Here is a 55,006-nt window from a genome sequence, read left to right on the forward strand (position 1 = left end):
CATCCCCAAAGGCGTGTTCAGCGTCGTCACCGGCAGCGCCGGTGAAGTGGGCAGCGAGCTGACCAGCAACCCCACCGTGCGCAAGCTGTCCTTCACCGGCTCCACCGAGATCGGTCGCCAGCTGATGGCCGAATGCGCCCAGGACATCAAGAAGGTGTCCCTGGAACTGGGTGGCAATGCCCCCTTCATCGTCTTCGACGATGCCGACCTGGACGCCGCCGTCGAAGGCGCACTGATCTCCAAGTACCGCAACAATGGCCAGACCTGCGTCTGTGCCAACCGCCTGTACGTGCAGGACGGCGTGTATGACGCCTTCGTCGAGAAGCTCAAGGCCGCCGTGGCCAAGCTCAACATCGGCAACGGTCTGGAAGACGGCGTCACCACCGGCCCGCTGATCGACGAGAAGGCCGTGGCCAAGGTCCAGGAACACATCCAGGACGCCGTCAGCAAAGGCGCCAAGGTCGTTTCCGGCGGCAAGCCCCACGCCCTGGGCGGCACCTTCTTCGAGCCGACCATCCTGGTCGACGTACCGAAGAACGCCGCCGTCGCCAAGGAAGAGACCTTCGGCCCGCTGGCCCCGCTGTTCCGCTTCAAGGACGAGGCCGAAGTCATCGCCATGTCCAACGACACCGAGTTCGGCCTGGCCTCCTACTTCTACGCCCGTGACCTGGGCCGCGTGTTCCGCGTGGCCGAGGCGCTGGAATACGGCATGGTGGGCATCAACACCGGCCTGATCTCCAACGAAGTGGCGCCGTTCGGCGGCATCAAGGCCTCCGGCCTGGGTCGCGAAGGCTCCAAGTACGGCATCGAGGACTACCTGGAAATCAAGTACCTCTGCCTCGGCGGGATCTGAACCTGATGCAAAGACGGGGCAAGGCGCGAAAGAGCGCGCGGCGCCCCAGCTCCACAACCTGAACCGACGAACCTCCGGCGGGCCTGCGCAGTCGATCATCGAATGCTGCGCAAGCGCCCACCGGGGGTATTCATCCTTGAGACTGCGCCGCCCGATGAGCGGCCGTGAGGAAGACATGAGCAAGAACGAATCCCTGCTGAAACGCCGTGCCGCCGCTGTAGCCCGTGGTGTTGGCCAGATCCACCCGGTCGTCGCCGAGCGCGCCGAGAACGCCACCGTCTGGGACGTGGATGGCCGCGAGTACATCGACTTCGCCGGCGGCATCGCCGTACTGAACACCGGCCACCTGCACCCGAAGGTGATCGCCGCTGTCCAGGAGCAGCTGACCAAGCTGTCCCACACCTGCTTCCAGGTACTGGCCTACGAGCCCTACATCGAACTCTGCGAAGAGATCGCCAAGCGCGTACCGGGTGACTTCGCCAAGAAAACCCTGCTGGTCACCTCCGGCTCCGAAGCCGTCGAGAACGCCGTCAAGATCGCCCGCGCCGCCACCGGCCGTGCCGGCGTCATCGCCTTCACCGGCGCCTACCACGGCCGCACCATGATGACCCTGTCCCTGACCGGCAAGGTGGTCCCGTACTCCGCCGGCATGGGCCTGATGCCCGGCGGCGTGTTCCGTGCCCTGGCCCCGTGCGAACTGCACGGCGTGAGCGAAGACGACTCCATCGCCAGCATCGAGCGCATCTTCAAGAACGACGCCCAGCCCCAGGACATCGCCGCGATCATCATCGAGCCGGTCCAGGGCGAGGGTGGCTTCTACGTCAACTCCAAAGCCTTCATGCAGCGCCTGCGCGCCCTGTGCGACCAGCACGGCATCCTGCTGATCGCTGACGAAGTGCAGACCGGCGCTGGCCGTACCGGCACCTTCTTCGCCACCGAGCAACTGGGCATCACCCCGGATCTGACCACCTTCGCCAAATCCGTCGGCGGCGGCTTCCCCATCTCCGGCGTGTGCGGCAAGGCCGAGATCATGGACGCCATCGCCCCCGGTGGCCTGGGCGGCACCTACGCCGGCAGCCCGATCGCCTGCGCCGCGGCCCTGGCCGTGCTGAAGGTGTTCGACGAAGAGAAACTGCTGGAGCGCAGCCAGGCTGTTGGCGAGCGCCTCAAGGCTGGCCTGCGTGACATCGCTGCCAAGCACAAGGTCATCGGCGACGTCCGCGGCCTGGGCTCCATGATCGCCATCGAACTGTTCGAAGGCGGCGACGTGCACAAGCCCGCTGCCGAGCTGGTTGGCAAGATCGTGGCCCGTGCCCGTGAGAAAGGCCTGATCCTGCTGTCCTGCGGCACCTACTACAACGTGATCCGCTTCCTGATGCCGGTGACCATCCCCGATGCCCAGCTCGACAAGGGCCTGGCCATCGTCGCCGAGTGCTTCGACGAACTCGCCTGAGGCTCACCAGCCAGGCGTACTTGAGACCCGCTTCGGCGGGTCTTTTTTTGCCCCGGATCAAGCCGATTTCATCCAGCCGGTCAATATGCCATCGGGCCACTACTCAGCCCTTCATCGGCGCTTTAGACTTGTCGCCTTCATTTTTGCCAACTCCGTCGCACCCACTCACGGCGCTCCCGCAGTAGCCCGAGGTACCCATGACCGCCCACGCCAAGGTTCCGGAAGTCCTGATTGCCGAGGCAGACCCGTGGACGGCCGACCTGCTCGCCCAACTGGTGCTGGATATCCGCGCCGACGCCAACCTCGTACGCGTCGCCGACGCGCCCACCGCCCTGGCGCGCTGCAAGCGCCGCCTGCCCGACCTGGTGATCGCCGACGGTGAACTGCAGGGCGGTGGCGGCCTGGAGCTGCTGCGCCAGTTGCGTCGCCACCCGCGCACCCCCATGCTGCCGTTCGTGCTCATCAGCGCCCGGGTGGATGCCGGCAGCGTGCGCGCCGTGTTGCCCCTGGCGCCGTCTGCCTACCTGGGCAAGCCCTTCAATGCCGAGAGCCTGCGCCAGCGCCTGGCCAGCCTGCTGCCTGCCGGCGAAGGCCGCGAGCCGACCGCACCGCTGCTGGTGGCCACCCTGGAGGAATACCTCGACAGCGTGCGCGAGGAAGGGCAGGGCGCCCCCCTGCTCAGCGACGTGCGCGACGCCGTCAGCCGCTGCCTGCAGGCCAGTGACCTCGACCTGCGTGACCTCGACGAAGTCTTCTCCCGCGACCCGCAGATCACCGCCCGGCTGATCGCCGCCGCCAACAGCGCCGCCCAGCACCTGGGCACGCCCTGCCAGACCCTCACCCAGGCCCTGCAGCGCCTGGGCGTAACCCGTGTGCTCAACCTCGTGCTCGGCATGGCCCTGGAACGCAACGCCCGGCTGCGCGACCCGCGCCTGGCCGAACTGGCCGACATCGCCTGGCGCGAGGCCCAGCGCAGCGCCGAGCTGGGCTACTGGATGGCCAGCGAACTCGACCTGGATGCCGAGCTCTGCTACACCGCCGGCCTGCTGCACAACATGGGCGAACTGGCCCTGCTGCGCAGCCTGCAGGACTGGCAGGACGCCGGCGGCACCCTGGAGGACGACGCACTGGAAACCGTGATGCGCAAGCGCGCCGCCGGTTTCGGCTCCGCCCTGCGCATCCGCTGGCGCCTGCCCTTCGGCCTGCGCGAACTGGTGGCGGCCTTCTACGGCCTGGGCAGCGGCGTGTTCTCCCGCGAGGCGCTGACCATGAACCTCTGCGCCGGCCTCCTGCGCCTGCCCGCCAACGCCGCCCCGCGTGACCTGCTGGACGAGCGCTCCGCCCGCCTGCTGCGCCTCGATCCCTCGCTGCTGGATCGCCTGCCGGCCCGCCTCATGCAGGCCTGATGGCCTCCTCGACGAAGTCCAGGCGGTCCTGACCGAAGAACATCTCCGTGCCCACGAAGCAGGTGGGCGCCCCGAACACCCCGCGCCTGACCGCCTCCTCGGTGGCCGCCTTCAGCGCCTCTTTCACCTCCGCCTCGGCCGCCAGTGCCTGCACGGTTGCCGGGTCGAAGCCGGCCCCTTCCAGCACGGCCGCCAGCACGGCCGGATCGCCCAGGTTCTTCGAGTCCTGCCAGAGCGCGCGGAAGGCCGCGTCCAGGTATGCCTCGAAGCGCTCCGGCTCGTGCAGCTGCAGACCGGTGGCGATGCGCATCAGGGCCAGGGTGTTGATCGGGAAATGCGGGTTGAACACCATCGGCACGCCGTAGCGACGGGCGAAGCGCAGCATGTCCACCAGGGTGTAGCGCCCCTTGGCCGGCACGCTGATGGGCGAGGCGTTGCCGGTGGCCTGGAACACCCCGCCCAGCAGCATCGGCCGGTAGCGCAGCGCTGCACCGTGGCGGGCGCACAGCGCCGGCAGCTGGGTCCAGGCCAGGTAGCTGGCCGGGCTGCCCAGATCAAAGAAGAATTCGACGCTCTTGTTCATGATTTTTCTCTTTCTTGTCAGCGAATTCGTGAGACCGCGCGAGCGACGTTCAGGCTAGGCGGCGGGGCGTCGGGAAAGCGGAGTTGGGGTCTGCCAATGAGCATTTCACGGCGCCACGCCAACAACGCCTGAGCGTCGCGCAGCCGGTCGTCAGTAATCACCAGCGTTCCATCCAGGGGCGCAGATCGAGTTCGAACGTCCACGCATCCCGCGGCTGGCTGTGCAGGAACCAGTAGTTGTCGGCGATGTGCTCGGGGTCGAGGATGCCGTCCTGGTCCTTGCGCGCGTAGAGGTCGGGGAAAGTGTCGCGGATGAACGCCGTGTCGATGGCGCCGTCCACCACCACATGGGCGACGTGGATGTTCCTCGGCCCCAGCTCCCGCGCCATGCTCTGGGCCAGCGCGCGGATGGCGTGCTTGGCCCCGGCGAACGCGGCGAAGCCGGCCGCCCCGCGCAGGCCCGCCGTGGCCCCGGTGAACAGCAGCGTGCCGCGCTCGCGGGTGACCATGCGCTTGGCCACCGCCTGGCTGGTGAGGAAACCGGCGAAGCAGGCCATCTCCCAGATCTTGAAGTACTTGCGCGGCGTCTCGTCGAGGATGCTGCACGGCACGTTGGCGCCGATGTTGAAGACGAAGGCCTCGATCGGACCGATGTCGCGCTCGATCTGCTCCACCAGCGCGTTCACCTCCTCCTCCTTGCGAGCGTCCGAGCCGAAGCCGAAGGCCTGGCCGCCTTCGGCGCGGATCTCGTCCACCAGCGCCTGCAGCTTGTCCGCGCTGCGGCGGGTCACGCAGGCGATGTAGCCCTCGCGGGCGAAACGCTTGGCGATGGCTCCGCCCGTGGCGTCCCCGGCGCCGATCACCAGCACCACCTTGTTCGTATTGTCCTGACGGGTCATCGCGGATCACCTTGGGTAAACGGTCGTTAGGTGAACGGACGTTATGCTACAGTCCGCGCCAGCGTCAAGCGAGGAAAGCCCCATGCGTTACTCCCCCAGCCACAAGGAAGAAACCCGCCAGAAGCTGCTGGAAAGCAGCGGCGCCATCGCCAAGGGCGGCGGTTTCGCCAGCACCGGCGTGGATGCCCTGATGAAGGCCATCGGCCTCACCGGCGGCGCCTTCTACAGCCACTTCCCCTCCAAGGACGACCTCTTCACCGCCGTGGTCGAGCGCGAACTGTCCGGCAGCCTGATCGGCCAGGCCGCGCGCGAACCGGGCTTCGACCGCGCCCGCCTGCAGCGCTGCCTGCACCACTACCTGAGCCTGGCCCACGTGCAGGACCCGGCCGCCGGCTGCGCCATTCCCGCCCTCGGGGCTGAGATCGCCCGGGCGGATGCCGTGGTCAGGGAAACGGCCGAGCACTGGCTGCTGCAACTGCAGCGCGCCTGGGCGTCGATCCTCGAGGATGGCGACCTGGCCTGGGCCCTGCTGGCCCAGTGCGTCGGTGCCCTGGTGGTGGCGCGCATGCTGGCCAGCCAGCCCGCGCAGGAAGCGGTGTTGCAGGGCAGCCGCCGGTGGGTGGACGACTGCCTGGAGGGCGCGCGCAGCGCCTAGAGGGGCACTTCCAGGGCTGCCGGCCTGACGGCCTCGCCTACGTTTCTGGAGGCGCCCTGGAAGGGTCAGATTTCCTGCATGTCGAAGTCGGCCTTGCCCACGCCGCAATCCGGGCAGACCCAGTCCTCCGGCACATCGCCCCAGGCCGTGCCGGCCGGGATGCCTTCCTCGGGCCAGCCCTTGGCTTCGTCGTAGATCAGGCCGCAGACCACGCAGATCCAGGTTTTCATGCCGTTACCTCTTGTCGTTCACGGGGGCAGGAAGCGGGTCGAGGGGCTCGGCCAGCGGGCAGCGATAGTACGTGCAGACGGGCCGCACGGCGGCCCATCCAAGGTTGGGGCGGAAGGTCAGGCCGTGTGGGCCTGGAGCGGGCGCTCCTGCTCGCGGGCACGCCAGCGGTTGGCGCGGGCGAAGGTGCCGAAGTCGTTGAAGCGCACCCCCATCTCGCGCATCACCCGGTGGGCCACCGGCGCGGCCATCTGGCGGATGTAGAAGGGCTCCTTCACCACGAAGTGGTGGATCGCGTGGGTGCTGCCGAAGTTGAAGCAGAACGCCTGCAGCGGCCACAGCCACCAGGGGTTGAGCACCTGGGTCTGCTGGATCACGTTGCCCGGTTCCACGTCGCCGTAGTAGTGCATGTTGGAGCTGACGAAATGCAGGCAGAAGGTGCGCAGCACGTTGGGGCCCACCAGCACCACCACCGCGATGTCCACGCCGTGCATCACCGCCAGGGTGGTGTCCGACCAGGCCACCGGCGTGCCCAGCAGCGCGCTCACGCCGTTGATGGCGTGGAAGCCGAGGAAGACGTACCAGGTGCCCCAGTTCATCAGCGCCAGCGGTGCATAGACCTTCAGCGTGCGCACCAGGATGAACTTCCTGTGCTCCCAGCTCCTGGCCCGCAGCATGCGGATCAGCGAGGACATCACGTTGTCGCCCACCATCAGCAGCCGGGCGATGCCCCAGGGCTCGCCGTTGGTGATGGCGCGCTCCTCCATGTCGGCCTCGGTGCCGGAGACCTTGTGGTGGTTCAGGTGCAGGTGGCGGCGGACCCACGGGTTGATGGTGCTCGGCCGGGCCAGCCACACCAGCGCCATCATCAGGTTGTGCGGCACCTTGCGCTTGCGGAAGTACATGCTGTGGATCAGGTCGTGCTCCAGCTCGTGGGTCAGCGAAGCGAAGAACGCATTCAGCAGCAGGCACGCCCACCCAGGCAGCACATCGTTCAGGTAGAGCAGTGCCGAGCCCACCATCCCGGCCAGGGCGAAGGCCAGGATCGCCGCACCGATGAAGTCCTGGTGACGCAGAAAGGGGTAGCGCTGGCGCAACTCGGCGCCACGGGCCATCACCACTTCGCGAATGTGGGCTGATCGCTGCGGGTCATCGAGGGGCGTGGGGCTTGCGGTGATCGGGGGCATGCTTACATCCTCTTGTCCGTCTTGTGGGCACCACTGTGCCGCCGCCCCGGCGGTGCCGCCCGACCGAGCACGCCAACCTGTTGACCGGACACGCCAACCTGCATGAGCGCCGAACCCACCACCCTGGCCAGCTGGACCCGCGCCCTGCGCAAGCAGCTCGACGCCCTCGGCCTCGACAGCGCCGCCCTCTGCCGGCAGGCCGGGCTGGACCCGGCGCTGATGGACGACCCCAACGCCCGCTACCCGCTGTCCGCCACCACCCGCCTCTGGCACCTGGCCGTCGCCGCCAGTGGCGACCCCGCCCTCGGCTTGCGGGTCTCGGCCTTCGTCGGCCCCACCACCTTCCACGCTCTGGGCTACGCCCTGATCGCCAGCGCCAGCCTGCGCGAGGTGTTCGAACGCATCGAGCGCTACCACCGGGTGGTCAGCGACGCCCTCAGCCTCCGCCTGCACTTGGAAGACGAACGCTACGCCTTCCACCTGCAGGTGCCGGTCGATGGCCCCGCCCCGGCCGATGAAGCCATCGACGCCTTCGCCGCGCTCTACGTCCGCACCTGCCGCAACCGCCTCGGGCGCGACTACGCCCCCCTGGCCGTGCACCTGCGTCGCCCCGAGCCCGCCGACCCGGCGCCCTGGCACCAGGTGTTCCGCTGCCCGCTGCGCTTCGCTGCCGAGGAAAATCGCCTGGAATTCGCCCGCGCCGACTTCGAGCGGCCCCTGGAAGGCGCCAACCCCGAACTGGCCGAACACAACGAAGCGGTGCTCAAGCGCACCCTCGAACACCTGCAGGGCCCGAGCTGGTCGAGCCGCGTACGGGCCTGCCTGGAAGCGCGCCTGCCCAATGGCGAACCCTCCGCCGAAGGCATCGCCCAGACGCTTCACCTCAGCCTGCGCAGCCTGCAGCGCCACCTGGCCGACGAAGGCACCCGCTACGAGCACCTCCTCAGCGACACCCGCCACGCCCTGGCCCTGGCCCACATGCGCGACCCGCGCTGCTCCATCAGCGAGATCGCCTACCTGCTCGGCTTTGCCGACACCAGCAGCTTCAGCCGTGCCTTCAAGCGCTGGACCGGGCAGAGTCCCAGCCAGTACCGCGAGGGCCTGTCCCGCTGAGCGCGGCCCCGGCGGCTGCCCGTGCTGGCGAGGGGCCGGCCGAGCAGCCAGAATGCCTACCCATAACAAGAACCGCCGAGGCCCGCATGCGTCCCGCCTATGCCCGCCATCCCTACGCCTTCATCCTCCACGCCCTGGGCCTGGCCCTGCTGATGCTGGTCTACGGCCGCTGGCAGGTGCCGCTGGCCTGGAGCGTGCCGGCCTACCTGATCCTCGCCCTGTGGCCCTGGCTGGGCCCGTGGAAGGTGCCGGAAGAGCCGACCTCGCTCATCGATCCCGCCGCCGATGCCCGTCTCGAACGGGAGCGCCGCCTGGAACAGGACGCCGCCGAGCGACGGCAACTGGAGGCCGAACTGGCCGACGCGCACGCCCGGCTGCACACCCACCGACAACACGCCCAGGTGCTGCTGGATGAAACCGCCGAGGCACAGCCGCTGCCCCACGCCGAGGGGCTCGACGCCGCCACCCGGCAGGTACGCGACGCGGTCGAACAGGGGCGCGCCACCCTCGATGCCGCCCAGCAGCGGCTCACCGCCCAACTGGCGCGCAGCGGGGAAGGGCGCCAGCGGGTCGAGGCCCTGGCCACCCGCAGCGAAGCCATCCAGCAGGTGGCCCAGAGCATCCAGTCCATCGCCAGCCAGACCAACCTGCTGGCCCTCAACGCCGCCATCGAAGCCGCCCGCGCCGGGGATGCCGGGCGCGGCTTCGCCGTGGTGGCCGATGAAGTCCGCAACCTCGCGGCACGCACCGCCCAGGCCACCGAGGAAGTCGGGCGCATGGCCGAGGACATCCGCCAGCAGACCGCCGCCGCCGTCGAACACCTGGCCAGCCAGGACCAGGGTCTGGCCGACGGGGTGGCCGCCCTGGCACCGCTCGGCGAAACCCTGCAACGGCTCGACCGGGACAGCCAGGCGGTCGGCGAGGTGCTGGCGCCGCTGCATGCGGAATGGTCGGCATGTCACGCCCGGCAGCAGGCCCGTTGCGACGCCTGGGCGGAGTGGGCCCGCCAATGGGCGGCGGAGTAGGGAACCGTCAGCGCACCTGGTGGGCCAGTTCGCGCAGCAGGCGGTTCACCTCCTGGCTGCTGCCCTCCATGTCGTTCACCGCCTGCAGCAGGGCCCGGTGGTTGTTCCCTGGCAGCTCGTCCAGCGCGCTTCGTGCCGCCTGGTGGACCCGTGCATGGGGCGCGGCGAGCGCCTGGAAGGCACGCAGCGAGCCGTACCGTGCCTGGATCGCCGAAGACTGGTACCACTGGCCCAGTCGGCAATGCTGGTGGTCGCTCAGGTTGGCGTGGTGTTCACCCTTGAACAGGTGCTGGTAGACCCCCAGCTTGAACAGCAGGTGGTCCAGCTTGACCGCCTCGGTGAAGGCGCTGAGGGCGATGCCCTCGATGAAGCGATTCATGTGCTCGCCCAACTGCACCATTTCATCCAGCGTCTGTGCCGAGTTGGACACGTTCTCGGACAGGCGCGTCGACTCGCTGGACAGACTGCCGATGGCCTGGCTGGCGCGACCGGTTTCCTGGTTGATGCTGTCCACCAACTGGCTGATTTCCTGGGTTGCCTGGCTGGTACGCCCGGCGAGGGCGCGCACTTCATCGGCCACCACGGCGAAGCCGCGACCCTGCTCACCGGCCCGTGCGGCCTCGATGGCGGCATTGAGCGCCAGCAGGTTGGTCTGGTCGGAAATCGCCTTGATCAGGTCGACGATGCGGCTGATCTCCTCCACGCGCTGGCGCAGCAGGTTGACGCTTTCCACACTGCTCACGCCCTGTTCGGCCATGGAGGCCAAAGCGCCGGAGAAACCACCCAGCAGGCTGGAGGTTTCCTGGAACACCCCCTGGTGGCGCTGCAGCTTTTCCACCTCCACCTGCAGTTGCTCGGCCTGGGCAACCACGCTGTCGCGGGTGTCCGACAGGGAGTCGGCGAACAGCCCCAGCTTGCCGTGCAGCTCGCCGTGGAGCTGGTGCTGCGCCAGCACGCTGTCCGCCTCCGTATGGCGGGCCTGGCCCTGGCGGCGAAGGGCCTCCAGCTCCTCGCGTAGTTGCTGGTTCTCACGGGTCAGTTGGTTGACCTGGCTTTCGAGTTCTTCACTGCGTTGACGCCACTTCCCACCGAACATAAGGACTCCGGGAACAGCGAGGACAGGTTTCCAGCTTATCGCCTCGCCGCGGCGATTCTTGAACCGTTCAGCGCCCGCCGGCCGCGCGCTGGCGCAGGCCGTCCAGGTCCAGCAGCTCGATGCCGCCGTAGGTGAGGCGCACCAGGCCCAGCGCCTCCAGCTCCTTGAGGATCTGGTTGGTGGTCTGCCGGGAAATGGCCAGCATCTGCGCCAGCTGCTCCTGGGCCAGGTGGATCACCCGGCGCTGGCCGTCCGCCTCGCCGTAGCCCTCGGCGATCAGCAGCAGGCGCCGGGCCAGGCGCTGGGGCGCAGGCAGCAGGCTCATCTCTTCCAGAGCGATGAACGCCAGGCGCAGCTTCTGGCTCATCAGCAGGGCCATGTCGCGCCAGCGGGCCGGGTGCTGTTCCAGCAGGCGCAGCAGCGCCGCCTGGGGCACGTTGAGCAGGTGGCTGGGGCTTTCGGCAAAGGCGTCGTGGGTACGCGGCTGGCCGTCGAACAGGCAGATCTCGCCGAACCAGTGGGGCGGCTCCACCAGCGCCAGCAGCGCCTCCTTGCCGTTCTCCGTGCTGCCGCCCACGCGGATCGCCCCGCCCAGCACCGCGTACAGGCCGCAGGGCGGATCGCCGCGGCGAAACAGGCGCTGCCCCGCCGCCAGCTCCAGCGGGCGTGCGGCACCCAGCAGGGCCTCGCGGAAGTCCTGCGGCAGGCTGGCGAACCAGTGGCCGGCGAGCAGGCGTTGGTGACAGTCGGAAAGTTCGGGCATGGCGGGCTGGGGTTTGTCGGCTAGGTGACAGAGGATAGGCCAGTGCAGGCGCCATTATCGACCGCACTGCCCGAACCCGAGGAAACAACAATGAAAACCCTCATCGATCACCTGAGCCAGTACGCCGACTACCACCGCGACCGGCGCAACATCTTCAGCCACTTCATCGGCATCCCCATGATCGTGGTCGCCGTGGCCGTGCTGCTGTCCCGCCCGGGCCTGCCCGTCGCCGGCCTGTGGCTGTCGCCTGCCAGCGTCGTGGCCCTGGCCGCCGCACTGTTCTACTTCCGCCTCGACACGCGCTTCGGCGTGGTGATGACTGCGCTGCTTGGCCTCAGCCTCTGGGCCGGCCAGCACCTGGCCGTGCAGTCCACCGCCGTGTGGCTGGGCGCCGGGCTGGGGTTGTTCTTCGTCGGTTGGGTCATCCAGTTCATCGGCCACTACTACGAGGGCCGCAAGCCCGCCTTCGTCGACGACCTGATGGGGCTGGTGGTGGGCCCGCTGTTCGTGGTGGCGGAACTGGGCTTCATGCTCGGCCTGCGCAAGGAGGTGGAGCGCGCCATCGAGGAACGCTCCGGCCCCACCTGCATCCGCGAGAAAAAGGCCACCGCCTGAGCCGCTCTGTGGATAACCCGCGCCAGGGTGGACCGCGCTTCACCGGTCCACCTCCGGCGATACCCGCCACACCGAGGGTGGACGTGAAAAGCGACGTCCACCCTGCGCCCGGCCGATCCCCGCGCCCCTGCGGGAGCAGACTCATCCGCGATCGGTCGCAGGCTCAGCTGTGGATAACCCGCGCTGCGACCTGTTCCCTCAACCGCCTGCCGCCAGCAACTGGGTGCTCATGGAGCGCGCGTGGCGGTCCACCATCATCGGTGCGTAGGGGCGGCCGGAGGCGCTGACCAGGGTGTTGCTCTGGCTGTTCATGTCGGCGAGTGCGGCCTTGAGGAAGCCCCAGCGGGTCTTCAACTTGCCCACCACCGGGTCGGCCTTGTCCAGGGGCTGGAGCTGGGCGTCGATGGCCGGCAGCAGGGTGCGCTCGTCCTGGCCGATGTAGGTGTCGCCGTTCTCCCGTGCGATCTCGAAGGTGCCGATGTAGGCGCGGCTGAGGTACTGCACGGCGAGGTACTCGACCTTGGCCGGCAGCTCGCCCTGGGGGGTGTTGCCGGGGGCGGCGCGGGCGGCGATCAGCAGGTCGCGCAGGGATTTGGCCAGCTCCTGGGGGAAGCGCCAGGGCACGTCCTCCTCGTTGTGGCCGTAGGAAACACCCTGCTGCAGCTGGGTAACAAGGGCGCGGTACTTCTGCCGAAGCCCGTCGCTGGGCTGCGGCACCGCCTGGAACGCGGCATCCAGGGCCTGGAGGTCGGCCTCGAAGCGGGCCTTGTGGGTCTCCTGGAAACCTTCGCCCCGGTACAGCAGCAGGCTGCTGGTGGCGCGGCAGGCGTGGACCTGGACCTGGTCGATGGGGGCCAGCTCGGCGGCCAGGGCCATCCCGGCCCCGGCAAGGCCCAGCAGCAATCCGATGAAAGCGCGTGATAGAGCGTGTGAAAGCATCCCGGCGTGCTCCTTTTCTTGTTGTTGTGAGCAGACGAAGGACGGGCCCGTGGGGCCCGCCCGGTGCGCGCACAGCCTACTGCGACGCGGGATGGACGGAATTACCCGAAAGAGTGATTTGGTGCCGGCGGGGCCTTCATTCCGACGGTCGAACCAGTTGGCGCAGGCGCTCGGCGCTCTCCGGGTCGGCGGGGAACAGGGTCTCCAGGGCCAGCTCCGAGAGGGTGATGTCCACCGGCGTGCCGAACACGGTGATGGTGCTGATGAAGCGGATCACCCCCAGCGGCGTGTCCAGCAGCAGCGGCACCAGCACCGCATCGCCGCTCGGCGTCTCTGCGCTGGGCGGCGCCGGGTAGGCTGCCAGCTCGGCATGCAGGGCGGCCAGGGCCTCGTCACCGCTCGCCTCCAGGTCCCGGCGCAGGCGCGCCAGCAGGTGGGCGCGCCAGGTGCCGAGGTTGAGGATGCGCGGCGCCAGCCCCTCGGGGTGCAGCGACAGGCGCAGGGCATTGATCGGCGGCACCAGCAGCGCCGGCGAGACACCCGCCACCAGCGCCATCACCGCGTCGTTGGCGGCCAGCAGGTTCCAGTGCCGGTCGATGGCCAGGGCCGGGTTCGGCTCATGGGCCTTGAGCAGTTGCCCGATGGCCTGGCGGGCGGCGTCCAGGGCCGGGTCGTCGAGGCTGTGCTGCGGGTAGAGCGGGGCAAAGCCGGCGCTGGCCAGCAGCCGGTTGCGCTCGCGCAGGGGGATCTCCAGGTGCTCGGCCAGGTGCAGGAGCATCTCCCGGCTCGGCTGGGCCCGTCCGGTCTCGACGAAGCTCAGGTGGCGGGTGGAGATGTCGGCGCTGCAGGCCAGGTCGAGCTGGCTGAGGCGGCGGCGCTGGCGCCAGTGGCGCAGCAGGGCGCCGATGGGGAGATTCGGTGCGTTCATGGCAGCGACGATAGTCGAGGCCGGTAGGGCTGGCCATTACCTGCCAGGTAATCGACGCGATGCTGCGGGACGGCGAATCCTCGGCCTGTCGGCAGCGGCCTTCGCCGCCGCCTCGTCCAGCCAGGAGACTCGCCATGAACACCGTGCAACCGAATCCTCTGCTCCGCCGTGTCCTGCAACTCGATGCCCTGCTCAGCGGCGGCGCCGGCCTGCTGCTCTGCCTGGGGGCGGCGCCCCTGTCGGCTCTGCTGGGGCTGCCCCTCGCGCTGCTGCAGATCGCCGGCCTGTTGATGCTGCCCTGGTGCGGCGTGCTGCTGTGGATGGCCCGCCGTGTGCCGCTGGACCGGCGCGCGGTGTGGGCGGTGATCGCCGTCAACGCCGCCTGGGTGGTGGACAGCTTCCTGCTGCTGGCCAGCGGCTGGGTGCAGCCGACCTTCTGGGGCCAGGTCTTCGTCATCGCCCAGGCGCTGGCGGTGGTGCTGTTCGCCGAGCTGCAGTACCTGGGGCTGAAGCGCTCGGCCGAGGCGGTCTGTGGATAACCCGGGCAAGCCGGTCGCTGCTGTCCATGCACCCTGGGCGTTCGCTCACGCGGGGTCCACCCTGCCCAGGGTCGCGCGCCCATGAAAAAGCCCCTCCGGGGAGGGGCTTGCGGGTCACCGGCTCAGAGCGAGGACGCGGCCTGCCAGGCCTTGGGTTTGAAGAACAGCGTCTCGCCGCGGGCCAGGCCCACCAGGCTGTCGTGGTCCTTGACCACTTCGGCCTCGATCAGCTCGTCCTGCCCGTCCACCTTCAGGGTGACGCGGGTGATGGCGCCCAGCGGGCGGATGTCGCGCACTTCGGCGGCGCGGTGTTCCTCCACCGCCTGGCGCGACAGGGACACCTCGTGGGGGCGGAACAGCACGTGCTCGTCGCTGCCCAGGTAGAGGCGGTTGGAGTCACCGAGGAAGTGGTAGACGAAGTCGCTGGCCGGGTTCTCGTAGACCTCGCCCGGGGCGCCGATCTGCTCGATCACGCCCTTGTTCATCACCACGATGCGGTCGGCCACTTCCATGGCTTCTTCCTGGTCGTGGGTGACGAACACGGAGGTCAGGTTGATCTCCTCGTGCAGGCGCGCCAGCCAGCGGCGCAGCTCCTTGCGAACCTTGGCGTCGAGGGCGCCGAAGGGCTCGTCCAGCAGCAGGATCTTCGGCTTCACCGCCAGGGCGCGGGCCAGGGCGATGCGCTGGCGCTGGCCGCCGGAGAGTTGCTCCGGGTAGCGGTCGGCGAGCCAGTCCAGCTGCACCATGTTCAGCAGTTCGTGGACCTTCTCGGCGATCTCCGGCTCGCTGGGGCGCTCGCCCTTGGGCTTCATGCGCAGGCCGAAGGCGACGTTGTCGAACACGCTCATGTGGCGGAACAGGGCGTAGTGCTGGAACACGAAGCCGACGTTGCGATCACGCACGTCGTGCTGGGAGACGTCCTCGCCGTGGAACACGATGTTGCCGGCGTCCGGGGTCTCCAGGCCGGCGATGATGCGCAGCAGGGTGGTCTTGCCGCAGCCGGACGGGCCGAGCAGGGCGACCAGCTCGCCGCTCTGGATGTCCAGGTTGATGGCGTTCAGCGCGCGGAAGGCGTTGAAGTTCTTGCTGACGTTACGGATTTCGATGGACATGGGTTACTCCTCCGCGTCGGCGTGACGTAGGCGGGACAGACGGGCTTCGCTCCACTGCTTGAGCAGCAGGATGAACAGCGCCAGGAGCAGCAGCAGGCTGGCGACGCTGAACGCGGCGACGTGGTTGTACTCGTTGTAGAGAATCTCGACGTGCAGGGGCAGGGTGTTGGTGACGCCGCGGATGTGGCCGGACACCACCGACACCGCGCCGAACTCGCCCATCGCCCGCGCGGTGCACAGCACCACGCCGTAGATCAGGCCCCATTTGATGTTGGGCAGGGTCACGTGCCAGAACATCTGCCAGCCGTTGGCGCCCAGCAGGCGCGCGGCTTCCTCTTCCTGGGTGCCCTGTTCCTGCATCAGCGGGATCAGCTCGCGGGCGACGAAGGGCACGGTGACGAAGACGGTGGCCAGGACGATGCCGGGCAGGGCGAAGACGATCTGGATGTCATGCTCGCTCAGCCATTCGCCGAAGTAGCCCTGGGCGCCGAACAGCAGGATGTAGATCAGGCCGGCGATCACCGGGGAGACGGAGAAGGGCAGGTCGATCAGGGTGACCAGGATGCTCTTGCCACGGAACTCGAACTTGCTCACGCACCAGGCGGCGGCGACGCCGAACACCAGGTTCAGCGGCACGGAGATGCCCACGGCGATCAGCGTCAGCTTCAGGGCGGAGAGGGCGTCCGGTTCGAGGATGGCCTCGAAGAAGGTGCCGAAGCCCTGCTTCAGCGCCTCGCTCAGGACGATGTACAGCGGCAGCAGCAGGAACAGCGCGAACACCAGCCAGGCGGCGGCGATCAGCGCGCGACGGCCCCAGACGTTGCCGCGACGGGCAGCGTTGGCGGAGGTGGCGGTCAGGGTAGCGGAACTCATGGCGGCCTCCTCAGGGGGTTTCGATGCGGCGCTGCAGCAGGTTGATCAGCAGCAGCAGGATGAAGGAGACCACCAGCATCAGCACGCCGATGGCGGTGGCGCCGGCGTAGTCGTACTGGTCCAGCTTGACCATGATCAGCAGCGGCAGGATCTCGGTCTTCATCGGCATGTTGCCGGCGATGAAGATCACCGAGCCGTACTCGCCCACGCCCCGGGCGAAGGCCAGGGCGAAGCCGGTCAGCCAGGCGGGCAGCAGCGCCGGCAGGAGGATGTGGCGGAACACCTGCAGCGGCTTGGCGCCCAGGCAGGCGGCGGCCTCTTCCACCTCGCGGGGGATGTCGGCCAGCACCGGCTGCACCGTGCGCACCACGAAGGGCAGGGTGACGAAGGTCAGCGCCAGGGTGATGCCCAGCGGGGTGTAGGCGATCTTGAAGCCCAGGTCGGTGGCGAACTGGCCGACCAGGCCGGCCGGCGCATACAGCGCGGTGAGGGCGATGCCGGCGACGGCGGTGGGCAGGGCGAAGGGCAGGTCGATCATGGCGTCAATGATCTTGCGCCCGGGGAAGTCGTAGCGCACCAGCACCCAGGCCAGCAGGGTGCCGATCAGACCGTTGATCACGGCGGCGGCCAGCGCGGCGCCGAAGCTCAGTTTCAGCGCGGCCAGCACACGGGGTGAACTGACGATGCCCCAGAACTGGGTCCAGCTCAGGTCGAAGGTCCGAAGGAACATGGCACCCAGCGGGATCAGGACCAGCAGGCTGAGGTACACCAGCGTGTAGCCCAGCGTCAGCCCGAAGCCGGGTATGACGGGGGAGATACGTCGAGACATCATCTGTCCTTTTTCTGCGTTGGAACGCTCAAGCCCGATGCCAGCCGTCGCTGGCCCGGGCACGGCAAAGGGAAGCTCGCGCTTCCCCTTGTCCGGGCGGGATTGGAGCCCGCCCTTGTTTCTGCTTCAGCGGCGCGTCATTGCGCCTGGTAGATCTGGTCGAAGATGCCGCCGTCGTTGAAGAACTTCGGTTGCGCTTCCTTCCAGCCGTTGAAGTCCTTGTCCACGGTCACCAGATCCAGTTTCGGGAACTGGTTGGCGAACTCGGCAGCGACCTTCTCGTTGCGCGGGCGGTAGAAGTTCTGCGCGGCGATGCGCTGGCCTTCCTCGCTGTACAGGTACTGCAGGTAGGCTTCGGCGACCTTGCGGGTGCCCTTCTTGTCGACGTTCTTGTCGATCACGGAAACCGGCGGCTCGGCGAGGATCGACAGGCTGGGCGCGATGATCTCGAAGTTCTCGCCACCCTGCTCCTTGAGGGCCAGGAAGGCTTCGTTCTCCCAGGCCAGCAGCACGTCGCCGATGTTGTTGTTGACGAAGGTGATGGTCGAACCGCGGGCGCCAGTGTCGAGAACCGGCACGTGCTTGTACAGGGCCTGCACGTATTCCTGGGCCTTGGCGTCGCTGCCGTACTGCTTCTTCGCCCAGGCCCAGGCGGCCAGGAAGTTCCAGCGGGCGCCGCCGGAGGTCTTCGGGTTCGGGGTGATGACTTCCACGCCGTCCTTGGTCAGGTCGCCCCAGTCCTTGATGCCCTTGGGGTTGCCCTTGCGCACCAGGAACACGATGGTCGAGGTGTAGGGGGTGCTGTTGTCCGGCAGGCGTGCCTGCCAGTCCTCGGGGATCAGCTTGCCGAGCTTCTGCAGCTCGTCGATGTCGCCTGCCAGTGCCAGGGTCACCACGTCGGCCTTGAGGCCATCGATCACCGCACGGGCCTGCTTGCCCGAGCCACCGTGGGATTGCTGGATCTTCACGTCTTCGCCGCCCTGGGCTTTCCAGTGCTTGGCGAAGGCGGCGTTGTAGGCCTGGTACAGCTCACGGGTCGGGTCGTAGGAGACGTTGAGCAGTTCGGTCGCGGCGGCCACGGGGCCGACCACCAGTGTGGAGAGCAGGGCGCCGGCCAGGCTGGCCAGGGCGAAACGGCGGATGGACATGGAGGCTCCTCAGAATTTGGTCGTGTCGGCGAGGGTGTTGTTATTGGGCACGGCCGAGCGGCGACGTGCGGGTGGCCCGCCGAGGTGGTCGGCGCGGCAGCCCTCCGGTGGTCCAGTCGGGCCTGTGTCTCAACCGTGCTTGGCCGGTTGCTGCAGGCGGAACTTTTCCTTGCGTTCGATCTGGACCACCTGCCCGTTGTGGACGGTGATCTCGACGGCACCGAACCGCAGGCCGTTCAGTGCACTCTGGATTTCGCGCAGGATGCTGGCCTCGTCCTGCCCGTCGATGCTACGGAGGGTTGCGCTCATGATCTTGCTCCTTGATGAGAGGCCCCGCGTCGATGAACAGGTTGTTCGCGTGGCGTGGGCGCATTTAAGCAAGGCGCAAATATTCTTAAAAATACTATTTAAGAATTTTTATATAACTTTCAGGCAGGTTGGCGTCAGATCAGCGGAATCTGCCCCGGGTGCTCCTGCGGGTGGGTCACCTGGTACCACTCCGCCTCCAGCTCCGCCGCCGGGCGCGGGCGGTTGAACAGGTAGCCCTGGCCCTGGTCGCAGCCCAGGCCCAGCAGCGTCTCGATCTGGTCCTGGCGCTCGATGCCTTCGGCCAGCACCTGCAGGCCCAGGCTGTGGCCGAGGGCGGTCACCGCGCGGGCGATGGCCATGTCGTCCTGGTCCTGGGGCAGGTTGCGCACGAAGCTCTGGTCGATCTTCAGCTTCTGCACCGGCAGGCGCTTGAGGCGCTGCAGGGAGGAATAGCCCGTGCCGAAGTCATCGATGGCCAGGCGCACGCCCAGGGCGCAGAGGCGCTGGAGCAGCTCCAGGGCGGTGTCCGGGTCTTCCATCACCGCGCTTTCGGTGATCTCCAGCTCCAGGCGCCCCGGCTCCAGGCCGGTTTCCCTGAGGACACGGGCGACGCGGGTGTCCAGCTCGCCCCGGCTGAACAGGCGGCAGGAGACGTTCACCGAGATGAACGAGAGCGCCAGGCCGCGCTCGCTCCAGGCTTGCATCTGGCGGCAGGCGCGCTCCAGCACCCAGGCGTCGATGGCGCCCACCAGGCCGCTTTCCTCCGCTACCGGGAGGAACTCGCCGGGCGGCACCAGCCCGCGTTGCGGGTGCTCCCAGCGCACCAGGGCCTCGGCGCCCAGCAGGCGGCCGGTGGCCAGGGCGTGGATGGGCTGGAAGTAGACCCGCAGCTCGTCCCGCTCCAGGGCCTGGCGCAGGGCGCTGACCAGCTCCACCCGCTGGCGGGCCTGCTCGGTGAGGTCCTGGCTGTAGAAGGCGAACGTCTGGCGCCCGGCGCTCTTGGCCTTGAACAGGGCCGAGTCGGCGTTGCGCAGCACCTGCTCGACGTTGGTCGCGTCCCCCGGGAAGCGGGCGATACCCAGGCTGGCACTCATGAACAGCGCGCGGCCGCCGGATTCGAAGGGGGCCTCCAGGCGCTGCTGGATGCGCCCGGCGAGGTCGGCGGCCTGCTCGGCGCTGCGTCGCTCGGCCAGCAGGCCGAACTCGTCGCCCCCCAGCCGGGCCAGGGTCATGCCGCCCTCGGCCAGCGGCCCCAGGCGTTCGCCCACGGCCTTGAGCAACTGGTCGCCGACGTTGTGGCCGAGGCTTTCGTTGATGTGCTTGAAGTGGTCCAGGTCCAGCAGCACCACGATGCCCTCGCTGCCCTCCCGACGGGCGCGCTCCAGGGCGTGCTCCACGCGTTCGGTGAACAGCAAGCGGTTGGGCAGGCCGGTCAGCGGGTCGTGGTGGGCGAGGAAGTCCAGCTCGTTCTGCGAGCGCTTGATGGCGCTGATGTCGGAGAACACCGCCACGTAGTGGGTCAGCGCCCCGTCTTCGTCGTGGATGGCGCGGATGTTCTGCCACAGCGGGTAGGTCTCGCCGTTGCGCCGGCGGTTCCAGATCTCCCCGCTCCACTCGTTGCGGTTGGCCAGGGCGTTCCACATCGACTGGTAGAACGTTCCATCGTGCCGGCCGGACTTGAACAGCATCGGCGTACGGCCGATCACCTCCTCCTCGCTGTAGCCGGTGATGCGGGCGAAGGCCCGGTTGACGTGGACGATGCGTTGCTCCGCGTCGGTGACCAGTACCCCTTCCTGGGTGCTGTCGAACACCGCCGCCGCCTGGCGCAGGCTGGCGTCCTGCTCCCGGCGCGCCTGCAGGTACGCCCTCAGGCGGCGCAGGTACAGGCAGATCAGCAGGTAGAGGAAGGCGCTGCTGAGCAGTACGAAGAACAGGCCCTTCGCCGATTGCAGCAGGTCGCGCTGGGCATCGCCGAGCGGCAGCTGGCGCAGCAGGTAGTCACTGAAGATGACCCACAGGCAGGACAGCAGGAAGTAGGGCAACACCACGCGCATGGCGCTGAATCGGGCTCTCATGGGGTGGTCGGGGCCGTGTCGGATTTGTGATCGGTTGCGCATTATAGATGAACGCGCATTCATCTCTTTCTTATCTAAAGAACAGGATGGTTTTCTCACGAAGCATGGGGATAATGAGGTCGTTTGTCCGACAAATCATCGCGGGCAGATCTCGTTCCTTCTTCCCCCGAGGTTATGCACCCCATGTGGTACAACGGTTTTCTCGACCTGTCGGCCTGGCAGCTCGTGGCAGTCACCCTGGTGATGACGCACATCACCATCGTCAGCGTCACGGTCTACCTGCATCGCTACTCCGCCCATCGATCCCTCGAACTCCACCCGGCCCTCAAGCACTTCTTCCGTTTCTGGCTGTGGATGACCACCGCCATGAACACCCGTGAGTGGACGGCCATCCACCGCAAGCACCACGCCAAGTGCGAAACCGTGGACGATCCCCACAGCCCCGTGCACAAGGGCCTGTCCACCGTGCTGCGGCGCGGCGCGGAACTCTACCGCGAAGAGGCCCGCAACGAGGAGACCCTGCGCATCTACGGCAAGAACTGCCCGGATGACTGGCTCGAACGCAACGTCTACTCGCGCTACCCCATCGGCGGCGTGACCCTGATGGCGATCATCGACCTGGCGCTGTTCGGCGCCGCCGGCATGACCGTCTGGGCCGTGCAGATGATGTGGATTCCCGTCTGGGCCGCCGGCGTCATCAACGGCCTCGGCCACGCCATCGGCTACCGCAACTTCGAATGCCGCGACGCCGCCACCAACCTGGTGCCCTGGGGCATCCTCATCGGCGGTGAAGAGCTGCACAACAACCACCACACTTACCCCAACTCCGCCAAGCTCTCGGTGAAGAAGTGGGAGTTCGACCTGGGCTGGGCCTGGATCAAGCTGTTCAGCCTGCTCGGCCTGGCCAAGGTGCAGCGCGTCGCGCCCATCGCCCACCAGGTAGCCGGCAAGGGCAACCTGGACATGGACACCGCCATGGCCATCCTCAACAACCGCTTCCAGATCATGGCCCAGTACCGCCGCCTGGTGATCGCCCCGCTGGTGAAGCAGGAGCTGGCCAAGGCCGACGAGTCGGTCCGCCACCTGTTCCGCCGCGCCAAGCGCCTGCTCTCCCGCGAGACCAGCCTGCTGGACGACGGCCACCATGCCCGCATCGCCGCCATGCTGGAGCAGAGCCAGGCCCTGCGCACCATCTACGAGAAGCGCCTGGCCCTGCAGCACATCTGGGCCAAGACCAGCGCCAACGGCCACGAGATGCTCGAAGCCATCAAGCAGTGGGTGCACGAGGCCGAGGCCAGCGGCATCCAGTCCCTGCGTGACTTCGCCGAGCAGCTCAAGACCTACTCGCTGCGCCCGGCGACTGCCTGAGGTCCAGCGGGTTACGGAAAGGCCGGCACATGCCGGCCTTTTTCATGCCCGCGCATCACGCCCTCCACCCAACGAGCGCGCAAAAAAAAGCCGCCCGGGGAGGGGCGGCTGGAACAAGACACCGGGCGGGTTAGGAGCGGATACCCGGTGTCAGGAGGTCAGGGAAGGAAGGAAACGCGGTCAATCAGCTGTCCTGGGCGGTGTCGGCCGGTTGCTCGGCACCCTGGCGGGCGACGGCCTGCTCGTGAGCGGCGTCGATGGCGCGCTGCTGATACTGCGCATTTCGCGCAACAAAGGCGGAGGACTCTTCAGCGAAGGAGAACTGGGCGAAGGACAGGGCGAAAGCGGCGAAGCTGGCAGTAATGAAGAGATTGCGTTGCATGGCGTGATCCTCGGCGGGATGCATCTGGGAACGGGGGCCATCTTAGGCGCCGGCCCCACCCGGAAAAACCGCCAGGCAGGTGAATCACAATTGCTTCTAGCGCAACAATGAATTCGGTCGAGCCCAGTGCCGAGGATCGTCCAGCACCGCGTCGTCCTGGGCGAACAGCGGGGGCAGTTCGGCCTTGAGGAAGTCCACCCAGGTGCGGATCTTCGCGTCGATGAAATGCCGCGACGGGTAGATCGCATAGATGTTGCGCTCGCGCAGGCGGTGTTCCGGCAACAGCCGCAGCAGGCTGCCTTCGCGCAAGGGCTGGCAGGCGACGAAGGAGGGCAGCAGGCAGAAGCCCATGCCGGCCTGGGCCGCCCGCGCCAGGGACTCGGCCACGTTCACCTGGAAGGCCTCCGCCGGCAGCACGTCGTATTCGCCGTGCTCGTCGCTCAGGGTCCAGTTGTCCTGGTAGAGCGGGTCCAGCAGGCGCAGGTAACGGTGCCGGCGCAGGTCCGCCGGGCCGCTGGGCACGCCGTGGCGGGCCAGGTAGTCGGGCGAGGCGCAGAGCACGCTGTACATCTGCCCCAGTGACTGGGCGATGCGCTGGGAGTCCGGCAGCTCGCGGGCGAAGGTCAGCACCACGTCCTGGCCGTCCTCGATGGGGTCGGGGTTGCGCTGCGACAGCGTCAGCTCCACCACCACCTCCGGGTACAGCGCACTGTAGCGGGCCACCAGCCCGGTGACGTGCTGCAGGCCGAGGCCGGTCATGGTGTGCACCCGCAGGCGGCCGCTGGGCTTGAGGTGCGCCCCGCGCGCCTCGGCAGCGGCCTGGTCCACCTCGTCGAGGATCGAGCGGCAGCGCTGCAGGTAGCGCTCACCCACTTCCGTCAGCCCCAGGCGCCGGGTGGTGCGGTGCAGCAGCCGGGCCTGCAGCTGCTGCTCCAGCTCCGACACCAGGCGCGACACCTGGGCGGTGGACAGGTCCAGGGCCTGGGCGGCGGCCGTGAAGCTGCCGGTCTCGATGACGCGAACGAACACACGCATGCTGTTCAGGGTGTCCATTGTTACTCCTCGCGCAAGGCTGCTTCTCTGGGGGCGCGGATTATCAGGGAAAAGCGGCCCAATATACTGCGGTGCCGAACTGTTTCCCATTTCGCTGGTGTGCCGCCTTCCGGCCCGTTCCGTGGCCTTGCGGCCTGTTCGTCCAGCGCCGCCAGAGGTAATTCATGACCCCCGATCAACGCTTCGCGCGCCGGGTCCGCGCCGCCATCGTCGCCTTCGTCCTGCTGTTCGCCTACTTCCTCGCCGCCGACCTGTGGATGCCCGTCACGCCCCAGGCCCAGCTGACCCGTCCGGTGGTGCGCCTGGCGCCCCGCGTCGGTGGCCAGGTGCTGGACGTGGCCGTGGCCAACAACCGCCACGTCGAGGCCGGCCAGGTGCTGTTCCGCCTCGACCCCGAGCCCTACCGCCTCGCCGTGGCCGCCGCCGAGCTGGCCGTGGAGGCGGCCGCGCGGGACAACGCCGAGCTGGACGCCGGCCTCGCCGCCGCACGGGCCTCGCTGCACGCCGCCGAGGTGACCGCCCGCGAGCTGGAGCGCGAGACCGACCGCCTTGCACGCCTGGTGCAGACCCAGCACGTCTCCCGCCAGCTCTACGAACAGACCGAGTCGCGCCGCAGCGCCGCCCGCGCCGACGTCCTCGCCGCCCAGGCACGCATCCGCGAGCAGGAGGCCCGCCGGGGCACCGCTGGCGCCGACAACCTGCGCCTGCGCCAGGCCCGCAACCAGCTGGAGCAGGCCCGCCTGCAACTGGCCTACACCGAGGTCCGCGCCGAGCGCGCCGGGGTGGTCAGCAACCTGCAGCTCTCGCCGGGCGCCTACGTCGCCGCCGGCACCCCGGTGGCGGCCCTGGTGGTCGACGAGGTGGACATCAGCGCCGACTTCCGCGAAAAGGCCCTGCGCTATGTCGGCCCGGGCGATGCCGCCGCCGTGGTCTTCGACGCCTGGCCGGGGCACATCTTCCCGGCCCGGGTCAGCGCCATCGACGCTGGCGTGCGCGAGGGCCAGCTCGATGCCAACGGCGACCTGGCGGCTCCCGCCAGCTCCGACCGCTGGGTCCGCGATGCCCAGCGCCAGCGCCTGCACGTGGTGCTGGAGCAGGCGCCCGAGGCGCCTCTGCCCAGCGGCGCCAAGGCCACGGTACAGCTCTACCCCCACGACTCGCCGCTGGCCAGCGCCCTGGGCCGCGCGCAGATCCGCCTCATCGCCTGGCTCCACTACATCTACTGAGTCCGACAATGAAGCGCGCCCTCGACGAAAACGGCCTGCGCCAGTGCCTGCGCCTGGCTTGCGGCGGCACCCTCGGGCTGTTCATCTGCAAGCTGATGAGCTGGGACAACGGCTCGTTCTTCTGCGTCTACCCCATGCTGCTGCTCGGCCTGGTGCCCACCCTCAACGCCCACCTGATCCGCCAGTTCCTCGCCCAGGCGGTGCTGGTGAGCCTGGAGACACTGGTCATCTACGGCCTGTTCGGCGACCGTCCGCTGCTCATCGTGCCCCTGGTGTTCCTCGCCTTCCTCTGGCGCTTCGCCCTCATGGCGCGTGGCCCGCTGTTCCTGTTCGGCGCCCTGGGCTGCGTGTTCCTCTCCATGCAGCTGCACTTCGCCAGCTACCCCGACACCCACCTCTACGACCTGGTGGCCAGCAACCTGGTGGCCGCCGGCCTCACGGTGCTGATCGCCTGGCTGATGTTCTACCTCTTCCCCGACGCCGAACCGCGCGCACCCCGCGTCCTCCCGGAGAAGGACCTGCCCAGCCGGCGCCACGAGGCCGTGCTCGGCGCCAGCCTCGCCACACTGTCCTTCATGCTCTTCCAGACCCTCGACCTCAGGGACTCGCTGTCGGCCCAGATCGCCTCGATCCTGGTGCTGTTTCCGATGCACTGGCACGGCATCCGCTTCGCCGGGCGTATCCGCGCCCTCGGAACCCTGCTCGGCTGCGTCATCGCCCTCAGCCTGCAACTGCTGCTCTACGACCACTACGACGTACTACCGCTCGTCACCTCGCTGTACTGGATCGCCGCGTTTTTCTGTGCCCGGGTGCACGTATTGGAGGGTGCACAGGGGGTTGGCTTCGGCGCGTTGACAACTTTGGCCATCGTTTTCGGTCAATACCTGACGCCGAGTCACGACATGATGTTCAGCCTGGCCTATCGGCTCAGTTCGGTTTGCGTAGCGGTCTTCGTCACCCTCCTTGCGGTGTTCGTCCTACACCGGCTCCTCAACCGTTTTGCCGCCACCCGCCACCAGAGCCATGCTTGATTCGGCCTTGCCCCGCCTGCCCGGGATGGGCGGGCTCAACCCGATCGAGGACGCGAAGGAAGGCTATGGGACGGATGGAAAACCTGGACGAAATACCCAGCGAGGCGGAAAAGCTCACCCTGGCGCTGCTGCACAGCCGGGGTGAGGTGGAGCGCCTGCGCGAACGCGAGGCGCTGTTCAACGTGCTGCTGGGCAGCGTCAACGCCGTGCTCTGGGCGCTGGACTGGGAGGCGCAGAAGATCGTCTACGTCAGCCCCCACTACGAGCGCCTGTTCGGCCGCCCGGCCGAGCTGCTGATGGTGGACGTCAACGAATGGCGCAACTGCATCTACCCCGACGACGTCGAGTACGCCGCCAGCAGCCTTGCCCAGGTGCTGGAGAAGGGCGCCATCGAGGCCCGCGAGTACCGCATCATCCGTGGCGACGGCCAGGTGCGCTGGCTCAGCGACAAGTGCTTCGTCAGCCGCCAGGGCCAGGCCGGGCAGACCACCCTGGTGGTGGGCATCGCCGAAGACATCACCGAGAAGAAGACCCTGGAGGCCGAGCTGCAGCGCCTGGCCACCACCGACGTGCTGACCGGCACCAGCAACCGCCGGCACTTCTTTGAATGCGCCCAGCGCGAGTTCGACGTCGCCGAGCGCTACGAGCGCTCCCTGGCCTTCCTGCTGCTGGACATCGATGACTTCAAGCAGATCAACGACACCTTCGGCCACCAGGTGGGCGACGTGGTGCTGCAGCGCATCGCCCAGTGCGGCGCCGGTGCCCTGCGGCGGGTCGACCACTTCGGCCGCATCGGCGGCGAGGAGTTCGCCGCCGTGTTCCCCGGCTGCGACCCGGCCCAGGCCCTGCAGGTGGCCGAGCGCCTGGAGCGCGAAGTGCAGCGGCTGTCGTTCAGCGCCAACGGCAAGGTGTTCAACGTCACCCTCAGCCAGGGCCTCACCACCCTGCGCCCCGGCGACACCCTCGAACAGCTCTACACCCGCGCCGACGAGGCCATGTACACCGCCAAGCGCAGCGGCAAGAACCAGATCGTGCAGGTCTAGCCAGCCGGCCATGCGGGCTTCGTGCCGTAGGGGCGGCTTCAGCCGCCAAGCGGGCCGCAGGCCCGCCCTTCGGAATCCATGGGACCGCTATGCGGTCCTTGGGCGAATGAATTCGCCCCTACAGGTTCATCGCCACCACGGTCCACCCTGCGCCCCCATTCTTCGCGCTCGCCCTACGGCTGGAACGGCGATTCGTTGAGGATCACCCCCGTCTCGTCCACATAGCGCTGCCAGGCCTCGATCAGCCCGGCCAGCGCTTCCGGCCGCTCCTGGGCCAGGTCGTGGATTTCCCCCGGGTCCTTCTCCAGGTCGTACAGCTGCCAGGTTTCCGGCCCCACCGGCGCGGGGATGTACACCGCCTTCAGGTGCCCCTGGCGGATGGCACGCATGCCGAACAGCTCCCAGCCGGTGGCCGTCCTGCCGTCGTGCACCTGGGGCGTCTCGCCCGAGAGGTAGCCGAGCCAGGAGCGCCCGCGCACCGGCGCCACCTCGCGGCCGCGCCAGCGGGTACCCGGGTGGCGCACGCCGGCCAGGTCCAGCACCGTCGGGGTGATGTCCATCACCGTGGCGAAGGTGTGGCTGATCTGCTTCTGCCGCCGCAGCTGTGGATAACGCACCAGCGCCGGCACGCGGATGCCGCCCTGGGTGGTGAAGGCCTTGTACAGGCGCGACGGCGCCGTGGCCGCCTGGGCCCAGCGCGGGCCGTACCAGACGTAGGAGTTGGCGCGGCCGATGTTCTCCAGGCTGTTGTCGTAGTGCTGGTCGAGGAAGCTCTTCAGGTTCGGGCCGAACTTGGGGAAGGCCTCCAGCAGCGCGCCCTCGGCGCCGTTGTCGGACATGAAGAGGATGAAGGTGTCGTCCTCCAGGCCCTGCTGGCGCAGGTAGTCCAGCACCCGGCCGATGTTCCAGTCCATGCGCTCCACCATCGCCGCATAGACCTCCATGGTCCGCGCCGACACCTGGCGTTCCGCCTCGCTCAGCGCGTCCCACTCGGCGCTGATGGCCCGCACCGGGTGCGCTTCCACATCCGCCGCCACCAGCCCCAGCGCCTTGAGCTTCTCCAGGCGCTCCAGGCGCAGCGCCTCGGGCCCGGCGTCGTAGCGGCCCCGGTAGTTATCCACAACCTCGACCGGCGCCTGCAGCGGCCAGTGCGGCGCCGAGAAGGGCAGGTAGGCGAAGAACGGTCGGCTCTGGTCGCGTTCCTTCAGGTACTGGATCAGCCGGTCGGCGAAGGCGTCGGAGGAATAGAAACCCTCCGGCAGTTGCTCGATGAAGCGGTCGTCTTCCACGTACAGCGCCGGCGTCGCCTTGAGGATGCCCGGCGTGGTCTCGTCGTAGGGCGGCTCGTAGCCATAGTGGTTGGCCGCCCCCGGCAGCAGCGAGAAGGAGCGCTCGAAGCCCCGCGCATGGGGCGCCCGCTCGGCGGTCAGGCCCAGGTGCCACTTGCCGGACATCAGCGTCTGGTAGCCCGCCTCGCGCAGCAGCTCCGGCAGCGCCACCACGCGGTCGTTGAGGTAGCCCTCGTAGCCCGGCTTGCCGATCAGCTCCGGCGTCAGCGCCTCGGCCATGGTGCCGATGCCGGCGATGTGGTGGTCGGTGCCGGTGAGCAGCATCGAGCGGGTCGGCGAGCAGGTGGGCGCGGTGTGGAAGTCGGTCAGGCGCAGGCCGTCGAAGGCCAGGCGGTCCAGGTTCGGCGTGGCGATCTCGCCTCCGAAGGCGCCCAGGTCGGAGAAGCCCAGGTCGTCGGCGACGATGATCAGGAAGTTCGGGCGTTTGCTCATGGAGGCTCCAGGGTCAGAGGGCGATGGATTCGAAGGGCAGGTCGGCCAGCCGGGGCGGCTGCGGCGGGCGGTAGTCGCCATCGCCGGTGAGCTGGTGCAGCAGCGCCTCGCGCACCTGGTGGAAGTCATGGCCGGTGCGCTGGCGCGGGCGCGGCAGGTCGATCGGCACCACCTGCTTGATGCGCCCGGGGCGGGGCGCCATCACCACCACGCGGTCGGCCAGGTAGATGGCCTCCTCGGCGTCATGGGTGACCAGCAGGGTGGTGATGCGCTGGCGCGCGCGGATGGCCAGCAGCTCGTCCTGCATCTGCTGGCGGGTCAGCGCATCGAGGGCGCCGAAGGGCTCGTCCAGCAGCAGGATGCGCGGGCTCGCCACCAGCCCCCGGGCGATGGCCACGCGCTGGGCCATGCCGCCGGACAGCTGGTGCGGGTAGGCCCCCTCGAAGCCGCCCAGCCCCACCAGCTGCACGAACTGCTGGATGCGCCGGGCGCGCTCGGCCCGCTCCAGCTTCTCGTTGACCAGGCCCAGGCCGATGTTCTGCGCCACCGTCAGCCAGGGGAACAGGCGGTGCTCCTGGAACACGATGCCGCGTTCGCCACCGATGCCGCGCACCGGCTGGCCGTCCACCTCGATGCGGCCGTCGAAGGCGGTGTCCAGGCCCACCAGCAGGCGCAGCAGGGTGGATTTGCCGCAGCCGCTGGAGCCGACGATGGCGATGAACTCTCCCTCCTCGATATCCAGGCTGAAGTCCTGGATGGCCTGGAAATCCTGGCCATCCACCTCGAAGACCTTGCCGACCCCGGCGAAGCGCACCGTCGGCGCGCGGGTCGTGGCGGGTGGCGACACCCGGTGGAATGCGTTCATGCGGTTCTCCAGCGCGTCGCGCGCGCTTCGATGCGTTGTCCGAGGGTGCCCAGCAGCGCGCCCACCAGGCCCACCAAGACCATGGCGGCCATCACCTGGTCCATGCGGAACAGCTGCTGCGCGCCGAGCATGTAGCTGGCGATGCCGCCGTCCGAAGGCATGAAGTACTCGGCGCCGATGGTGCCCAGCCAGGCGTAGATCAGCCCCAGGCGCAGGCCGGCGAAGATCGCCGGTGCCGCACCCGGCAGCACCAGCAGGTGCAAGCGCTGGCCCAGGCCGAGGCGCATCACCTGCGCTGCCTCGCCGAGCTGCGGCGAGAGCGCCAGGACGCCGCGCTGGGTGGCGATGAACAGGGGGAAGAAGGCCGCCAGGGCGACGAAGGCCAGCTTGGCCGCCTCCCCCAGGCCGAACCAGGCGGTGAGCAGCGGCACCCAGGCGAAGATCGCCACCTGGCGCAGGGCCGAGAGGCTGGGGCCGGCGAAGCGCTCGGCACGGGCGGAGAGCCCCAGCAGCAGACCGAGCGCCAACCCCGCGCCGCCCCCCAGCGCCAGGCCTGCCACGGTGCGCTTGAGGCTGGCACCCATGGCCGTGGGCAGGCTGCCATCCAGCAGCCCCTGGTGCAGGGCACGCAGCACCTCCAGCGGGGAAGCGAGGATATTGGCGTCGACCCAGCCCAGGCTGCTGCTGGCCTGCCACACCGCCAGCAGCACCAGGGGCAGCACCGCCGCCTGCAAGCGCTGCCAGCCCCGCAGGTGCGGACCGCGCGGGCGCTCGGCGGTGGCCGGGTGCGGCCAGAACAGCAGGCGGGCGTCGAGCAGGTTGATGCCGCGATCCATCAGCGCGCCCACCAGGCCGATCACCAGGATGCAGACGAACACCAGGTCGAGCATGAACAGCTGGCGGCCCCAGACCATCAGGTAGCCGATGCCCTCGCTGGATGCCAGCAGCTCCACCGCCAGCAGCGAGGTCCAGCCGGTGGCCAGGGCCAGGCGCAACCCGGCCATGAAGGCGGGCAGGGCAGCCGGCACGACCAGGCGCCAGGCCAGCAGGTGCGGCGGCAGGCGCAGCACCGCCGCCGCCTCGCGCAGGCGTGGCTGGGCATCGCGCACGCCGGCCAGGGTGTGCAGGGTCACCGGCACCACCACGGCCTTGACCAGCACCACCAGCTTCAGCGCCTCGCCGATGCCGAACAGCAGCATGAACAGCGGGATCCACGCCAGGGTGGGGATCTGCGCCAGGGCCACGAAGCTCGGGTAGACCAGTGCCTCGGCCCGCCGCGACAGCCCCAGCCAGGTGCCCAGCAGGGTGCCGGCGGCGACCCCGAGGGCAAAGCCCAGCAGCAGCCGCTGCAGGCTTATCCACAGGTGCGCCCAGAGCTCGCCGGAACCGAACTCCACCGCGCTCTGCCACACCAGCGCCGGAGACGGCAGGATCTGCCCGGACATCCACTGGCCCCGCGCGGCCAGCCACCACAGCAGCAGGAGCGCGGCGGGCAGGGCCCAGGGCAGCAGCACGGCACCGACCCGGGGGCGTCGGCGCACGGCTGGCAGGGGCAGGGTGGGGAACGGCGTCTGGATCGTGCTCATCGGGTCTCCCGGCGCGCCATGAATATTTCCCGGAGGCATAAGAAGCGCTGGCTTCTGCTGTTCCAGGGATAAGAAGGGCTATTCATAGGGAGCGGCGGGGGAGGGCGGCAAATGCATTTGCCGAATATTTTCCATGCGCGCGGCGCATACCGGCCTGGCGGGTGCGGCAGTGCTGACTTAAGCATCCAGGGAATAAGTGAATGAGTTTTTATTATTTAATTTGCCGTTCAGCCTGTGGATAAGGTGCCGCCATCGACCTTATCCACAGGAGCCCCGCCATGTCCCTTTCCCTGCCGCGCCTCATCGGGCGCTTCGTCCCCGCCTTGTTGGCGGGCTGGCTGGGCACCCTCGCCCTGCCTGCCCAGGCAGCCGCCCCCAGCACCCTGCGCATCGCCGTGCCCGACCTCAGCGCCGGCAGCGAACACAGCGGCGGTGGCGTGGTGGACGTGCTGCGCAGCCGGCAGATCCTCGAACAGGAATTCGCCGCCGACGGCATCCGCGTCGAATGGCTGTTCTTCAAGGGCGCCGGCCCGGTGATCAACGAAGCCCTGGCCAACGGCCAGGTGGACTTCGCCTACCTCGGCGACCTGGCCGCCATCATCGGCAAGGCCAGCGGCCTCGACACACGCCTGCTCAGCGCCACCGCCCGCGACGTGAAGAGCTACCTGGGCGTGGTGCCCGGCTCGGGAATCAAGACCCTGGAGGACCTCAAGGGCAAGCGCGTCGCGGTGTTCCGCGGCACCGCCAACCAGTTGTCCTTCGCCAACGCGCTGGCCAGCCGAGGCCTGTCCGAACGCGACTACAAGGTGATCAACCTCGACTTCAACGCCGCCAACGCCGCCCTCGCGGCCAAGCAGGTGGACGCCTCCTGGGGCCTGGCCGGGCTCATCGCCCTGCGTGAGAAGGGCCTCGCCGAACTGCCGCTCAGCACCCGCGACCTGGGCGGCGCAGGCAGCACCCAGGCGGTGCTGGTGGGCACGGGCGCCTTCGTCCGCGACTACCCCGAGATCACCGCGCGCCTGGTCAAGGCCCAGCAGCAGGCGGTGGAGTGGCTGCGCGACGACAACCACAAGCAGGCCTACGTCGAACTGGTCTCGCGCCTGGCCAGCTACCCGCCGGTGATCCTCGGCACCGACCTCAAGGACGACAGCTTCCACACGATCTTCGACCCGCGCCTGGATGCCGACTTCCTCGCCCGCTTGCAGAAGGGCGTCGACTTCGCCGCCGAACAGCGGCTGATCCGCAAACCCTTCCAGGTGAGCGACTGGGCCGAACCGCGCTTCCTCGATGCCGCCCTGGCCGAGCAGGCCCAGGCCTCGCGCTGAACCTCGATTCGCAGGGTGGGCTTCAGCCCACCGACGGAGTCACGGTTGGCCCCGATAGAGGACCGGCGGACCGCCCTCCAGGCGCCTGGTCGCCCTCCGTAGGATGCGGTGAGCTGTGCGAACCGCATCGAACCCCGGGCGCCCGGCAACGATGGGCTTCGCACAGCTCAGCCCATCCTACGCTCGCCTCCGCGCACCGATTCGTAGGGTGGGCTTCAGCCCACCGACGGAGTCACGGTTGGCACCGATCGTGGACCGGCGGGCCGCCCCCCAGGTGCCTGGGTGCCGTCCGTAGGATGCGGTGAGCTGCGCGAACCGCATCGAACCCGAGGCGCCCGGCCATGATGGGCTTCGCACAGCTCAGCCCACCGACAGGTGCCCCCACGGGCCGCGTCCGTCAGGCGCTCTGGCGTTCTGGCGCCGCGTCGGCCTGGTCCCGCTCGACGATGATCTCGATCAGCGCCCGCGCGGCGGGGGAGAGGCGGTAGCCGGTGCGGGTGACGATGCCGCAGCGGGCGGAGAGGCTGTCCAGGTTCTCCGGCAGGTTGCGAAAGCCCAGCAGCGCCAGCTCGCCGCGCTCCAGGTGGGGCGCCAGGGTTTCCAGCATGGCCAGGCCCACCGCATCGGTCTGGCTCACCACCTGCACCAGCGCGGGCACGTGTTCGCATTCCACGTTGAGGCTGAAATCGGCCTTGCCGCTGAAGCCGGCCAGCAGCTTGCGCACCCCCGCCGGCAACCGCGTGGCGGCCAGCGGGTAGTCGAACAGGTCGTTGGTGGAGAGGCTGTCCTTGGCCAGCAGCGGATGCCCCGCCCGGCAGAAGAAACGCCCCCGGCGCGGGCTCAATTCGCGGGTCTGGAAGTTCGGGTCGGTCTCGAACTGGCGGATGTCGGCGATGAAGAACTCGATCTCCTCCCGCGCCAGCAAACGGCCCAGGGTCTCCCAGTTGTTCACCTCGAAGCGCGCGTTCACCCGTGGATGGCGGCGGATGAACGCTGCCAGCGCATCCGGCACCAGGCTCGCCGCTGGCGCCGGGCCGCAGCCGAAGTGCAGCTCGCCGGCGTCCAGCTTGGTCATCTGGTTGATCTCGTGCACCAGGTTGCTGGCGCCCTGCACCAGGCGCAGCGCGTGCTGCAGCACCACCTGGCCCTCCGGCGTGGGGCGCAGGTCCTTGTTGCCCCGGTCCACCAGCTGGCAGCCCAGCGCCTGCTCCAGGCCCTGGATGCTGCGGCTGAAGGCCGGCTGGGTGATGCCCATGGCATCGGCCGCGCGGACGAAGCTGCGGTGTTCGATCAGGGCGACGAAGTAACGGAGTTGGCGCAGGTCCATACATGCTCTTCCGGCATCGAAAATATAGGGCGAAGGCATTTGCCGGCCTCTGGGGGCTGGTTTTAAATGCAGGCTCTTATTCCGTCAACGAAGCTTAGTTAGATAAATAAGATTCAAATGGAATAAGCATATGGCCCAGCCCAGAGGGGGACCTGCACCATGAAACCGCTTGCCATGCCCATCGCCTTGCCGCCGTGCCCGTGCCCCATGTCCGTCCGGATGGGGTGTCGCTGAGGCACCGTCCCAGCGGCTGAGCGCCCCGCGCCGCGCCGCACTCCCTGAACACCGCGCTGCCGTTGCCCGCCTGGGTGACGCGGCCCCGCTCGGCCCGGCGCCGGGCCCGATGCCAAGGAACCGATCATGAGAAACCGCCGTACCGCCTTGCGGCCGCCTTTCACCCTGCGCCGCCTCGACGCCAGCCTGGCCCTGCTGCTGGCCTTCGGCAGCGCCCCCGCCTGGGCCGCCGAGCGGCCTGCCGACAACCCGAAGGCCGAGGAGGACGTGGCCCTGCAGAAGGTCACCGTCACCGCCCGTCGCCGTGAGGAAAACGCCCAGGATGTCCCCACGCCGATCACCACCCTGGGCGGGGAAAACCTCGAAGCCCAGCGCATCTACAAGGTGCAGGACCTGCAGCAGGTGCTACCCAGCGTCAACGTCGCGTTCATCCATGCGCGGCAATCCAGCGTCGCGGTGCGTGGCATTGGCAACAACCCGGCCAGCGACGGCCTCGAAGGCAGCGCCGGGGTCTACCTCGACAACGTCTACCTCGGTCGCCCGGGCATGGCCGTGTTCGACCTGCTGGACATCGAGCAGCTGGAGCTGCTGCGTGGCCCCCAGGGCACCCTGTTCGGCAAGAACACCACCGCCGGCGTGCTCAACATCAGCACCCGCGCCCCCACCTTCAGCCCCGAGCGCACGGTGGAGGTCTCCGGCGGCCAGGACGGCTACTTCCAGGCCAAGGGCACGGTCAACGGCGCCCTCACCGACACCCTCGCCGCACGCCTGTCGGCCTACCGCACCCGCGACGACGGCTTCATCAAGAACATCCACACCGGCGACGACCTCAACGGTGGTGAGCGCCAGGGCGTGCGCGGGCAACTGCTGTTCAAGCCCAACGACGACTTCAACCTGCGCTGGATCAACGACTACAACGAGGAGGACTCCAGCACCGGCACTATGGTGGTCTACGGCGCGCCGGCCCGTTACTGGCAGCGCGCGGCCCTGGCGGGTGCCTCGCCGGTGCGCGACCCGGACGACAGGAAGGTCAACATCGACGGCCGCCAGAACGTCAGCGTCCACCAGGGCGGCAGCTCGGGGGAGGCCAACTGGAACCTCGCCGGCGGCTACACCCTCACCTCCATCAGCGCCTACCGCTACTGGCACTTCACCCCGGCCAACGACGAGAGCCTCAACGTACCGGCGCTGCTCAACACCGGCGTGGAAGTGCACGACCGCCAGTTCTCCCAGGAGATCCGCCTGGCCTCGCCCACCGGCGGCGCCTTCGACTACGTGGTCGGCGCCTACGTGTTCAACCAGAACCTCGGCAACAAGACCTTCACCGACTACGGCTCCCGGGCCGACCTGTTCCTGCTCGGTGCCAACCTCAACGCCTTCAACAACGTCAGCACCCAGGCCAACGGCAAGATCGAGACCGACAGCTACGCGCTGTTCGCCCAGGGCACCTGGCACCTCACCGACCGCCTCGATTTCACCGCCGGCCTGCGCGGCACCTACGAGGAGAAGGACGCCAAGGTCGAGCGTTTCGCCCCGGTGGGCGGCGCTGCCGTCAGCGGCCAGGCTGCCGCCATCCGCGCGGCGCAGCTGGGCGCCTACGACTCGGGCGACCTCAGCCTGCACAACGCCGCACCGTCCTTCCTGCTGAACCTGGCCTACAAATTCGACGACGACCTGCTGGGCTACGCCTCCCTGGCCCATGGCGAGAAGTCCGGCGGGGTGAACCTGGCGGTGGGCTCGGCCCCGGTGGCCGGTGCCGACTCCCTGGTGGTCGGGCCCGAGCGCGCCAACGACGCGGAGCTGGGCTTCAAGAGCACCCTGCTGGACAACCGCCTGCAGCTCAACGCCAACCTGTTCTGGACCGGCATCCACGGCTACCAGGCCACCACCCTGTACCAGGCGCCGGGCTCCACCAACGTCGTGCAGGTGCTGGCCAACGCCGGCAGCGTGCGCTCGCGTGGCCTGGAGTTCGAGGCCACCGCGCTGCCCCTGCGCGGGCTGACCCTGCGCTTCAACGGCTCCTACAACGACGTCACCTACCTCAGCTTCAAGGACGCCCCGTGCCCCGGCGAGGTGAGCACCGCTCCCGGCGCGCCGGCCACCTGCGACCTGACCGGCGAGCGCGTGGTCGGCGCCTCGAAATGGATCGCCAACCTCAGCGGCGAATACAAATGGCAGCTGGAGAACCGCATCGAGCCCTACCTCACCGCCAGCTACGCCTACCGCTCCGAGGCCGAAGGCACCCTGGACAACTCCGACCTTTCCAAGATCGACGGCTACGGCCTGGTCAACCTCTCGGCCGGCGTGCGCCGCGACCTGGGCGACGGCCAGGTGGACGCCTCCATCTGGGTGCGCAACGCCACCGACACCGACTACTACCTGAGCGCCTTCGCCTACCTGAACGGCGCCTACACCGCCTCGGTGGGTGCCCCGCGCACCGCCGGGGTCTCCCTGCGCTACGACTTCTGATCCCCAGCACCACCCACTCAACGCGAGGACCGCACCATGAGCAACGCAGCACTGGCCACCCAGCAGCCCGAGATCCAGCTGGACATCCACCCCATCGCCGGACGCATCGGCGCCGAGATCCGTGGCATCAGCCTCTCCGCCGAGCTGGACGCCGCCACCGTCGACGCCATCCAGGCCGCCCTGGTCCGTCACAAGGTGATCTTCTTCCGTGGGCAGACCCACCTCGACGACCAGGGCCAGGAGGCCTTCGCCAAACTGCTCGGCGACCCCGTTGCCCACCCCACCGTGCCGGTGCGCGAAGGCACCCGCTACCTGCTGCAGCTCGACGGCGCCGAAGGCCAGCGGGCCAACTCCTGGCACACCGACGTGACCTTCGTCGACGCCTACCCCAAGGCCTCCATCCTGCGCAACGTGGTGGCCCCGGCCGCCGGTGGCGACACCGTCTGGGCCAACACCGCCACCGCCTACAACGACCTGCCGGGCGAACTGCGCGAGCTGGCCGACAAGCTCTGGGCCATCCACAGCAACGAATACGACTACGCCGGCGTGCGCCCCAATGCCCCGGTGGAAAAGCTGGAGGAGTACCGCAAGGTGTTCACCTCCACCGTCTACGAGACCGAGCACCCGGTGGTGCGCGTGCACCCCGTCAGCGGCGAACGCAGCCTGCTGCTGGGGCATTTCGTCAAACGCCTCAAGGGCCTGTCCCAGTCCGACTCGGCGCACATCTTCGCCGTCCTCCAGGGCTACGTGACGCGCCTGGAGAACACCGTGCGCTGGCGCTGGCAGCCCGGTGACGTGGCCATCTGGGACAATCGCTCCACCCAGCACTACGCCGTCGACGACTACGACACCCAGCCGCGCATCGTCCGCCGCGTGACCCTGGCCGGCGACGTCCCGGTGGGCATCGACGGCCAGCGCAGCCGCACCACCCGCAAGGGCTGACCCCGCCACCCTCCGCAGGGCGACGCTCGTCGCCCTGCGGCTTCCCGGTCTCGTTCGCGATCAGCGCCTGCATCGCGGTTGTGCCACCCCCACACCCCTGTCACGCATCGATGCGGTTCGCCGAGCTCACCGCATCCTACCGACCCACTCCGTCCGTAGGATGGGCTGAGCTGTGCGAAGCCATCGTTGTGGCTGGCTGCGGATCGGTGGCGTGGACCCACTTCACCGATCCCCGCCGTAGCCCGGACTTCAGTCCGGGAGGCCCCGCTCCCCGACCTCGCGGCGGACGCTTCGCGAGCAGAGCTCGCTCCTGCGGTTGCGCCCATCGCGGTTGAAACCGCTCCCACTCGCACGGGCGTATTTGATGAATCCCGTGCAGCTTCCCGGGCTGAAGCCCGGGCTACGGTAGCCCCTGCTGTCACGCATCGATGCGGTTCGCCGAGCTCACCGCATCCTACGGGCCTGCTCCGTCCGTAGGATGGGCTGAGCTGTGCGAAGCACATCGTTGTGGCTGGCTGCGGATCGGTGGTAGGGACCTCGCTTCACCGATCCCCGCCGTAGCCCGGACTTCAGTCCGGGGAGATCCCGCTCCCGACCTCACGGCTGACGCTTCGCGAGCAGCGCTCGCTCCCGCGGTTGCGCCCATCGCGGTTGAAACCGCCCCCACTCGCTCGGGGGTATTCGATGAATTCCGTGCAGCTTCCCGGGCTGAAGCCCGGGCTACGGTAGCCCCTGCTGTCACGCATCGATGCGGTTCGCCGAGCTCACCGCATCCTACGGGCCCGCTCCGTCCGCAGGATGGGCTGAGCTGTGCGAAGCCCATCGTTGTGGCTGGCTGCGGATCGGCGGTGTGGGCCCTACTTCACCGGTCCACCGCTGGCGCCACCTGCAACACCGCGGGTGGGCGTGAAACGCGACATCCACCCGGCACGGCGTCCATCCCAAACCGCCGCCTGCGCGGTCTTTCGATGCCTTCCCGGCATATTTTCAATGCCGCCAAGGCATCAGGTTTTAAAATTCTTTAAAAATCAATTGGTTAGAAATTTATATTCCTTAAAGTGATTACAAAATCATTAAAAATTACTTTATGGGATAAGCGTCCGAACCAATCATTCCCGTCGTGGCCGACCGCTCTGGATCGGCCCTCACGCGGCCCAGCCGCCCGTTTTCGATCACCGGCCCCGGCCGGTTTCTTCAACCAGGAGTCCTGCCGATGGGCAATGTCCTCAAGGCCGACAGCGCAAGTGGCCTGCCGAGGCCTGATGTGCGCGCGCCGGGTGAGGTGCGCGACCTGGGCGTGCAGGTGCGCCAGGCGCTGGCCGCCTCCCGCTTCCGCAGCGGCCAGGCCCGCGTGCTCGGTCGCCGCGAGGCGTGGCTGCTGGGGGCCTTTGCCCTGGTGCTGCATGCCGGTGTCCTCTACTGGGTCAGCAGCAAGCCCACGCCGCCGCTGCCCGAGGTGCCGCCCCAGGTGCCGCCGATGACCATCGAATTCACCACACCGGCCCCGCCCGTGGTGGAGCCGCCGCCCCCTGAGCCACCGCCCCCGCCGCCGGTCGTCGAGCCGCCGCCCCCGGTGGTGGAGGAGCTGGCGGTGAAACCGCCGCCCAAGCCGGTGCCCAAGCCGAAACCCGCGCCCAAGCCCGCGCCGAAACCGGCTCCCAAGCCCGTGGAGGCTCCGCCACCCCCGCCGAAGGTCGAGGCCCCGCCCGCGCCGTCGGCACCCCCGGCTCCGCCCGCTCCGGCTCCGGTCACGCCGCCCTCGGCCAACGCCGGTTACCTGCGCAACCCGGCGCCGGAGTACCCCGCCTTCGCCCAGCGCCGTGGCTGGGAAGGCACGGTGCTGCTGCGGGTCCATGTGCTGGCCAGCGGCTCGCCCAGCGAGGTGCAGGTGCAGAAGAGCAGCGGCCGCGACCTGCTCGACGAGGCGGCGGTCAAGGCCGTCAAGCGCTGGACCTTCGTCCCCGCCAAGCGCGGCGACGTGGCCCAGGACGGCTGGGTCAGCGTGCCCATCGATTTCAAACTGAACTGAATACCGGCGCCCTGCGCCCTGTGAGGACTGCACCATGGACCTAATCAGCAACCCCTTCGGCTCCGTCGAGCACCTGGTCATCTGGCTGCTCATCGGCTTCTCGGTCGTCACCTGGGGCCTGGCCCTGGTCAAGGCCATCCAGTTCGCCCGCCTGAAGCACCGCGACCGCCAGTTCCAGAAGCGCTTCTGGAGCGCCACCAGCCTGGACAGCGCCGCCGAGCTGGTGCAGGGCCATGGCGGTGCCGTGGCCGATGTAGCCCGCGCCGGCTTCGCTGCCTTGCAGGTACCCGGTGGCCAGCCCGGTGACCTGAGCCAGGCGATCAACCATCAGGACCGCCTCGAACGCGCCCTGCGCCAGCAGATCCAGCGCCAGCGCCGCGCCCTCGAGTCGGGCCTGGCGGTGGTGGCCTCCATCGGCTCTACGTCGCCCTTCATCGGGCTGTTCGGCACCGTGTGGGGGATCATGGAGGCGCTCAAGGGCATCAGCCTGGCCGGCTCCGCCAGCCTGGAGACCGTGGCCGGCCCCATCGGTGCGGCGCTGGTCGCCACCGGGGTGGGCATCGCCGTCGCGGTGCCGGCGGTGCTGGTTTACAACTACTTCCTGCGCAGCCTCAAGCTGACCGCCGCCGACCTCGAGGACTTCGCCCACGACTTCTACCTGCTGGCCCAGAAGAGCGCCTTCAGGCTGATCGTCAACCCCGCTCCGGCCCGTGCGGCCGGCGCCGTGAAGGAGGCGTCCTGACATGGCCTTCTCCACCCAGGACAGCGACGAGGTCCTCTCCGAGATCAACGTCACCCCGCTGGTGGACGTGATGCTGGTGCTGCTGGTGGTGTTCATCGTCACCGCGCCGCTGCTCACCAACGCCATCCCCATCAACCTGCCCAAGACCGAGGCCGTCGCCCCGCCGGACCAGAAGGACCCGCTGGTGGTGAGCATCGATGGCGAGGGCAAGGTGTTCATCAACAAGGACGAGATCCAGCCCGACCTGCTGCAGGCCAACCTGGAGGCCGCCAAGGCCAAGGATGCCGAGCTGCGGGTGCAGCTGCAGGCCGACGACAAGGTGGACTACGGCGCGGTGGCCAAGGCCATGGCTTCCATCGAGCGGGCCGGGATCACCAAGCTGGCGGTGATTACCGCTCGCTGAAGGATTGGCTGCCCGCCTTCAGGCAGGGGGCGGGCGGCCTTTTTTATGACCACGCGGGGCCGATGCGCCCTGTAGCCGGCCCGGCCGTGTTCACCGCCCCGGCGGTGGGGCAGAGCGGTGGGGCGTGGCCCTCAATCCTCCACCTCGAAGAACGCCGGCGGCACGGCATCGGCCAGCCACACGCCGTTGTCCGCCCGGTAGAAACGATGCCCGGCCTGGTGCATGCGTGCGGCGGCGATGCGCAGCAGCACCGGCTGGCCGTAGCGGGTGCCGACGGCGATGGCGGTGTCGCGCTGGTCCGAGAGGTGCACATGGTGGCGGCGGCCGGGGCGCAGGCCCTGGGCGCGGATGGCCTCCATGAAGCGCGAGGCGGTGCCGTGGAAGAGGTACTCCGGCGGCACCTGCTCGGCGTAGTCGATGGCCACGCCGGCGGCAGTGTGGCCCTGGGCGGCGCGGATGCGCTGGCCGTCGTCGGAGAGGCTGAAGCGCTTCTTGTCGTTGCTCGCCACCACCTCCAGCACCTGCTCGCGGTCGATGGCCTGGCCAGCGGCGCGGGCGAGGCGGATGAGGGTGTCGAGGTCGGCCCAGCCTTCGCGGTCCAGGGTCAGGCCGATGGCGCCGGGTTGGTGGCGCAGGAGGTAGCTGAGGTACTTGCTGAGGGTGGTAAGGCGTTTGTCCATTCGGGGTGGGGTCGTGTCGTCCATGGGGCGGCCATTTTAAAGGCAGTCACCGGTCGGCGGCAGGGGGATCGTCCCTAGTCAGGTCTATTTGATAAGCATTATCATCTCGCTCCCTTCCTGGCCCCGCCGGCTTCTCCATGCCCGACCAGCCCCTCCCGCCGACCCTTGCCGAGGCCGAGCGCGCGAAAGCCGCGCCGCGCGAGGTGCTGCTGCGCACCTTCCTCGCCGAGCGCTCGCGCATGGAGGCGCTGGTGAATCGCCAGGTGCGCTGCCGGGCCACGGCGGCGGACCTGGTGCAGGAGCTGTTCCTGCGCTTCTGGCGGCGGGCCGATGCCCAGGTGGAGGACCTCGCCACCTACCTGCTGCGCAGCGCGCGCAACATGGCCATCGACCACCTGCGCAGCGAGGGTTCGCGCTCGCGTACCGAGGCCGGCCTGCTGGCCGAGCAGCACCTGCCGGAGCCCGCCGACCCGGAGGCGGCCCTGGCCGCCGGACACGACCTGCGCCACGTGCAGGCAGCCCTGCGTGCGCTGCCCGAACGCACCCGGCACATCTTCCTGCTCAACCGCATCCACGGCCGCACCTACGGCGAGATCGCCCAGGCCATGGGGCTGTCCCAGAGCGCGGTGGAAAAACATATGATGCGCGCCTTGGAGGCCTGCAAGGCCAGCCTGGCGGAGCCCTCCGCCGGCCCATCGCCCGGGAGCGCGACCTGATGAAGCCCGATCCACAGCGGCCGCCAGCGGCCAGCCCTCGCCAGAGCGCCGTCGAACAGGCGGCCTGGCTGTGGGCGGGGCGCATGCAGGACGATCCCGATGCCGGCCAGCGCGAGGCCTTCGAGCGCTGGCTCTACGCCGACGTCCGCCACATCGATGCCTACGCCCAGGCCGAAGCGCTCTGGCGCCGCACCTGGCCGGCCGCCGCGCTGCTGGCGGAGGAGGAGGCGGACCAGCTGCGCCAGTACCTGGCGCCGCGTTCCGTGCCCTCGCAACGGCGCGCCCGCTGGGGTGGCGTGCTGGCCATGGCCGCCAGCCTGGTGCTGATGGTGTGGGCCGGCGGCTGGCACCCGCTGGACCGCCTGCAGGACCTGGGTGCCGACTACGTGTCCGCGCCGGGGGAAGTGCGCACCCTCACCCTGGCCGATGGCTCTCGGGTGGTGCTGGATGCCGACAGCGCCCTCAGCGTCGACTACCGCGCCGATGAGCGCCACGTGGTGCTGCACCGGGGCGGTGCCTACTTCCAGGTCACCCATGGCGAGCCGCCCTTCGTGGTGGAAGCGGCCGGGGGCGAGGCCCGCGTGTTGGGCACCCGCTTCGGCGTGCGCCTGCAGCTCGGCGGCGCACGGGTCACCGTGGAGCAGGGGCGGGTGGGCGTCCGCGCCCGGGCGGATGCCCCGCAGCAGGTGCTCACCGCCAACCAGCAGGTGCGCTACCTCGACGGCCGCGGGGGCGAGGTCTACCCGGTGGATGCCGAGGCCCAGCTGGCCTGGCGCCAGGGCCGGCTGACCTTCTACAAGACGCCGCTGGCCGACGTGCTCGACGAGCTGGGCCGCTACTACCCGGGCCGCATCCTGCTGCTGGACACCGACCTCGCCGGGCAACGGGTCAGCGGCAGCTTCCCCAACAACGACCCCCGCGCCGTGGTGGATGCCCTGGGCGCCGTGCTCGGCTTCCAGCGCCACGAAGTGCTGGGCCGGGTGATGCTCCTGCGCTGAGCTGTCAGCCACGTTCCGCTGCCCTTCCTTCTCGCGTCTCCCCCGCCTGTCGGTCATGGCAACGCCGTGGCCTGTGGAAAACCGTCTGCGCCGTTCCGACGTCGCCTGCCGCCTGTGGAAAAAAACTTCAGGGCAGGGGTGAGGTGTTCCCGCTCGGCATCCGTGTAGGGGTGATGGAATGCGATTTATTCGCAACGAGAAGCCACAGCCAGGGGTACGCCTTACATGAATCACAGCTCATCGCGGTTGCAGCGCGGCGCCTTCAAGCGCCTCGGACTGGTCTCGGCCCTGCTCGCCCTGGGGAGTGCCCCCTGGGTGCCCCAGGCCCTGGCCGAGGCCCCGGCGGCGCTGGCGCGGGAGCAGGTCTTCGCCATCGAGGCGCAGCCCCTGGCCCCGGCCCTGGCTGCCTTCACCCGCAACACCGGGCTGGCGGTGGTCTACACCCAGGCCCTGCCGGAAGGGCGCAATGCGCCGGCCGTGAAGGGCCGGATGAGCGCCGAGCAGGCCCTGGCACGCCTGCTGGCCGGCAGCGGCTTCAGCTTCACCGAGGCGGCGCCGGGCACCCTGACGCTGGTGCCGGTGGCCAGCTCCGACGCCCTCGACCTGGGCGCGGTGAACGTCGATGGCACCCGCCAGGCGGAGAGCGCCGCCAGCTACCAGCCACCGCCCACCACCCGCCTGGCCCGCAGCGACACCCCGCTGCTGGACATCCCCCAGGCGGTGGCCGTGGTCCCGGCCCAGGCGCTGGTGGACCAGCAGCCACAGAACCTCGACGACGCCCTGGCCAACGTCAGCGGCATCACCCAGGCCAACACCCTCGGCAGCACCCTGGACGCGGTGATGAAGCGCGGCTTCGGCGACAACCGCGACGGCTCGATCCTGCGCGACGGCATGCGCACCATCCAGGGCCGCAACCTCACCGCCAGTGCCGAGCGGGTGGAAGTACTCAAGGGCCCGTCCTCGATGCTCTACGGCATCCTCGACCCGGGCGGCGTGATCAACGTCATCAGCAAGAAGCCGCAACTGCAGGCCTACCGCGCCATCACCGCGCGCGCCTCCACCTACGGCGACGGCAAGGACGGCAGCGGCGGCACCCTCGACGTCACCGGCCCGCTGGGGGATTCCGGCCTGGCCTACCGGGTGATCGCCGATTACGACGACGCGGACTACTGGCGCAACTTCGGCCACAACCGCGACAAGACCTTCGCCCCGTCCTTCGCTTGGTACGGCGAAGACACCACGGTGAACCTCAGCTTCGAGCACCGCGAGTACTCGGTGCCCTTCGACCGCGGCACTCTCTTCGTCGGTGGCAAGCCGCTGAACATCCCAGTAGAGCGCCGCCTGGACGAGCCCTACAACATCACCGAAGGCCGCTCGGACCTGACCATCTTCGACCTCTCGCATCAGCTCAGCGAAGACTGGGAGGCCCACTTCGCCTACAGCTACAACCGCGACACCTATGACGACTACCAGGCGCGGGTCACCGGGATCGACGTCGCCACCGGAACGGTTGGCCGCCGCCTGGACGGCACCCGGGGCGCGGTGAGCACCGAGCATTTCGCCACCTTCGACCTGGACGGCAAGGTGCAACTCGCCGGCATGCAGCACGACCTGCTGATGGGCGTGGACCACGAGTACCGCAAGTTCTATCGCGAAGACCTGATCCGCCAGAACACCACCCGCCGTCTCAGCTACACCAATCCGGTCTATGGTCAGGTTCCGGTGCCCACCACCGTATTCGCCAGTGACAGCGACCAGACCGATCGCGTGGTCACCCAGTCCGCCTTCTTCCAGGACTCGGTGCATCTGAACGAGCAGTGGATCTTCATCGCCGGTGCCCGCTACCAGCTCTACGACCAGCTCGCCGGTCGCGGTCGCCCCTTCAACAAGAACACCGATATCGACGGCCAGGTGTGGGTGCCCCGCGTCGGCCTGGTCTACAAGATGACCGACGAGCTGTCCCTCTACGGCGGCTACACCGAGTCGTTCAAGCCCAACTCCACCATCGCGCCGCTCACCAACAACGCATCGATCAACACGGTGGAGCCGGAGGAGGGCAAGTCCTGGGAGATCGGCGCCAAGCTGGATATGCCGGGGCGCATCACCGGCACCCTGGCGCTGTTCGATATCGTCAAGGAGAACGTCCTGGTCACCCAGAACGTGACAGTCAATGGTCGGACCGACACCATCGCCAGCGCCGCCGGCGAAGTGCGCTCCCGGGGCATCGAACTGGACCTCACCGGCCAGGTCACCGACAACCTCAGCCTGATCGGCACCTTCGCCCTGCTCGACGCCAAAGTGACCAAGGATCCCAAGCTCAAGGGCAACGAGCTGCAGAACGTCGCCAAGCACACCGGCTCACTCTCCGCCGTCTATGACTTCGGCCCGTTGTTCGAGGGTGATCGCCTGCGCGTAGGCGGTGGTGGTCGCTATGTCGGCTCCCGCGAAGGGGATGCGGAGAACACCTTCAACCTGCCGCACTACGTGGTCGCCGATGCCTTCGCCAGCTACGAAACCCCGCTAGGTGACAACCGCCTGAAGCTGCAGCTGAATGTGAAAAACATCTTCGACAAGACCTACTACAGCTCCTCGGTGAACCAGCTCAACGTCTCGGTCGGCGACCCACGCCTGGTGCAGCTCTCCAGCACCCTGGAGTTCTGAGTACCGGTCTACTCCGCGTGGTGGACCGGTGAAGCGGGGTCCGCCCTACATCCGGCCCCCACCGCAGCGGATCGTTAATCTGGCCGTAACGATCCGCCGCCGGGCTTGATTGATGACCAGCCGGTCGCGCTCCTAAGGTTCGCTCCACGACAGCGGAACCCGTGGAGCCACCATGACAACAACACCCACCTCCCCGCCGCAGTGGTCGCGTCGGCGCGCGGAAAAGCAGCGCCGCCTCGACCGCGTGCGCCACCTCGCCGACGGCGCGGTGCTGCCCGGCGAGCGTATCGTCGAGGCCCTCGAAGCCCTGATCGCCCCCGGCGACCGGGTGGTGCTCGAAGGCAACAACCAGAAGCAGGCGGACTTCCTCTCCCGCGCCCTGGCCAAGGCAGACCCCGGCCGCCTGCACGACCTGCACATGATCATGCCCAGCGTCAGCCGCGCCGAGCACCTGGACCTGTTCGAGCGCGGCATCGCCCGCACGCTGGACTTCTCCTTCGCCGGCCCGCAGAGCCTGCGCATCGGCCAGCTGATGGAAGACGGCCTGCTGGAAGTCGGCGCCATCCACACCTACATCGAGCTGTACTCGCGGCTGGTGGTGGACCTGATCCCCAACGTCACCCTGGTGGCCGGCTTCATGGCCGACCGCGAGGGCAACCTCTACACCGGCCCCAGCACCGAGGACACCCCGGCCCTGGTGGAGCCCACGGCCTTCTCCGACGGCATCGTCATCGCCCAGGTCAACCAGCTGGTGGACGACGTGCGCGACCTGCCGCGCGTGGACATCCCCGCCTCCTGGGTGGACTTCGTGGTGGTGGCCGACAAGCCCTTCTACATCGAGCCGCTGTTCACCCGCGACCCGCGCCACATCAAGCCGGTGCACGTGCTGATGGCGATGATGGCGATCCGCGGCATCTACGAGAAACACAACGTCCAGTCCCTCAACCACGGCATCGGTTTCAACACCGCCGCCATCGAGCTGATCCTGCCCACCTACGGCGAGTCCCTGGGGCTGAAGGGCAAGATCTGCCGCAACTGGACGCTCAACCCGCACCCGACGCTGATCCCCGCCATCGAGACCGGCTGGGTGGAAAGCGTGCACTGCTTCGGCACCGAGCTGGGCATGGAGGGCTACATCGCCCAGCGCCCGGACGTGTTCTTCACCGGCCGCGACGGCTCGATGCGCTCCAACCGCATGCTGTGCCAGCTGGCCGGGCAGTACGCGGTGGACCTGTTCATCGGCGCCACCCTGCAGGTGGACGGCGACGGCCATTCCTCCACCGTCACCCGGGGCCGCCTGGCGGGCTTCGGCGGTGCGCCGAACATGGGCCACGACCCGCGCGGCCGGCGCCACTCCACCCCCGCCTGGCTGGACATGCGCGCCGAACCCGAGGCCCTGCTGGCGCGCGGCAAGAAACTGGTGGTGCAGATGGTCGAGACCTTCCAGGAAGGCGGCAAACCCACCTTCGTCGAGACCCTCGACGCCGTCGACGTGGCCCGGAAGACCGGCATGCCCCTGGCGCCGATCATGATCTACGGCGACGACGTCACCCACCTGCTCACCGAGGAAGGCATCGCCTACCTGTACAAGGCGCGCTCCGATGAGGAACGCCGCGCCATGATCGCCGCCGTCGCCGGGGTCTCCGCCATCGGCCTGCGCCACGACCCCAGGGACACCGAGCGCATGCGCCGCGAAGGGCTCATCGCCCTGCCCGAGGACCTCGGCATCCGCCGCACCGACGCCAGCCGCGAGCTGCTCGCGGCCAAGAGCATCGCCGAGCTGGTGGAGTGGTCCGGCGGCCTCTACAACCCGCCCGCCCGTTTCAGGAGTTGGTGATGAGCGCACTCACGTTACGCGACGCCGACCTGCCCCTGGCCGACTGGCTGGCGGACCGGGCGGTGGACGCCCTGATCGACGAGGCCGACCTCACGCCCAAGCCGGGCCTGGTGGACCGGCGCGGCAGCGGTGCCCACACCGACCTGCACCTGGGCCTGATGCACGCCTCGGCGCTGTCGCTCTGGCCCTGCTTCCGGCAGATGGCCGAGGCTGCCCTGCAGCACGGCGAGGTCGGCGTGCCCCTGCGCGAAGCCCTGGGCCGCATCGGCCGCGAAGGCGAGGCGGCGATGCTCGCCACCACCGCTGGGGTCAACACCCACCGGGGGGCCATCTGGGCACTCGGCCTGCTGGTGGCGGCCTGGGCGCTGGAGCCCGACAGCCGCGACGCCCGCGCCATCGCCCTGCGGGCCGCGCGCATTGCCCTGATCGACGACCCGGCCGCCCCCGCGCCGCGCAGCCACGGGGCCGAGGTGTGCCGTCGCTACGGCGTGCGCGGTGCGCGGGAAGAAGCCCAGCTGGGCTTCCCCGCCGCCCTCGACCACGGCCTGCCACAGCTGCAGCGCAGCCGCGCGGCCGGAGCCGGCGAGCAGAACGCCCGGCTCGATGCGCTGCTGGCAATCATGGCCGAGCTGTCCGACACCTGCGTGCTCTGGCGCGCCGGCCCGGAGGGGCTGCAGGCCACCCGCGACGGTGCCCGCGCGGTGCTCGCCGCCGGGGGCGCCGCCAGCCTCGCCGGGCGCCGTCAGCTGCGCGCACTGGAGGCACGCCTGCTGGCCCTCAACGTATCCCCGGGCGGAGCCGCCGACCTGCTGGCCGCCTGCCTGTTCCTCGATCAAGCCGGGAGCCTGTGACATGGAAACCCTGACCTTCGAATTCCCCGCCGGGCAACCCGCTCGCGGCCGCGCCCTGGTGGGCTGCGTCGGCTCCGGCGACCTGGAAGTGCTGCTGGAGCCCGGCCGTGCCGGCACCCTGGCGATCCAGGTGATCACCTCGGTGAACGGCAGCGGCCCGCGCTGGACGCAGCTGTTCCAGCGCCTCTTCGCCGGCCAGCAGCTGCCGGCCCTGAACATCGACATCCACGACTTCGGCGCCACGCCGGGAGTGGTGCGCCTGCGCCTGGAGCAGGCCCTGGAGGAGGTGGCCCATGACTGATACCGCCCGCCTGCTGGCGGCCCGCAGCTTCGTCGAACTGGGTGCCCGCCAGCGCGCCCGCGCGCTGCTGGACGACGGCAGCTTCCGCGAGCTGCTCGGCCCCTTCGATCGCCTCATGTCGCCCTGGCTGGTGCAGCAGGGCATCGTGCCCCAGGCCGATGACGGCGTGGTGGTGGCCAAGGGCAGCCTCGACGGCCGCCCCCTGGTAATCGCCGCCATCGAGGGCGCCTTCCAGGGCGGCAGCCTGGGCGAGGTCGGCGGCGCCAAGATCGCCGGCGCCCTGGAGCTGGCGGTGGAAGACAACCGCCAGGGCATACCCACCGCCGCCGTGCTGCTGCTGGAAACCGGCGGCGTGCGCCTGCAGGAAGCCAACCTGGGCCTGGCCGCCATCGCCGAGATCCAGGCCGCCATCGTCGCCCTGCGCCAGCACCAGCCGGTGGTGGGCGTGATCGCCGGTGCCGTCGGCTGCTTCGGCGGCATGTCCATCGCCGCCGGCCTGTGCAGCCACCTGCTGGTGACCCGCGAGGCGCGCCTGGGCCTCAACGGCCCCCAGGTGATCGAGCAGGAAGCCGGCATCGAGGAATACGACGCCCGCGACCGGCCCTTCATCTGGAGCCTCACCGGTGGCGAACAGCGCCACGCCTGCGCCCTGGCCGACGCCTACGTGGCCGATGACGTGGCAGCCCTGCGCGAGGCCCTGGCCGGCCTGCTGGCGGCCGGCGAACCCGCCGCCCCGCGCTGCCGCCGCCCCGACGAATTCCTCGCCCGCCTGGCCCGGCTGGGGGAGGACTGTGACCAACTGGACGCCGCCCAGGTGCGCGCCCTCTACCAGGGAGAGCTGCAATGAGCCGAGGACTGAACTGGCTGCACGGCCTGGCCGGCGGCACCCCGCTGGCGGGCTTCCCCGCTTCGGTGCAGGTGATCGACGGCGAGGTGGGCAGCCGCGCCGCGCGCTTCATCGCCGTGGTGCCCGACCCGCGCAACCCCTTCCCCCGCGCCCGCAACGGCGAGGTGGGGCTGCTGGAAGGCTGGGGCCTGGCCAAGGCCGTGGATGACGCCATCCAGGCCGATGCGGGGCGTGCCGACAAGCGCGTGCTGGTGGCCGTGGTGGACGTGCCCAGCCAGGCCTACGGCCGCCGCGAAGAGGCCTTGGGCATCCACCAGGCCCTGGCCGGCGCGGTGGACGCCTACGCCCGTGCCCGCCTGGCCGGGCACCCGGTGATCGGCCTGCTGGTGGGCAAGGCCATGTCCGGCGCCTTTCTCGCCCACGGCTACCAGGCCCAGCGGCTGATCGCCCTGGACGATGCCGGGGTGATGGTCCACGCCATGGGCAAGGCCGCCGCCGCACGCATCACCCTGCGCAGCGTCGACGAGCTGGAAGCCCTGGCGGCCAAGGTGCCGCCCATGGCCTACGACCTGGACAACTACGCCTCCCTCGGCCTGCTCTGGGAGCGCCTGGCTGTGGATAACCCCGACAGCCCCGGCGCCGCCGACCTCGACCGGGTGCGCGACTGCCTGGTGCGCGCCGTGGCGGACATCGGCACCGGCACCGACCTGTCCAACCGCCTGGGCGCCGAGAACCGCGCCGCCTCCTCGGCGGTGCGTGCCCAGTTGCGGGCGCAGTGGTAAGGCCCGGCCGGGAGCCCGCCATGGACCGCCTCCAGCCACACGACCTGCTCTGGGGCCTGGCCCCGGACCAGCTGCCCGTCGAGGCCCCGGCCTGGGCGCGGCAGGTGCTGGCCGCCGGGCTGCCGGTGGTGGTGCGCCGTGCGTGCTGCCCGGCGGGCCAGGTGGCCGTGGGGGTGCGTGGCGCCACCCGCGCCGAGCGTTTCGCCGCCTGCATGCCGGTCGCCGCCGTACAGCGACGCCTCGCCCCCGAGCAACTGCGCCTGCGCGCGCCGGGCGAACTGCCGGCCTTGCGGGCCCTGGCCCAGGTGACGCCCTTGATGGACGCCCTCGGCCTGCCCTGGGGCCCCACTGGCGGGGTGGGCTACCAGCTCGCCACCGGACGCGACGTGCTGCACGCGGAGAGTGACCTCGACCTGCTGCTGCGCACCGCCGAGCCCCTGCCGCGCGCCTGGGCGCGGGAGCTGCTGGTGCTGTTCGAAGACCTGCCCTGCCGCGTCGACCTGCAACTGCAGACCCCTCAAGGCGGCGTGGCCCTGCGCGAGTGGGGCGGCAGCGCCCGCAGCGTGCTGCTCAAGTGCGATGCCGGCGCGCGGCTTGTGGATAACCCCTGGCAGCCCCGGGAGGACGCGGCATGAGCAGCCTGTTCGCCTTTCCCGGCCAGGGTGCCCAGCAGCCCGGCATGCTCCAGGCCCTGCCGGCAGCGCCGGAAGTGCGTGCCTGCCTGGACGAGGCCGCCGAGGTGCTGGGGGAGGACCTGGCCCGGCTCGACAGCGCCGAGGCCCTGCGTTCCACCCGTGCGGTGCAGCTCTGCCTGCTCATCGCCGGGGTCGCCAGCGCCCGCCTGCTGCTGGCGCGCAGCCCGGCGCCGGACTACGTCGCCGGGCTGTCCATCGGCGCCTACCCGGCGGCGGTGGTGGCCGGCGCCCTGGACTTCGCCGATGCCCTGCGCCTGGTGGCCCTGCGTGGCGAGCTGATGCAGCGGGCTTATCCACAGGGCTACGGCATGACCGCCCTGCAGGGGCTGGACCTGACCACGGTGGAAGGGCTGCTGGCCGAGGCCGAGGGCCCGGTGTTCATCGGCAACCTCAACGCCGACAACCAGATCGTCATCGCCGGCAGCGACGCCGCCATGGCCGCCATCGCCGAGCGGGCCCGCACCCTGGGGGCCGGCCTGGCGAAGCGCCTGGCGATGAGCGTGCCGTCCCACTGCCCACTGCTGGAAGCGCCGGCCCGTGAGCTGGCGGCGGCCTTCGCCGAGGTGCCGCTGCGGCGCCCGGCGATCCGCTACCTCAGCGGCACCACCGCGCGGCCGATCCACGACCCGGAGCGCCTGCGCGACGACCTCGCCTTCAACATGTGCCGCGTGGTCGACTGGCACGGCACCCTGCGCACCGCCTATGAGCGCGGCGTGGGCCTGTTCATCGAGCTGCCCCCCGGCGCCGTGCTCAGCGGCCTGGCGCGGCGGGTGTTCGAAAAAGGAACGGTGATCGCCTTTCAGGGCGCCCGCCTGGATACGCTGGACGCCCTGTTGCGCCAGGAGGTGGAGCACTCCCGATAAGCGCCGTGCAACTCGAAGGATAAAAACAAGCCACTTCGACCCGAACACGAGGACAACAACAATGATCATCTACGGTGTGGCCTTCCTGGCCCTGTGCACCCTTGTCGGCCTGTTCATCGGCGAACTCCTGGGCAAGCTCCTGGGCGTTCCCGCCAACGTCGGCGGTGTCGGCATCGCCATGCTGCTGCTCATCTTCGTCGGCAGCGCCCTGCACAAGCGCGGCCTGATGGGCGCCAAGAGCGAGCAGGGGGTGGAATTCTGGAGCGCCATCTACATCCCCATCGTGGTCGCCATGGCCGCCCAGCAGAACGTGCTCGGCGCGCTGTCCGGCGGGCCCATGGCGATCCTCGCCGGCATCGCGGCGGTGGTCCTCGGCTTCGCCATGGTCCCGGTGCTGGACCGCCTCGGCCAAAAGAAGCCCGACGCGGCAGCCGCCGCTGATGCCCTGAAGCCTGCGCAACGGTGACCGCCATGTACGAATCCATGCTGAAAGTGATCAACGGCTACGGGCTGATCAGCGGCTTCGCCGTCATCGGCGTCACCATGTGGCTGTCCTACTGGCTCTCCGCCACGCTCACCCGGGGCCGCCTGCACGGCTCGGCCATCGCCATCTTCCTCGGCCTGGTGCTGTCCTACGTGGGCGGGGTGATGACCGGCGGGCAGAAGGGCCTGGTGGACGTGCCGCTGCTGTCCGGCATCGGCCTGCTGGGCGGCGCCATGCTGCGGGACTTCGCCATCGTCGCCACGGCCTTCGGGGTGAACATTGAGGAACTCAAGCGCGCCGGCGTGTCCGGGGTGGTGGCGCTGTTCCTCGGCATCGGCACCTCCTTCGTCGCCGGGGTCGGCGTGGCGCTGGCCTTCGGCTACACCGACGCGGTGAGCCTGACCACCATCGGCGCGGGGGCGGTGACCTACATCGTCGGCCCGGTGACCGGCGCGGCCATCGGCGCCAGCTCCGAGGTAATGGCGCTGTCCATCGCCGCCGGCCTGGTGAAGGCCATCCTGGTGATGGTGGCGACGCCCTTCGTCGCGCCCTTCATCGGCCTCGACAACCCGCGCACGGCGGTGATCTTCGGCGGCCTGATGGGCACCTCCAGCGGCGTGGCCGGGGGCCTGGCGGCCACCGATCCGAAGCTGGTGCCCTACGGTTGCCTGACCGCCGCCTTCTACACCGCCCTGGGCTGCCTGCTGGGCCCGTCGCTGCTGTTCTTCATGATGCGCGGCCTGGCCGGCTGAGGGGCTCGCCGGGTTTTTCGACGGCGGTCAGTGCGGGCCCTGCCGCAGGCTGTACATGCGGCATTCGGCCAGCAGCGCGAGCAGGTTGGGGTCGCGCTCGCGGGCCTTGAGGAAGACCACGCCGATGTGCTGCTGCAGGCGGTAGCGCGCCTGCAGCGGGATCAGCTTCACGCGGTTCTCGTACACCGCTGCGATGCGTCCGGGCAGCAGGGCGTAGCCGACCCCGGAGCTGACCATGCTGAGCAGGGTGAAGATGTCGTTCACCTGCATCGCCACCTTTGGCTCGAAGCCCGCCTGCTGGAACACCCGCGCGCCGTCGCGGTGGGTGGCGAAGCCCTGGGTGAGGGTGATGAAGGTGGAGTCGGCCAGGTCCGCCAGGTCCACCTCCGGCTGCTCGGCGAAGGGCGAGTCGGTGGGCACGGCGAGGAAGATGTCGTCGGAGAACAGCGGCAGCTGCTCGCAGTCCGGGTCGCTGACGCTCTCGTCGAGGGACACCAGCATGGCGTCCAGCTCCAGGTTCTTCAGGCGGTAGAGCAGGTCGGCGTTGGAGCCCAGGGTGAGGTCGATGTTCAGCTCGCTGCGGCGGATCTTCAGGCCCATCACCAGTTGCGGCACGGTCTTCACCGTCAGCGAATAGAGCGCACCGAGCTTGAAGCGCTCGGCGGAAAAGCCCGCCGCCTCGCGGGTCAGGCGCACCATGTCGAGCACGTCCTGCACCAGCTTCTGGGCCTTCTCCTCCAGCACGTAGGCGCTTTCCAGCGGTGTCAGGTTGCGCCCCTCGTGCTTGAACAGCGGGCAGCGCAGGGCGCTCTCCAGGGAGTGGATGGCGCGGTGCACGCTGACGTTGCTGGTGCCCAGCGCCGCCGCCGCGCGGGACAGGTTGCCCGCGCGCATGAAGGCGAGGAAGGTCTCCAGTTTCTTCAGGGTCAGCTCGTCGTCGATCTGCATGGCGCCGCGTTCCGGTGCTGGGGAGCGAGGGGCTCATCCTACTCGTTCGGTCTGGTGGGGCGAGGATGACCTGCAGCTATAAGCTAATAATGCATAAGTAAATAAATTCTTATTCCTTAACAGATATATGACGAGCCCCTAGACTGCCCTTCATCGAACGTCTCGCAAGGAGGGCTCGCCATGCGCAGCCAGGCCATTCGCTACTTGATCCTGCCAGGATGGCAGGGCTCCCCCGACGACCATTGGCAGAGCCACTGGGAGCGCACGCTGCCCAACGCGCAGCGGGTGGAGCAGGCCGACTGGGACCAACCCGACCGCGCGGCCTGGGTGGCGGCGCTGGAGCGCGCCATCGATGCCGAACGCACCCCGGTGATCCTCGTCGCCCACAGCCTGGGCTGCGTCACCGTGGCCCACTGGGCGGCCCAGGCCGATCCGGACGTGCTGCGCCGGGTGCGCGGTGCGCTGCTGGTCGCCCCGGCGGATGTGGAGCGCCCCGGCTGCCCGGAGGCGCTCACCGGCTTCGCGCCGATCCCCCGCATGGCCCTGCCGTTCCCCACACTGCTGGTGGGCTCCGACAACGACCACGCGGCCAGCCCGCAGCGGGCCTTGCAACTGGCCCGTGACTGGGGCGCCGAGCCGGCCATCCTCGCCGGCGCCGGGCACATCAACGTGAAGTCCGGCCACCAGCGCTGGGAGCAGGGCTTCGCCTACCTCTACCGCCTGCAGGGGCGCATCGAGCAACTGGCCCGCCTGCGCGCCTGAGCCGGGCGCGCCTCCATTCATCGCGTGACGTCCGGGACCTGCCAGCGCGCAGGCCCCGGCGGGAGATTTCGTCCATGAGCCAGCCAGCCAATGGCCAACCCCTGCTGACCTTCGCCGACGCCGACCGCAGCCCGCTGAGCATCCGTGCCCGCGCGCTGGTGTTCGTCGATGCCCGTTCGCGGCGCCTGCGGGAGGAAATCGAACACCTGGCACCGGCCGCCGTGCCGGTGCTGATCCAGGGCGAGACCGGCACCGGCAAGGAGCTGCTGGCGCGACAGATCCACCGCGCCAGCGAGCGGCCGGGGCTGTTCGTCGCGGTCAACTGCGGCGCCATCAGCAAGGCCTACGCCGAGGCCGAGCTGTTCGGCCACGCCCCCGGCGCCCATGCCGGCTCGG

53 protein-coding genes and 2 pseudogenes (2 of these 55 cut by a window edge) are annotated in these 55,006 nt (G+C 69.2%); 32 read left to right on the forward strand and 23 right to left on the reverse strand.

What is annotated here, in order from left to right:
* The 3 genes from gabD to FBY21_RS21115 all read left to right on the forward strand — a co-directional run.
* A protein-coding gene (gabD, locus tag FBY21_RS21105) for an NADP-dependent succinate-semialdehyde dehydrogenase (RefSeq protein ID WP_044401960.1) crosses the window boundary here: on the forward strand, window positions 1-853 show its 3' portion. The gene continues 599 nt to the left of window position 1, outside the view; 853 of the gene's 1,452 nt are visible here — the last part of the coding sequence; its start codon lies off the left edge, out of view; its stop codon occupies window positions 851-853.
* Between the two features lie 175 nt (window positions 854-1,028).
* Window positions 1,029-2,306, forward strand: coding sequence for a 4-aminobutyrate--2-oxoglutarate transaminase (gabT, locus tag FBY21_RS21110; protein ID WP_044402076.1), 1,278 nt, complete (start codon window positions 1,029-1,031; stop codon window positions 2,304-2,306).
* Between the two features lie 197 nt (window positions 2,307-2,503).
* Window positions 2,504-3,712, forward strand: a complete 1,209-nt coding sequence (locus FBY21_RS21115) for an HDOD domain-containing protein (RefSeq protein WP_142013435.1) — start codon at window positions 2,504-2,506, stop codon at window positions 3,710-3,712.
* On the opposite strand, the gene FBY21_RS21120 is transcribed toward FBY21_RS21115, so the two are convergent.
* Complete coding sequence (locus tag FBY21_RS21120; protein ID WP_142013437.1) at window positions 3,699-4,295, reverse strand: 2-hydroxychromene-2-carboxylate isomerase; 597 nt, start codon at window positions 4,293-4,295, stop codon at window positions 3,699-3,701. The genes FBY21_RS21115 and FBY21_RS21120 overlap by 14 nt on opposite strands.
* Before the next feature lie 157 nt (window positions 4,296-4,452).
* Window positions 4,453-5,193, reverse strand: coding sequence for an SDR family oxidoreductase (locus FBY21_RS21125; protein ID WP_074972434.1), 741 nt, complete (start codon window positions 5,191-5,193; stop codon window positions 4,453-4,455).
* Window positions 5,194-5,275: 82 nt separating this feature from the next.
* On the opposite strand from FBY21_RS21125, the gene FBY21_RS21130 reads away from it, so the two are divergent.
* A complete protein-coding gene (locus FBY21_RS21130; protein WP_142013438.1) occupies window positions 5,276-5,848 on the forward strand; it encodes a TetR/AcrR family transcriptional regulator in 573 nt (190 codons plus the stop codon).
* Between the two features lie 65 nt (window positions 5,849-5,913).
* On the opposite strand, the gene FBY21_RS21135 is transcribed toward FBY21_RS21130, so the two are convergent.
* Together FBY21_RS21135 and FBY21_RS21140 are read right to left on the reverse strand one after the other, a co-directional pair.
* Window positions 5,914-6,078, reverse strand: coding sequence for a rubredoxin (locus FBY21_RS21135; RefSeq protein WP_044401971.1), 165 nt, complete (start codon window positions 6,076-6,078; stop codon window positions 5,914-5,916).
* 117 nt (window positions 6,079-6,195) lie between these two features.
* Complete coding sequence (locus FBY21_RS21140) at window positions 6,196-7,263, reverse strand: fatty acid desaturase (protein ID WP_142013441.1); 1,068 nt, start codon at window positions 7,261-7,263, stop codon at window positions 6,196-6,198.
* Window positions 7,264-7,365: 102 nt separating this feature from the next.
* On the opposite strand from FBY21_RS21140, the gene FBY21_RS21145 reads away from it, so the two are divergent.
* Together FBY21_RS21145 and FBY21_RS30340 are read left to right on the forward strand one after the other, a co-directional pair.
* Window positions 7,366-8,376 (forward strand): AraC family transcriptional regulator, encoded by a 1,011-nt coding sequence (locus FBY21_RS21145; RefSeq protein WP_142013443.1) that lies wholly within the window; start codon window positions 7,366-7,368, stop codon window positions 8,374-8,376.
* Window positions 8,377-8,996: 620 nt separating this feature from the next.
* Window positions 8,997-9,401, forward strand: a pseudogene (locus FBY21_RS30340) (methyl-accepting chemotaxis protein); the annotation flags it as partial.
* A 7-nt stretch (window positions 9,402-9,408) separates the two neighbouring features.
* Here FBY21_RS30340 and FBY21_RS29995 read toward each other — a convergent pair.
* From FBY21_RS29995 to FBY21_RS21160, 3 genes and pseudogenes are all read right to left on the reverse strand, one after another.
* Window positions 9,409-9,801 (reverse strand): CZB domain-containing protein, encoded by a 393-nt coding sequence (locus tag FBY21_RS29995; RefSeq protein ID WP_409563820.1) that lies wholly within the window; start codon window positions 9,799-9,801, stop codon window positions 9,409-9,411.
* A 3-nt stretch (window positions 9,802-9,804) separates the two neighbouring features.
* Window positions 9,805-10,095: pseudogene (locus tag FBY21_RS30345) on the reverse strand (methyl-accepting chemotaxis protein); the annotation flags it as partial.
* 469 nt (window positions 10,096-10,564) lie between these two features.
* A complete protein-coding gene (locus FBY21_RS21160) occupies window positions 10,565-11,260 on the reverse strand; it encodes a Crp/Fnr family transcriptional regulator (protein WP_142013447.1) in 696 nt (231 codons plus the stop codon).
* A gap of 90 nt (window positions 11,261-11,350) precedes the next feature.
* Between FBY21_RS21160 and FBY21_RS21165 the strand changes: the two genes are divergently transcribed.
* Window positions 11,351-11,875 carry a DUF962 domain-containing protein gene (locus FBY21_RS21165; protein WP_044401982.1) on the forward strand — a complete coding sequence of 175 codons (525 nt, stop codon included), beginning with the start codon at window positions 11,351-11,353 and terminating at the stop codon, window positions 11,873-11,875.
* 198 nt (window positions 11,876-12,073) lie between these two features.
* On the opposite strand, the gene FBY21_RS21170 is transcribed toward FBY21_RS21165, so the two are convergent.
* Together FBY21_RS21170 and FBY21_RS21175 are read right to left on the reverse strand one after the other, a co-directional pair.
* Window positions 12,074-12,814: a hypothetical protein gene (locus FBY21_RS21170; protein ID WP_142013449.1), complete on the reverse strand. Its 741-nt coding sequence runs from the start codon at window positions 12,812-12,814 to the stop codon at window positions 12,074-12,076.
* Between the two features lie 136 nt (window positions 12,815-12,950).
* On the reverse strand, window positions 12,951-13,742 hold the full coding sequence (locus FBY21_RS21175; RefSeq protein ID WP_142013451.1) for a helix-turn-helix domain-containing protein: 792 nt from the start codon (window positions 13,740-13,742) through the stop codon (window positions 12,951-12,953).
* Between the two features lie 134 nt (window positions 13,743-13,876).
* Here FBY21_RS21175 and FBY21_RS21180 point away from each other — a divergent pair, with 134 nt between their 5' ends.
* Complete coding sequence (locus FBY21_RS21180) at window positions 13,877-14,281, forward strand: hypothetical protein (protein WP_142013453.1); 405 nt, start codon at window positions 13,877-13,879, stop codon at window positions 14,279-14,281.
* A 122-nt stretch (window positions 14,282-14,403) separates the two neighbouring features.
* Here the strand turns inward: FBY21_RS21180 and FBY21_RS21185 are convergent, their stop codons facing one another.
* From FBY21_RS21185 to dibA, 6 genes are all read right to left on the reverse strand, one after another.
* The gene (locus FBY21_RS21185; protein WP_142013455.1) at window positions 14,404-15,393 is read right to left on the reverse strand and encodes a sulfate/molybdate ABC transporter ATP-binding protein; all 990 of its coding nucleotides are present in this window, start codon (window positions 15,391-15,393) and stop codon (window positions 14,404-14,406) included.
* Window positions 15,394-15,396: 3 nt separating this feature from the next.
* Entirely contained in the window at window positions 15,397-16,266 is an 870-nt protein-coding gene (gene cysW, locus FBY21_RS21190; protein ID WP_074972415.1) for a sulfate ABC transporter permease subunit CysW, read from the reverse strand.
* 10 nt (window positions 16,267-16,276) lie between these two features.
* On the reverse strand, window positions 16,277-17,095 hold the full coding sequence (gene cysT / locus FBY21_RS21195; protein ID WP_142013457.1) for a sulfate ABC transporter permease subunit CysT: 819 nt from the start codon (window positions 17,093-17,095) through the stop codon (window positions 16,277-16,279).
* A gap of 137 nt (window positions 17,096-17,232) precedes the next feature.
* Window positions 17,233-18,243, reverse strand: a complete 1,011-nt coding sequence (locus FBY21_RS21200) for a sulfate ABC transporter substrate-binding protein (protein ID WP_142013459.1) — start codon at window positions 18,241-18,243, stop codon at window positions 17,233-17,235.
* A 129-nt stretch (window positions 18,244-18,372) separates the two neighbouring features.
* Window positions 18,373-18,552: a sulfur starvation response protein OscA gene (gene oscA / locus FBY21_RS21205; protein WP_044402006.1), complete on the reverse strand. Its 180-nt coding sequence runs from the start codon at window positions 18,550-18,552 to the stop codon at window positions 18,373-18,375.
* Between the two features lie 134 nt (window positions 18,553-18,686).
* Window positions 18,687-20,627 (reverse strand): phosphodiesterase DibA, encoded by a 1,941-nt coding sequence (gene dibA / locus FBY21_RS21210; protein ID WP_142013461.1) that lies wholly within the window; start codon window positions 20,625-20,627, stop codon window positions 18,687-18,689.
* 183 nt (window positions 20,628-20,810) lie between these two features.
* Here dibA and desA point away from each other — a divergent pair, with 183 nt between their 5' ends.
* On the forward strand, window positions 20,811-21,995 hold the full coding sequence (gene desA / locus FBY21_RS21215) for a delta-9 fatty acid desaturase DesA (RefSeq protein WP_044402012.1): 1,185 nt from the start codon (window positions 20,811-20,813) through the stop codon (window positions 21,993-21,995).
* A 184-nt stretch (window positions 21,996-22,179) separates the two neighbouring features.
* Here the strand turns inward: desA and FBY21_RS21220 are convergent, their stop codons facing one another.
* Together FBY21_RS21220 and FBY21_RS21225 are read right to left on the reverse strand one after the other, a co-directional pair.
* Entirely contained in the window at window positions 22,180-22,377 is a 198-nt protein-coding gene (locus FBY21_RS21220; RefSeq protein WP_142013463.1) for a hypothetical protein, read from the reverse strand.
* Window positions 22,378-22,473: 96 nt separating this feature from the next.
* Window positions 22,474-23,430, reverse strand: a complete 957-nt coding sequence (locus tag FBY21_RS21225) for a LysR family transcriptional regulator (protein ID WP_044402018.1) — start codon at window positions 23,428-23,430, stop codon at window positions 22,474-22,476.
* Window positions 23,431-23,594: 164 nt separating this feature from the next.
* Between FBY21_RS21225 and FBY21_RS21230 the strand changes: the two genes are divergently transcribed.
* The 3 genes from FBY21_RS21230 (at window position 23,595) to FBY21_RS21240 (ending at window position 26,730) form a co-directional block, all read left to right on the forward strand.
* On the forward strand, window positions 23,595-24,656 hold the full coding sequence (locus FBY21_RS21230) for an HlyD family secretion protein (RefSeq protein WP_142013465.1): 1,062 nt from the start codon (window positions 23,595-23,597) through the stop codon (window positions 24,654-24,656).
* A gap of 8 nt (window positions 24,657-24,664) precedes the next feature.
* Window positions 24,665-25,687 (forward strand): DUF2955 domain-containing protein, encoded by a 1,023-nt coding sequence (locus FBY21_RS21235; RefSeq protein ID WP_142013467.1) that lies wholly within the window; start codon window positions 24,665-24,667, stop codon window positions 25,685-25,687.
* 74 nt (window positions 25,688-25,761) lie between these two features.
* Entirely contained in the window at window positions 25,762-26,730 is a 969-nt protein-coding gene (locus FBY21_RS21240; RefSeq protein WP_107329132.1) for a GGDEF domain-containing protein, read from the forward strand.
* 173 nt (window positions 26,731-26,903) lie between these two features.
* On the opposite strand, the gene FBY21_RS21245 is transcribed toward FBY21_RS21240, so the two are convergent.
* From FBY21_RS21245 to FBY21_RS21255, 3 genes are read right to left on the reverse strand one after another with little or no spacing between them, the layout of a single operon-like run.
* Window positions 26,904-28,511, reverse strand: a complete 1,608-nt coding sequence (locus tag FBY21_RS21245; protein ID WP_142013469.1) for an arylsulfatase — start codon at window positions 28,509-28,511, stop codon at window positions 26,904-26,906.
* A 13-nt stretch (window positions 28,512-28,524) separates the two neighbouring features.
* Window positions 28,525-29,376 (reverse strand): ABC transporter ATP-binding protein, encoded by an 852-nt coding sequence (locus FBY21_RS21250; RefSeq protein ID WP_142013471.1) that lies wholly within the window; start codon window positions 29,374-29,376, stop codon window positions 28,525-28,527.
* Complete coding sequence (locus tag FBY21_RS21255; RefSeq protein ID WP_142013473.1) at window positions 29,373-30,962, reverse strand: ABC transporter permease; 1,590 nt, start codon at window positions 30,960-30,962, stop codon at window positions 29,373-29,375. Before FBY21_RS21255 ends, FBY21_RS21250 begins: the two co-directional genes overlap by 4 nt.
* 278 nt (window positions 30,963-31,240) lie before the next feature.
* On the opposite strand from FBY21_RS21255, the gene FBY21_RS21260 reads away from it, so the two are divergent.
* On the forward strand, window positions 31,241-32,287 hold the full coding sequence (locus FBY21_RS21260) for an ABC transporter substrate-binding protein (protein ID WP_142013474.1): 1,047 nt from the start codon (window positions 31,241-31,243) through the stop codon (window positions 32,285-32,287).
* A 397-nt stretch (window positions 32,288-32,684) separates the two neighbouring features.
* Here the strand turns inward: FBY21_RS21260 and FBY21_RS21265 are convergent, their stop codons facing one another.
* Window positions 32,685-33,614, reverse strand: coding sequence for a LysR family transcriptional regulator (locus FBY21_RS21265; protein ID WP_142013476.1), 930 nt, complete (start codon window positions 33,612-33,614; stop codon window positions 32,685-32,687).
* Window positions 33,615-33,974: 360 nt separating this feature from the next.
* On the opposite strand from FBY21_RS21265, the gene FBY21_RS21270 reads away from it, so the two are divergent.
* The 5 genes from FBY21_RS21270 to FBY21_RS21290 all read left to right on the forward strand — a co-directional run bounded on the left by FBY21_RS21270 (window position 33,975) and on the right by FBY21_RS21290 (window position 40,433).
* Window positions 33,975-36,317, forward strand: a complete 2,343-nt coding sequence (locus FBY21_RS21270; protein ID WP_142013478.1) for a TonB-dependent receptor — start codon at window positions 33,975-33,977, stop codon at window positions 36,315-36,317.
* 36 nt (window positions 36,318-36,353) lie between these two features.
* The gene (locus FBY21_RS21275) at window positions 36,354-37,259 is read left to right on the forward strand and encodes a TauD/TfdA dioxygenase family protein (protein WP_142013480.1); all 906 of its coding nucleotides are present in this window, start codon (window positions 36,354-36,356) and stop codon (window positions 37,257-37,259) included.
* Between the two features lie 1,213 nt (window positions 37,260-38,472).
* Entirely contained in the window at window positions 38,473-39,288 is an 816-nt protein-coding gene (locus FBY21_RS21280) for an energy transducer TonB (protein WP_142013482.1), read from the forward strand.
* A 34-nt stretch (window positions 39,289-39,322) separates the two neighbouring features.
* Entirely contained in the window at window positions 39,323-40,030 is a 708-nt protein-coding gene (locus FBY21_RS21285; RefSeq protein ID WP_142013484.1) for a MotA/TolQ/ExbB proton channel family protein, read from the forward strand.
* Window position 40,031: 1 nt separating this feature from the next.
* Window positions 40,032-40,433 (forward strand): ExbD/TolR family protein, encoded by a 402-nt coding sequence (locus FBY21_RS21290; RefSeq protein ID WP_044407112.1) that lies wholly within the window; start codon window positions 40,032-40,034, stop codon window positions 40,431-40,433.
* A gap of 131 nt (window positions 40,434-40,564) precedes the next feature.
* Here the strand turns inward: FBY21_RS21290 and FBY21_RS21295 are convergent, their stop codons facing one another.
* On the reverse strand, window positions 40,565-41,113 hold the full coding sequence (locus tag FBY21_RS21295) for an RNA 2'-phosphotransferase (RefSeq protein WP_142013486.1): 549 nt from the start codon (window positions 41,111-41,113) through the stop codon (window positions 40,565-40,567).
* A gap of 137 nt (window positions 41,114-41,250) precedes the next feature.
* Here FBY21_RS21295 and FBY21_RS21300 point away from each other — a divergent pair, with 137 nt between their 5' ends.
* From FBY21_RS21300 to madM, 12 genes are all read left to right on the forward strand, one after another.
* Entirely contained in the window at window positions 41,251-41,829 is a 579-nt protein-coding gene (locus FBY21_RS21300) for an RNA polymerase sigma factor (RefSeq protein ID WP_142013488.1), read from the forward strand.
* Window positions 41,829-42,827 carry a FecR family protein gene (locus FBY21_RS21305; protein ID WP_142013490.1) on the forward strand — a complete coding sequence of 333 codons (999 nt, stop codon included), beginning with the start codon at window positions 41,829-41,831 and terminating at the stop codon, window positions 42,825-42,827. The genes FBY21_RS21300 and FBY21_RS21305 overlap by 1 nt, the downstream gene beginning before the upstream one ends.
* Before the next feature lie 225 nt (window positions 42,828-43,052).
* Window positions 43,053-45,488: a TonB-dependent siderophore receptor gene (locus tag FBY21_RS21310; protein WP_142013493.1), complete on the forward strand. Its 2,436-nt coding sequence runs from the start codon at window positions 43,053-43,055 to the stop codon at window positions 45,486-45,488.
* Between the two features lie 172 nt (window positions 45,489-45,660).
* Window positions 45,661-47,325: a malonate decarboxylase subunit alpha gene (mdcA, locus tag FBY21_RS21315; protein WP_142013495.1), complete on the forward strand. Its 1,665-nt coding sequence runs from the start codon at window positions 45,661-45,663 to the stop codon at window positions 47,323-47,325.
* A complete protein-coding gene (locus tag FBY21_RS21320; RefSeq protein ID WP_044407135.1) occupies window positions 47,325-48,176 on the forward strand; it encodes a triphosphoribosyl-dephospho-CoA synthase in 852 nt (283 codons plus the stop codon). Before mdcA ends, FBY21_RS21320 begins: the two co-directional genes overlap by 1 nt.
* 1 nt (window position 48,177) lies before the next feature.
* Window positions 48,178-48,477, forward strand: coding sequence for a malonate decarboxylase subunit delta (locus FBY21_RS21325; protein ID WP_044407138.1), 300 nt, complete (start codon window positions 48,178-48,180; stop codon window positions 48,475-48,477).
* A complete protein-coding gene (locus tag FBY21_RS21330; protein ID WP_142013497.1) occupies window positions 48,470-49,324 on the forward strand; it encodes a biotin-independent malonate decarboxylase subunit beta in 855 nt (284 codons plus the stop codon). Before FBY21_RS21325 ends, FBY21_RS21330 begins: the two co-directional genes overlap by 8 nt.
* A complete protein-coding gene (mdcE, locus tag FBY21_RS21335; RefSeq protein WP_044407144.1) occupies window positions 49,321-50,106 on the forward strand; it encodes a biotin-independent malonate decarboxylase subunit gamma in 786 nt (261 codons plus the stop codon). Before FBY21_RS21330 ends, mdcE begins: the two co-directional genes overlap by 4 nt.
* Window positions 50,107-50,126: 20 nt before the next feature.
* Window positions 50,127-50,741 (forward strand): malonate decarboxylase holo-ACP synthase, encoded by a 615-nt coding sequence (locus FBY21_RS21340; RefSeq protein ID WP_142013499.1) that lies wholly within the window; start codon window positions 50,127-50,129, stop codon window positions 50,739-50,741.
* Window positions 50,738-51,664 carry a malonate decarboxylase subunit epsilon gene (gene mdcH / locus FBY21_RS21345; RefSeq protein WP_142013501.1) on the forward strand — a complete coding sequence of 309 codons (927 nt, stop codon included), beginning with the start codon at window positions 50,738-50,740 and terminating at the stop codon, window positions 51,662-51,664. The genes FBY21_RS21340 and mdcH overlap by 4 nt, the downstream gene beginning before the upstream one ends.
* A 61-nt stretch (window positions 51,665-51,725) precedes the next feature.
* A complete protein-coding gene (gene madL, locus FBY21_RS21350; RefSeq protein WP_142013503.1) occupies window positions 51,726-52,130 on the forward strand; it encodes a malonate transporter subunit MadL in 405 nt (134 codons plus the stop codon).
* 5 nt (window positions 52,131-52,135) lie between these two features.
* Window positions 52,136-52,900: a malonate transporter subunit MadM gene (gene madM, locus FBY21_RS21355; protein WP_142013505.1), complete on the forward strand. Its 765-nt coding sequence runs from the start codon at window positions 52,136-52,138 to the stop codon at window positions 52,898-52,900.
* Window positions 52,901-52,927: 27 nt separating this feature from the next.
* Here the strand turns inward: madM and FBY21_RS21360 are convergent, their stop codons facing one another.
* Entirely contained in the window at window positions 52,928-53,848 is a 921-nt protein-coding gene (locus FBY21_RS21360) for a LysR substrate-binding domain-containing protein (protein WP_044407156.1), read from the reverse strand.
* Between the two features lie 180 nt (window positions 53,849-54,028).
* On the opposite strand from FBY21_RS21360, the gene FBY21_RS21365 reads away from it, so the two are divergent.
* Together FBY21_RS21365 and FBY21_RS21370 are read left to right on the forward strand one after the other, a co-directional pair.
* Window positions 54,029-54,610 (forward strand): RBBP9/YdeN family alpha/beta hydrolase, encoded by a 582-nt coding sequence (locus tag FBY21_RS21365; RefSeq protein WP_142013508.1) that lies wholly within the window; start codon window positions 54,029-54,031, stop codon window positions 54,608-54,610.
* Between the two features lie 74 nt (window positions 54,611-54,684).
* Window positions 54,685-55,006 carry the 5' portion of a sigma 54-interacting transcriptional regulator gene (locus tag FBY21_RS21370; RefSeq protein WP_044407162.1) on the forward strand. It continues 593 nt past the right edge of the window, so 322 of the gene's 915 nt are visible here — the first part of the coding sequence; its start codon is at window positions 54,685-54,687; its stop codon lies beyond the right edge, outside the window.

It is taken from the genome of Pseudomonas sp. SLBN-26 (genome assembly GCF_006715895.1).
GTDB lineage: Bacteria > Pseudomonadota > Gammaproteobacteria > Pseudomonadales > Pseudomonadaceae > Metapseudomonas > Metapseudomonas otitidis.

Coding starts and splice junctions, on each gene's coding strand:
- gabT (WP_044402076.1), top strand. CDS start 1,029: ATGAGCAAGAACGAATCCCTGCTGAAACGCCGTGCCGCCGCTGTAGCC.
- FBY21_RS21115 (WP_142013435.1), top strand. CDS start 2,504: ATGACCGCCCACGCCAAGGTTCCGGAAGTCCTGATTGCCGAGGCAGAC.
- FBY21_RS21120 (WP_142013437.1), bottom strand. CDS start 4,295: ATGAACAAGAGCGTCGAATTCTTCTTTGATCTGGGCAGCCCGGCCAGC.
- FBY21_RS21125 (WP_074972434.1), bottom strand. CDS start 5,193: ATGACCCGTCAGGACAATACGAACAAGGTGGTGCTGGTGATCGGCGCC.
- FBY21_RS21130 (WP_142013438.1), top strand. CDS start 5,276: ATGCGTTACTCCCCCAGCCACAAGGAAGAAACCCGCCAGAAGCTGCTG.
- FBY21_RS21135 (WP_044401971.1), bottom strand. CDS start 6,078: ATGAAAACCTGGATCTGCGTGGTCTGCGGCCTGATCTACGACGAAGCC.
- FBY21_RS21140 (WP_142013441.1), bottom strand. CDS start 7,263: ATGCCCCCGATCACCGCAAGCCCCACGCCCCTCGATGACCCGCAGCGA.
- FBY21_RS21145 (WP_142013443.1), top strand. CDS start 7,366: ATGAGCGCCGAACCCACCACCCTGGCCAGCTGGACCCGCGCCCTGCGC.
- FBY21_RS29995 (WP_409563820.1), bottom strand. CDS start 9,801: ATGGTGCAGTTGGGCGAGCACATGAATCGCTTCATCGAGGGCATCGCC.
- FBY21_RS21160 (WP_142013447.1), bottom strand. CDS start 11,260: ATGCCCGAACTTTCCGACTGTCACCAACGCCTGCTCGCCGGCCACTGG.
- FBY21_RS21165 (WP_044401982.1), top strand. CDS start 11,351: ATGAAAACCCTCATCGATCACCTGAGCCAGTACGCCGACTACCACCGC.
- FBY21_RS21170 (WP_142013449.1), bottom strand. CDS start 12,814: ATGCTTTCACACGCTCTATCACGCGCTTTCATCGGATTGCTGCTGGGC.
- FBY21_RS21175 (WP_142013451.1), bottom strand. CDS start 13,742: ATGAACGCACCGAATCTCCCCATCGGCGCCCTGCTGCGCCACTGGCGC.
- FBY21_RS21180 (WP_142013453.1), top strand. CDS start 13,877: ATGAACACCGTGCAACCGAATCCTCTGCTCCGCCGTGTCCTGCAACTC.
- FBY21_RS21185 (WP_142013455.1), bottom strand. CDS start 15,393: ATGTCCATCGAAATCCGTAACGTCAGCAAGAACTTCAACGCCTTCCGC.
- cysW (WP_074972415.1), bottom strand. CDS start 16,266: ATGAGTTCCGCTACCCTGACCGCCACCTCCGCCAACGCTGCCCGTCGC.
- cysT (WP_142013457.1), bottom strand. CDS start 17,095: ATGTCTCGACGTATCTCCCCCGTCATACCCGGCTTCGGGCTGACGCTG.
- FBY21_RS21200 (WP_142013459.1), bottom strand. CDS start 18,243: ATGTCCATCCGCCGTTTCGCCCTGGCCAGCCTGGCCGGCGCCCTGCTC.
- oscA (WP_044402006.1), bottom strand. CDS start 18,552: ATGAGCGCAACCCTCCGTAGCATCGACGGGCAGGACGAGGCCAGCATC.
- dibA (WP_142013461.1), bottom strand. CDS start 20,627: ATGAGAGCCCGATTCAGCGCCATGCGCGTGGTGTTGCCCTACTTCCTG.
- desA (WP_044402012.1), top strand. CDS start 20,811: ATGTGGTACAACGGTTTTCTCGACCTGTCGGCCTGGCAGCTCGTGGCA.
- FBY21_RS21220 (WP_142013463.1), bottom strand. CDS start 22,377: ATGCAACGCAATCTCTTCATTACTGCCAGCTTCGCCGCTTTCGCCCTG.
- FBY21_RS21225 (WP_044402018.1), bottom strand. CDS start 23,430: ATGGACACCCTGAACAGCATGCGTGTGTTCGTTCGCGTCATCGAGACC.
- FBY21_RS21230 (WP_142013465.1), top strand. CDS start 23,595: ATGACCCCCGATCAACGCTTCGCGCGCCGGGTCCGCGCCGCCATCGTC.
- FBY21_RS21235 (WP_142013467.1), top strand. CDS start 24,665: ATGAAGCGCGCCCTCGACGAAAACGGCCTGCGCCAGTGCCTGCGCCTG.
- FBY21_RS21240 (WP_107329132.1), top strand. CDS start 25,762: ATGGAAAACCTGGACGAAATACCCAGCGAGGCGGAAAAGCTCACCCTG.
- FBY21_RS21245 (WP_142013469.1), bottom strand. CDS start 28,511: ATGAGCAAACGCCCGAACTTCCTGATCATCGTCGCCGACGACCTGGGC.
- FBY21_RS21250 (WP_142013471.1), bottom strand. CDS start 29,376: ATGAACGCATTCCACCGGGTGTCGCCACCCGCCACGACCCGCGCGCCG.
- FBY21_RS21255 (WP_142013473.1), bottom strand. CDS start 30,962: ATGAGCACGATCCAGACGCCGTTCCCCACCCTGCCCCTGCCAGCCGTG.
- FBY21_RS21260 (WP_142013474.1), top strand. CDS start 31,241: ATGTCCCTTTCCCTGCCGCGCCTCATCGGGCGCTTCGTCCCCGCCTTG.
- FBY21_RS21265 (WP_142013476.1), bottom strand. CDS start 33,614: ATGGACCTGCGCCAACTCCGTTACTTCGTCGCCCTGATCGAACACCGC.
- FBY21_RS21270 (WP_142013478.1), top strand. CDS start 33,975: ATGAGAAACCGCCGTACCGCCTTGCGGCCGCCTTTCACCCTGCGCCGC.
- FBY21_RS21275 (WP_142013480.1), top strand. CDS start 36,354: ATGAGCAACGCAGCACTGGCCACCCAGCAGCCCGAGATCCAGCTGGAC.
- FBY21_RS21280 (WP_142013482.1), top strand. CDS start 38,473: ATGGGCAATGTCCTCAAGGCCGACAGCGCAAGTGGCCTGCCGAGGCCT.
- FBY21_RS21285 (WP_142013484.1), top strand. CDS start 39,323: ATGGACCTAATCAGCAACCCCTTCGGCTCCGTCGAGCACCTGGTCATC.
- FBY21_RS21290 (WP_044407112.1), top strand. CDS start 40,032: ATGGCCTTCTCCACCCAGGACAGCGACGAGGTCCTCTCCGAGATCAAC.
- FBY21_RS21295 (WP_142013486.1), bottom strand. CDS start 41,113: ATGGACAAACGCCTTACCACCCTCAGCAAGTACCTCAGCTACCTCCTG.
- FBY21_RS21300 (WP_142013488.1), top strand. CDS start 41,251: ATGCCCGACCAGCCCCTCCCGCCGACCCTTGCCGAGGCCGAGCGCGCG.
- FBY21_RS21305 (WP_142013490.1), top strand. CDS start 41,829: ATGAAGCCCGATCCACAGCGGCCGCCAGCGGCCAGCCCTCGCCAGAGC.
- FBY21_RS21310 (WP_142013493.1), top strand. CDS start 43,053: ATGAATCACAGCTCATCGCGGTTGCAGCGCGGCGCCTTCAAGCGCCTC.
- mdcA (WP_142013495.1), top strand. CDS start 45,661: ATGACAACAACACCCACCTCCCCGCCGCAGTGGTCGCGTCGGCGCGCG.
- FBY21_RS21320 (WP_044407135.1), top strand. CDS start 47,325: ATGAGCGCACTCACGTTACGCGACGCCGACCTGCCCCTGGCCGACTGG.
- FBY21_RS21325 (WP_044407138.1), top strand. CDS start 48,178: ATGGAAACCCTGACCTTCGAATTCCCCGCCGGGCAACCCGCTCGCGGC.
- FBY21_RS21330 (WP_142013497.1), top strand. CDS start 48,470: ATGACTGATACCGCCCGCCTGCTGGCGGCCCGCAGCTTCGTCGAACTG.
- mdcE (WP_044407144.1), top strand. CDS start 49,321: ATGAGCCGAGGACTGAACTGGCTGCACGGCCTGGCCGGCGGCACCCCG.
- FBY21_RS21340 (WP_142013499.1), top strand. CDS start 50,127: ATGGACCGCCTCCAGCCACACGACCTGCTCTGGGGCCTGGCCCCGGAC.
- mdcH (WP_142013501.1), top strand. CDS start 50,738: ATGAGCAGCCTGTTCGCCTTTCCCGGCCAGGGTGCCCAGCAGCCCGGC.
- madL (WP_142013503.1), top strand. CDS start 51,726: ATGATCATCTACGGTGTGGCCTTCCTGGCCCTGTGCACCCTTGTCGGC.
- madM (WP_142013505.1), top strand. CDS start 52,136: ATGTACGAATCCATGCTGAAAGTGATCAACGGCTACGGGCTGATCAGC.
- FBY21_RS21360 (WP_044407156.1), bottom strand. CDS start 53,848: ATGCAGATCGACGACGAGCTGACCCTGAAGAAACTGGAGACCTTCCTC.
- FBY21_RS21365 (WP_142013508.1), top strand. CDS start 54,029: ATGCGCAGCCAGGCCATTCGCTACTTGATCCTGCCAGGATGGCAGGGC.